The following is a 45,917-nucleotide window of genomic DNA, read 5'->3' on the forward strand; positions in this document are numbered from 1 at the left end:
TTTTTTAAACAACAAGAAATTCTTATCATCTTCTACGCAAAAAAACATAAAAGAATTATAAATTATTTAAAAATGTTTAAATTTAGGCAAAAAAAGTTCAAAATGACCCAATTTGAAGCAATTTTATTTCTAGAAGCACCAATTAGAATCTACGATCATTATAACTTTTAAATAGTTTCTTTCATAACTCTGATGATCATAATTTAAAAAAAACAGTAATTTCTACGTATCCACCCTATAAAAATCAAACTACGTAAAAGTAGAATCATTTTTCCAACAGCAATCACCACAAAAAGAAAAACGTAGATTTTTAAAATCTTACACAAATAACCGTAAAAAATGAAAAACATCTTCTTGCAAGAAATCTATGAATTATTCATATAAAACAATAAATTAGATAAATAAAATCTTATCTATTTTTATAAAAAATTGCTGTAAATGATCATTAAAATATTGTTACATCCCTCATGTAAAAATCAATGAAGAATTTAAACTGCTTAATCTTATGAAAAAATGAGAACTCTGAAGGTATTTGTTTCGAATCACGCCCCATCGTCATTCCAAATAACGATAAATCATTTTACAATAACCAACAGTCTCTAACGCATTTTAACATAACAAACCGAAATCAATGCAGACATTTTCTCTTAATCTCTATCATTTAAATGATCCCGTAAAATAATACACACAGTAGTTTCTGTGATAAAAAATTGTATAGTCTGTTCTTCTAACGTAAACAATTCATTGATTTACAATCATAACTCATCATTTACAATTTACATGAGAGATCTCAAGAACGTAAGGTTCCCTTATTTTCAATCTTCATCTATTGAATCAATGAATAGCCATACTATCGCACATTACACACAAGAAGAAGCATATGGATAAAAAACATAAAACGATAATGCCGGCTTACAACTTTTATTTAAACTAAAGACGATGGTGCCCTATCAATTTTACGCTATACCCACGGACTGCGTCATAAGATGAGCGGCAAACATAAAAAGAAAGAAAATACGTTTGGCAAGAACAATGGACTTATTTAATAACCTTCATAACTTCTCAATGATAAAGAGATACGAAACTTTAGTGTAATATCACGCTTTTCTTTCCTACTTTCAGCCACGGACTATCCATAGATCATCGCCGATCTTATTTTTATGAATATAATGCAAAACACATAGATGAACACCATATATGAATGCTTATAGGAAGAAATAAACGTAAAGCCAGATGCGTTATTATAACCGTTGTTGTACAAAATGTTTTTAAAATTCAGAATATCACTCCAATCATTACCAATTTATGAGTAATTTTATGGCGTCATCTACCAAGCTTTTACTTTTTCTATTACTTGTAAATCAACACCTGCTCTAAACATAACAATATGTTTGAAATAAAGATTAGAGAAAATGAGAGCCATGTGAAAAATCCTAGCTTTTATATGCCCAATTAGAGTAAAAATATTTACGTCTGTTTGAGAAATCTTAAAAAGCCATCATTCATTTTGGAAGAAACATAAAATCCCAAAGATAAAAAACTATTGCTATCTTTACCATCCCCTTCATTTGCCTTTACGACTTTCAAACACGCTCATAACGCTGTATTTTAAATAATGAAAATCATGCATTGTCTCACCTTTTTACTTTTTCGTCTTTTTAGAGCATCTTTTTGCACTCCTCACTAAAAGTTCCAAGGCATTTCTTATCTAAGAACCTGTTTTAAAGAAATATTTTAAGATCTATTAGGCACACCACCTTTGACATTTATGAAGGTATGAGCCTTCACTATATTATATTATGCGGCATTATATCATATTGCAGCCGCTCTCACATTTAGAAAATGTATGAAAGATGTATTTTCTTTTACAAACGGTATCATTAAGATAAATACCTTCTTTTGTAACAGACAAACAGACTCTTTTAGATTCTGAAACAGGAAATTTGAAATGAAAAAATATTCCTGTATTCAAACCTCTCATTGAGTCTAAAAAAATCAATGATCTTTTAAAATCAATATATTGGCTAATAACATAAATATAATATCAAGAACACCTTAAATAATGATCCTCATAGGCTTAACTCTATAGAAGGTGCTTTCATTATACAGCCTACACGCCGCTATAAAACACCAATACTCCCATATAAAAACATAATACAAATGTAAAAAACAATAGCTTATCAATGATTGAATAAAGTTTTATCTCTACGCTATTCCTTGAGAAAAATCAGAGAATAAAGCACGTTAACAAACGCGATTTATGCAAAATCTACTTGTTTATCTTTGATATCGTCAACCAATAAACGCGGATCACGAGCAAGCCAAAGCGTAACCATACCCTCCTCACTGTTTTCATTTTGTATAGGAGTAAGACAAACCGTTTGTTCTAGAACAAGTCCCGCATTTTTAAGCCATTGTTCTATTTGTAAAGCCGAAAATCCAAGACGCATATGCGCTTGATCGGAATATGAAGGCTCAATTTCATGATAACCAAAATCCACAATCAATAAACGGCCATGAGGACGCAAAACTCTTGATATTTCATGAAGAAATATTTCATGATTTTCAAGAAAATGTAAAACCCAATGAAGAATAACTAAATCAAAAGTTGTATCTCCAACAGACAAGTGCAAAACATTGCTATCAAGCACGACTTCAACCGCATGCGTATAAAGATTAGAAAACAATTTTAAGATAGAGCCTCCACCTCTTCCAATATTCAGCATCGTCTGAAATGGTTTATCGCCAATGATTTCAAGTAAAGCGTTTTCTACACCCTGATCTGCCATATAGGATGACCGTAATACATCCCATTGCAACGTATTTTGTAAGAAATGCTTCTTCCTCGTTTTTTGACGCTGCTTTTTGACATCCTTCAAACGTTCTAAATCATGCGCTAACAACACATCATGCTTTGGCAAAGCCGAAAGAACACCCATCACAATGTCTTTACCCCAAAAATCATGACAAAGCTTAAAATAAAGGCTATCTCCCTTCTGATAACGCTCAATCAATCGAGCTTCGTACAAGAAACGTAAATATCGTGATATACACGCTTGCGACTGATCAAGAATAAAAATAAAATCAGGAATTGTTAAATCTTCATGACGCAAGAGCGTAAGAACACGTAAATGGCTTACTTCTGCGACCGCTTTCAGCAGCACAATCATTGCATCTAAACTTGCACTTTTTTGCATAATTATCCCCTAAACATTCCTATAAACATTTGTTTATAGGAAAAAAAGTCAAGCATACAACGCATATTCTCATCTATTTTGTTCTCTCTATTTTATCATACTATGAAAAAAATAGGCTAATGTAAAAAACGAACAGATCTTATCTCCCTGCAGCTCGTTATAATGAGAATGCATTGATTTATAATAATAATTCATTCATTGTTAACTTGAATAAAAAACCGGAATACCGTAAATTTTTCTCATTTCAAATCTATTCATGATAAATCAATCCAAATCATTCTCTTACAGCTCATAAACGGAGGGGACATATGGATAAAAATATCTTTTATACCCACCTCAAAACAAGAACTGCATACCATTGAGAAAAAATAAATAACATGATAGTGCCAGCTTGCATTTTTATTAAGTAAAGATAATAATGCTCAATGACCAGAGCATTCGTAGAAATAGTACTATACTCTTCATCCCCTCCTTTTCATTGCAATTTTACAAGCAATAACCGGTTATATATCATGAGTAGAATAACCCTATTTAGGTCAGAATTTCATAAAGTGTCTCTTACTCTTTGTTTAATGAATAAAAACTCACACAGAGTACACACACTTTATTTATGAAATAACAAACGCAATAAAGTACACTATTATTCCAACAAAGTTGAGATAAGAAAAAAATTTCTAGCGTGTAAGAGGTTTATAATTTGCATGCTTAGGATTAAGAGATTCCGCCCCAAGACGACGAACTTTATCAGCCTCATATTCAGCAAAATTACCTTCAAACCATTCTACATGACCATCACCTTCAAAGGCTAAAATATGTGTTGCCAATCGATCAAGAAACATACGATCATGCGATATGATAACTGCACAACCAGCAAAATTTTCCAATGCATCTTCCAATGCACCTAATGTTTCAGTATCAAGATCATTTGTCGGTTCATCAAGAAGAAGCACATTCCCCCCCTCTTTTAGAAGTTTCGCCAAATGTACGCGATTGCGCTGCCCTCCTGATAAATTTGCCACCTTCTGCTGCTGATCTGCCCCCTTGAAATTAAAAGCCCCGCAATAAGCGCGGCTATTCATCTCATATTTACCTAATTTAATAATGTCATTTCCACCAGAAATTTCCTCCCAAACAGTTTTATCTCCCACCAAAGAATCGCGACTCTGATCCACATAACTCATGTGAACTGTTTCACCGATACGTATTTGACCTGAATCGGGCTGTTCCTGTCCCGTCAACATTTTAAACAAGGTCGACTTTCCCATACCATTGGCCCCAATAACGCCGACAATGCCACCAGCAGGAAGTTTAAAAGAAAGAGAATCAATCAATACACGTTCACCATAAGCTTTAGAGAGATTATCAACCTCAATAACAACCTGTCCTAATCTTTCTCCAATAGGAATAATAATTTGTGCCTCTCCAGGACGGCGCTCACGTGCTGCTTGAACCAACTCATCATAAGCCTTAATCCGAGCTTTTGACTTTGCTTGTCGCCCCTTTGGACTAGAAGCGATCCATTCTTGCTCACGTGATAAAGCACGTTGACGCGCTGCCTCTTCACGGCCTTCTTGAGCCAAACGCTTGGCTTTAGCCCCCAAATAAGCAGAATAGTTCCCCTCATAAGGAATACCTCTACCGCGATCTAACTCTAAAATCCAACCCGTTACATTGTCGAGAAAATAACGATCATGGGTTATCAAAAGCACAGCCCCTGGATATTCACGTAGATGCCTCTCAAGCCAAGCCGTCGTTTCAGCATCTAAATGGTTTGTCGGTTCATCCAAAAGTAATAAATCAGGTTTTGACAAAAGCAATTTACAAAGTGCAACACGCCGCTTCTCACCACCCGAAAGTTTTGTTACATCCCCATCGGCTGGCGGACAACCAAGAGCAGCCATAGCCATTTCCACTTGACTTTCTAAATCCCAAAGATTCTGACTGTCAATAATGTCCTGAAGCTGTGCACTTTCATCAGCCGTTTCCTCGCTATAATTCATCATCAATTCGTTATAACGCTCAAGAATTTCCTGTTTATCTGCAACACCTTCCATTACATTGCCACGCACATCTTTGCTCGCATCAAGCAAAGGTTCTTGTGGTAGATAACCACAGCGTGCTCCTTCAGAAATCCATGCTTCTCCCGTATATTCCTTATCTAGCCCAGCCATAATACGTAAAATAGTTGACTTCCCCGCACCATTTGGCCCTAAAATACCGATCTTTGCATCTGGATAAAAAGACAAATGAATATTTTCTAGAACTTTTTTATTGCCGTAAGACTTGTTAAGCCCAGCCATATGATAGATAAATTGACGTGCCATAAATTTCTCTTTATATTGTGCGATATTAAAGATTAGGATTTTGAAAAAACTGCTTTTGCTTTTTGAAACTGTACAGTAAATAGCACTTACATCGTATCAAAAGCTTTTCGCTTTATATTGGTACATTTTTTCTAATCTCACAAGCCCCAGTATGGTCCTGAATGCAAAAAAACATCTCCCTAAAAAGCAAAAAGCAAATCTTTTTAGCTGTACCTGAAACCTGTTATCAAACATTACCTCTCTTTTCCATACCAGATATAACATTGTATTTTTATCGTATTAAACCAACTTATCAATGTAATATGGTACCACAAAGAAAAGCAATTCTCTATGCGCCTTCTTTTCTCGCTTTATGGGCTTTATATTACGCAGTAAAAAATCCTTCTCTTTTTTCATCGATTTTTTGCTACGGAAAGCAATGGACTTCACCCCTTGCCTTGATATGGCTTAAATTACGTTTACAAAACGACCGCCGCCTTATGGGATCTGACGTCCCAAGCCCAATGATCATGAAAGCTTTGCATCAACACGTAGCAACAAATGAATACAGTGCACTTCCCATTGGTACGTGGTTACAATTCGTAAAAAACTATAAAACCAATTGTAAAAACTTATCCATCCCCCTCTTTTGGCTTGATAATTATAAAAATAATATCAATATCCAGCACATCATTTCAAAACTTCAAGACGACATATAGCTTTTTAAAAATACGATAAAAGCTCATCTCGTATAGGAATATATTTATGGAAAAAAAAGCCTTAATCGTCATTGATGTTCAAAATGACTTCTTACTAGGTGGAGCACTTGCCGTACCACAAGGTGATGCTATTTTACCCGCCGTCAATAATCTCATAAATCATTTTGACCACGTTATCTTAACCCAAGACTGGCATCCCAAAAACCATTGCAGCTTTGCTTCCTGCTATCCTGAAAAAAAGCCCTATGATACAGTCATTCTTGACTATGGTCCTCAAATACTTTGGCCTGATCATTGCATACGAGGAACACAAGGAGCAGAATTCCATCCATCTCTTAGAGTAGAAAAGGCACAACTTATCCTTAGAAAAGGCTATAATCAAAAAATGGATAGCTATTCTGCTTTTCTTGAAAATGATCAAAAAACACCAACAGGTTTACAAGTTTATCTCAAAGAACATGGTTTTACTAAGCTCATTATGTGTGGCTTAGCAACTGATTTTTGTGTCGGATTTTCTGCTCTTCACGCTATGCAATGCGGTTTTAAAGTCAGTGTTTCATTAAATGCCTGTGCTGGTATTGATGTAAACGGATCACTAAACACTATGCTTAAAACGATGAACGAAGCTGGTATAGAACTTTTAATGGTCTCTTAAAATATCCTTCTCTAATCTACCATTATAATACACTGATTTATAAAGGATAAATTATTTTACACATATTTAAGTAAGAGTCCAGAATATCGTAAATTCTCTCATTTCAAACCTGTTTCAAAAACATTCTCTTACACGTTACAAAGAGAATCAATGTATGAATAAATCATTCAAAAAAACAGTAAGAATGCTTCTTATGCCCCATTAAATGCAAGAGCTTGTCATAATATTGAAAGCTGATAAAAAGTATAACATCAGCTTTCTGTCTTATATTTAGGTCAAAAAGTATCCTAGAGATTGTACATTATTCCCTTCATGGGTAGTATCATGCAATGAACTCAACTTTAAAAAAACGCAAATAAGCAATAAAATAGTATTTTATTTTGCATGAAAGACCTCTTTTTACTCAAAGATATGCGATCGACAAAAGCGTGAAAATCTCCATTACTTAGACACAACATGTTTATACAATTGACGATTCTTAAAACGAATCGAAGAATATAATGCCATTCCAATAATACAGATTCCCACAAGTCCTGTTAAAACTTCAGGAACCGATATAATCGTTTGCAGATACATAATCACTGCAAGAACTAGAATTGCATAAAAAGCACCATGCTCTAAATAACGATAATGCAATAATGTTCCCGATTCAACCAACATAATTGTCATAGAACGAACGTAAAATGCACCGATACCAAGACCTATCGCAATAATAAAAAGGTTATGTGAAAAGGCAAAAGCACCAACCACGCCATCGAAAGAAAAACTAGCATCAAGAACTTCTAAATAAAGAAACGCCCCTACTCCCCCGTGAGCTACTGTTGTTAAAGTCTTTTGAGGAGTATCCAAGAGATGACCAACAACTTCAACACCGATAAAGGTCAAAAGTCCATAAAGGGCTGCCAATAAAAAAGTTATTTTATTTTCTGCGTCAATCTGACCTGAAACAAATAAGATCAAAATCAAAACAATTGCAATATCAATTCCAACAAGCGCCCCAAACTTTTGAGCAGGTCTCTCTATAACATTAAGCCAATGCACCTCTTTTTCAGAATCAAAAAAATATTTTAAGCCAACCATCATAAGGAAAGTTCCTCCAAAAGCAGCAATCCCCATATGCGCATCGGTTAGAACTTCAGCATATCGATGTGGTTCCCATATCGCTAATTTGACTGCCGCAATTGGATTAATCCCAACAGCAACGACAACCACCAATAATGGAAAAACAATTCGCATCCCAAATACAGCTATCAAAATGCCCCATATAAGAAAACGACGACGCCACAATGGACTCATTCTACTAAGAACACGCGCATTGATAATAGAATTATCAAAAGATAAAGAAATTTCCAAAATTCCCAAAACAACGCAAATAAAAAAATATTTAAGAAAACCAGTAATACTTTCCGTTTCAAACCAACCAATAACCCCTCCTAAAAAGACACCAATAATCGTGAAAAAAAAAGCAAACCCAAAATAGCGTAATAGGGCCATGATCATTCCTCAAAGTTTATTTTCTACTTCATCTAAAGCACACCCAGTACAAATCCAAAGTTTGCATCTCTTTAAAGTTGCATCTATTAATGCAGAGGTGTATAGAATATATATGGTAAAGTTACATGAAAATTCTCTCAAAAAAAGCAAGAGACAAATGTAGCAAACAAGGAATTTTGTTTTGAAGTGAATATCAATTGTCAATACAATAAGTGAAAGATTGCTTTCTATCCACGAAAATAAAAAAATAAAAAGAAATTAAAGCTATAATATTGACATTATATCATAGAATATTAATACATAGTGTGCTTTTATTATTTAATGATTTATACCATGATGATTTACCGAGGGAGATAATTCGTGGCACGTCCTGAAACTGAATCAAAAACCATATTTGGAAAACGTTTACGTTATGTACGTCTTGCTTTAGGCGATCCATCACGTGAAACCTTAGCTAAAAGTTTTAGCATGACAAAAAATTCCATTGCTTTTTATGAGCGTGGAGAGAGAGAACCCAATCTTAGTGTCTTACAAACATACCGCACGTTATACGGTGTCAATATTAATTGGCTTTTAACTGGACAAGGAAAAATGTTTGACACCGAATATACAAAAGGTGATTTTGACTGGAATTATTTTATTAAAAAAATCGAGGGACTGGAAGAAACACTTGCCGATAGTGATCGTAACGAAAAACTAAATCAAGAAAAAATCGACAGTTCTTATGAAAAATTGCAGCAATATTTGTCAAGACAAGGTTTATCAAATAGTTTTAACCCTAAAACTACAACCTCTCTTATCGATATGAAAGCTAAAATGGCCAATTCTTACACCCTTAGCTTATTCATTGATTTACTCATTCGAAGCGTATCCCAAAAAGAGGTTATAGCTAATCAATAAACGTCTATTTCAAAAGAAAAAACAAGAAATGATTAAACTCTACCAGTATGGAGAAAAGTGTTTTTACTTTATCCGTGCTGGTGGAATTTTGTATAATTTATAAATTTTGTTTCTGTAACGACAATAAAAATATTTGCGTTGTAAGTGAAAGTATAGTGTCTTTAACTTAAAAAAATAATTTTATAGTATAAAATTCTCATTCATATCTTATTGACAAGAAATTTTTTCTTGTTAAAAGAATAATAGCTCTCATAGAAATTATTTTTTTAAGTCAGAAAATTTAAGGGGAATATATTGACGACTTCCTATAGAGACATACATTAATGTTTACAAACGGATTAGTTAAATATTTATCCTGAAAATTATCAGCTATTTTATGAGGTGAGAAACATGTATTTTGAGGTGTTTCAAGGAGTTCACAATCAATGGTACTGGCGTTTAATCTCAGGAGATGCACAAAAAATTGCTTTTTCTAGTAAAGGCTATCCAACAAAACAAGATATCCTAATCAATATTGAGCAAATAAAAGAAGTTACACATAAGGCTCTTATTAGAGAACTACAATCCTAACGTTCTTTACCATTAAAACAAGCGTTTATTTTGTATAATGGTATGTTGAGTTATTTTTGTGACAAATGAACAGTGATTGTTTTTCCCTCAATGAGAGGGCGTTTTTTGTATTATTTCTGACGCTTACAAATAACAGTCATATTCTTACAGATTATGTGTTTATTTTCAATCACACACAAATCTCTATAGCCTTTATCAAAAAGAAAATCTCTTAAGTCTTGTATTTTTCATAAAAAATAAACGCACATGAAGAGAAGATAAACATCAATGAGAAATATAATTACTCTACAAGATATTAATATCTTTTACGTTCATATTCCTCTTCTGTATCTGATAATCATAACTGACTTACCCATTTCATCTTCATAAAAAGCAAATATCTCTTTCTTCCTATTATCATGCAACTTTTTATACCTATTAGCTGAAACTATCGTAGCATTTATACCTTACATCTAAAAGGAACGTGCAAAATTGTTTCCAGCAATAATATAAAATTGCTGGATTGTATAGACGCGCTTTTTAATAACCAGCCTACCTATAAACTGGTTTATCATCATAAACTCTTATTTTATGACCAACGACGCTCTGTCTTATAAACTTAAATGTTTTCATAAAATCAGAGTAAACTTGAATATTCTCTTCTAATACAATATCTCCATCAGCACCATAATTGGCTTCATTAAAGTTTATCTCTCTCGTCATTCCAATCTTCCTAACACATTTTCAAACCCTTTAATGCAAAATATGAATACAATCACTCTTTATCATCTTCAGATTTAAGCATTTTTTTATATTTCTTTTCATTTTTTTCATATTGCTTAATTTGTTTTTTCAGTTTTTCAATTGCTTGGTCACGTCTTTTAATCACCATACTTTGCTCTCTAATAGCTCTATCTCGTTCTTCAGTCATCTTCATAGAATCTCTTAAAAACTCATGCTTTATTCTTCTAGATTCCTCTTTTAAAATTTTCACTTGACTGCGATAATATAAAGAAAACCGAAATATAACCCCGCTGCACAACAAAACAACAACCATTGCTCCCAATAAAATTTCGTTTACACTCATTTGGATCTCCCTTAATTGTCGCTCAAGTGATCATCTTGACCAATTTATTTCATCCTCAATCAAAAAAAGAATGCAATAAATTGCATGTTCCAAGTGTGAACAATCACTCTCGGCATTCTTATTTTCTCCATTAAAGCATTGATCAATGGCGCAAACAAATCTCTGAAAGCGGCTAAATCTACACTCACACCAATTATTTGCGACACATTTATTGACACAAAATACAAAAAATAAGGAACGTCAAATAAAACTAACGACGCAATGCAATCATAAAAGCCTTGCCCAAATCGTTCCTATCTTCCTTTTTACGCCATGTGGAATGCGGCTATATGAAAGTTTTTCATTATTACAAAAATCTTCACTGTCATAAAGCACAGCATTTCTGTAAAATTTTGCCTTCCCACAAATCTTTACATCACCATAAACTAAAGCATCATTATAAACTCGAGCCTTTCTACAATCACGAGTATCACCATAAAATTCAATACATTGAACATTCAAAACTTGATCAAAAAAGACCGCATTAGCGTAAACATATGCATCTCCACTCATATTCAAATAACGATAAAGTTCTTATTTTTCATAAACATGCAAACTCTTACGAACGACTACACAACCATATGTTAATGCATTGTTATAAATAACAATATCATTGTAAACACAGACTTCATTATAAACCGCAGCATCATAAAAACACACTCATCCCCATAAGGGCATTGATCGAATGTATAATTCCACCAAACAACCACCTTTGTGGATCAGATTACCTTCCTATTTAATAAAATATCCAAGATCACTTTTTTGATATTTCCCAATTTTTTAATGCATATATACGATATACCATCTGATAGTGATCTAATTTATTACAATAAAGGAGAAATCAGTATTCTTTGCCTATGAATTTACATTTTTTCTACAGCCATTATCCTATCTCTTAAGGCTCTAAAGCTTCGTTATATTCACATACTACCTCAACGCAGAATTTTTTTTACAAATTCTGATGTTGGGGTATATCTTGATTTATAATGCTGCTACGTATACTATCACAGTGAAATCTCATAAACATACGAGTGTGTATCGCCCTTTCTGGTATACACATTTACTTTTTCACAACCGTGGAACTAAGCAACCATTTTTATTGATTCGAATCTGAAAGTGTATGGGGACATTTTGTTATTAGTTAAAAACAACTCTATATGCTTCCTTAGCGAAGAGCTACACATGGATATTTTCACGCTCCTTGTATCATATATTCTGGATTCGCAACGCAATATTAACGCTATAGCGTAAATATGTAAAGGTCTAAAAATGACAAAGACTGAAAAAGATTGGTTCCAACGCTTAGTTGAATTGATAAAAAGTGACGGACGAACAATGATTGAAATAAGCAGAGCTGCAGGCTGTGGACAAAATTACGTCCAACAAATGATAAATGGGGGAAAGAGGCCTTCTGTAGATAAACTCATGGCTATTTTGAACACACTGGGAAATGCTAGTGCCATATATGTAATAACTGGTTTCAACATCTCCGATGAAGATTTAAAACTCATAACTTTGATTTCGTCTGGAGATAAAAAGAAGATTGAAGCCTTAAATGTTCTGTTGAATGAGCAGAATCTGTAGAATTTTCTACTTTATCCAATATCGCTTGCTTTTGAGACGTCGATAAAGACTCCCATTTCACAATAATATCAGATAAAGTTGTTTCAAATTTTTTATCATTCTTCATAGTCATACTCCATGTAGTCAAACTATATAACGCTAAAGCGTTCAAATATATCTCATACCTTAGAAAAAAATATTTGCAATAGGCAGTATGGAAGCAATTGTGTACAAACTTATTTTACAAAATCAGATGAAGTTCTATTAGTCATGTACCATGGTGAAACAAAAGGCATCACACGATCCAGACCTTACTTATGAAAATTGGTATAATCTATCAAAAACGCGAATAATGTTACGCAGATCTTGCGATTCGGACCAATAAAAACTAATGTGAAAATATCCCTGAAGACACTCCTGAACTCTATATAAGAGAACACGAAAAAGCTTTTTGAAAAAATACATCACAATTTTATGCTACATAGCACTATCTATGTTTTTTAAACAATATTGCAAAGCAAGAATATAACAATGTTATAGGAATAAATTCTTATAAACAGAGCCACACTACCTAAAACTCTGTAACACGTTTACAGGTAACCTCCCCTCTAAACACACCTTGTAAATACTAATATAAGTCTCTATCATGAGCAAAAATGATATTCTTAAAAAATAAAACGAATCACCACGCACAATCTTTGTACGTAAATTGTATACAGATTTACAACAAGAGAGAAATTCCCTTATGCAAATGAAGAATTATATTTTCAAAGTATGATTTTGAAGAAGAAGTGTACTTTTACAAAAAAATCCCCCTCTCTGCCAATACTTTTTCATAAGAGAGAAAACTCATAACAAAGATAAAACTCTCTACACGATCAATACGAGAAAAAGGTTAGCAATACAAAAAAGTGGTAGGTTTACCGCAATATTGCCAATCCCTTATGAGAGTAAAATTAAAAAAGACGTCTGCTCTTCAATAATAATTCGGATCACATGAAAACTCTATAATTTGAACATTAAGAAAAAAATACACAAAGACAGAAAATGGCATTTTAACGAATTTTCTAATATCATAGAAAACATTTCTTACAGAATAATAAAAGGCTTATTACAATAAAATCGGGATGATGCAAAGCGATAGAAACAATCACTCAATTGATTTTTCAAAGAACAATTGATGAAATTCTTTTCAAAGAACACGCCTCCGTCACTATGAACAATATTTCTCAAAAATCAAATAGAACTCCTTTCTTGGGAAAAAGAAAATATCAACAAATGTTATCATCGTTGACCCCATGATACATATGAACGCCTATAGATCACATTCTCTTATATACAACCTTTCATCACGATGATGCTATTCGAACGTCTAAAAGACATTAACATCACTTAGAAAAAAGCAAATTTACACTAAATGTTTTTTGAGCCATTTGTTCTGAACAGGCCCAATCTTTAAAATTTGTTTTATTGAGATCTGTTTATTTGCAGAACAAGTATAAATAAATTTATCTAATGAAGCTTTTAGCCGTCTATTTTATGAAGCACATCACACAAGAAAAGTACAAAACAGTATATGAATTAAGAAAGTAAATAGCGACACATATCAGTTAATCAAAATGCTACAATGTTGCAAATGAGAGAACTTCTTTGATGAGACTAAAAAAATATACCCTCACTTTATATTAAAGTGACTGAGAGAAAAAAAATGAAACAAACAACGACTAAAGGATTTTAGAACGAACAGGAAAATAAATAAAAAAAACGAAAAAGGTAGAATCTCAAAACTTTTATATAAGCGATCCATTTTTCTATTGGATATTTCCCTATTGGTGGGCCCGGAGGGACTCGAACCCCCAACCAAGCGGTTATGAGCCGCTGGCTCTAACCAATTGAGCTACAGGCCCCACATAGGTTGTTTCTCTCTAAACTAAAATGCCCTATGATACAAGAGCTGACAAAGATTATAACCCATCTTTTTCTCTTTTCTATTGGTTTTTTTTTCAGTGCTCTAATTTCTTTACAAAAACTCTTAAAAATGAGAGAATAATTAACTGACAAATATAAAGGTATAGATATGATAGAAAAGAAAATTCAACCACTGAAGGGTTCTCTGGTTAAAACAGTTATATTAGCATTTACACTCTTAACCACATCGTTGACTGTACGTGCTTATGCTGAAGAAAATAAAATGAAAAATGCAACAATTACAGTGACAGCAATCGGAGAAAGTCAAGCCGCACCGGATATGGCAATTATTAATCTAGCCGTTGTTACCTATGATAAAACTGCCCAAAAGGCATTAGCTTCCAATAATCAATCCATCAATGATATTATAAAAGCTTTTAAAAACAATGGTATCCAAGCAAATGATTTGCAAACATCAGGCTTATCCATTTATCAGTCAACCTCTGATAAACAGCACGAAAAAAAGAATAATGAAAAACTCTATCATGTTTCAAATTCTTTAACCGTACGCATTCGTGATCTTACCAATGCTGGTAAAATCTTTGATCAAGCGATGTCACTAGGTGTTAATTCAGTTAACGGCATTACTTTTACCAACGCAGATACAAAGCCATTTTATCAAGAAGCACGTAAAAAAGCCATTACTGAAGCCATTGAAAAAGCGCAAACGATAGCGCAAGCGGCCGATTTAAAATTAGGAAAAATTATTGAAATCAATGAAAAGGATGATTACTATCACCCAACACCACGTCTCATGAGTAGAGCAGCAGATGTAAGCTACGCAAATACAAATTTTGCAGGTGGTGAGTTAAATTATAACGTGAGCGTCACTGTAGTCTTTGCGATCGATTAAGTCACAAACAGTTGTATAAAAATTACATTACTGGCCTTCACGTAGAAGACCAGTAATGTGATAAAGGTATTCTTCCTCAGATAATAATTCGTCTTCGTAAACCTCTATTTGTCCGCGTGCAGAAATACGCGCTGTATGTACCGTCTGACAATCTCCTGATACTAATGGATGCCACCAATGAAGATCTTTTCCCTCATAAATTAATCTATAAGCACAACTTTCTGGAAGCCAGCGCGCTGTTTTAACTGTCGTAATGTCTAGCGACATACAATCTGATACAATTGATTTACGATGAGCATAATCTCGACACCTGCAAGTTTCCCCATCTAAAAGACGACAAGCAATACTGGTTGCATAAAGGTCACCCGTATCGTCGTCCTCAACTTTATGGAGACAACAACGGCCACAGCCATCACAAAGGCTCTCCCACTCAGAAATGGAAATCTCTTCTAATTTTTTTACTTTCCAAAAGGGGAGTTCTCCACTCATAAACTCAGACACACCTTTTTTAATTAAGACGATCTATAAAAATAAAACGTTTAATTTCTATAATTTCATCTATTTCTGTCTCTTAAAAAGATTCAACTCAATGTATACTTTAAACCATGTTCTTAAAATCTATCTGAATAAAAAGAGAATATTCAAAAATAGCGCATATAAATGAACATAACCTATTGAAACATCCCTTTATAAACTGACAAAGAATAAAATGAGTCACCTAAAATGATAGAAAAATCCCGCAAAAGAATACACATTTTTCATCAAAAAGTCCGTATGTTGCAATATAAGTTTATTCCTAATAGATCCAATTTCTTAAAAAACGAGCTGCGCTATACGCAAGGTAATGTTTTTATCGTTCATTTCTTGAAAGCCCCCCTACTCTCTACTCCATAAACACCCTTTGCCCTATATCTATTCTTTTGAGACAGAGAAGTATAAAGCCCCAAAGCTAAGAAAAACATTAAACATCGCAAACTTTCTAGATTATTCAAATTCTTCCCATGTTTTTCTCAAGAAAGTATCCAAGTACAACATGACGCACCTCCCCCCCCCTTCATTAAGAAGAAAGAGGAAGTTATTAAAATGCACAAGAATTCCTTTATTTAAGAATCGAGAAAACTGCGCAATTTTCGTGAACGGCTAGGATGTTTCAATTTACGAAGTGCCTTTGCTTCAATCTGACGAATACGCTCTCTTGTAACTGAAAATTGTTGTCCTACTTCTTCCAACGTGTGATCTGTATTCATCCCTATTCCAAAACGCATCCGCAAAACACGTTCTTCCCGCGGTGTTAATGAAGCAAGAACGCGTGTTGTCGTATCTCGCAGATTAGCTTGGATAGCTGCATCAATTGGTAATAACGCATTCCTATCCTCAATAAAATCACCCAAATGGGAATCATCTTCATCACCAACAGGCGTTTCGAGAGAAATAGGTTCTTTTGCAATTTTAAGAACTTTTCGTACTTTTTCTAACGGCATAGAAAGCTTGCTAGATAATTCTTCTGGTGTTGGTTCTCGTCCAATTTCATGGAGAATCTGACGCGAAGTACGAACGATTTTATTAATTGTTTCAATCATATGAACAGGGATACGAATTGTACGTGCCTGATCAGCAATTGAACGTGTAATAGCCTGACGAATCCACCATGTTGCATAAGTTGAAAACTTGTAGCCGCGCCGATATTCAAACTTATCCACAGCCTTCATCAAACCGATATTGCCTTCTTGAATAAGATCAAGAAACTGCAAACCACGATTAGTGTATTTTTTTGCAATTGAAATGACAAGACGCAAATTAGATTCTACCATTTCTTTTTTCGCAATAGTTGATTCGCGTTCACCTTTCTGCACCTGCATAACAATCCGACGAAATTCACCAATCGAAATAGCCGTTTCTTGCGCAAGATTTTGTATCTCACTTCGCAGTTTTTGGATTTCTTTTGCTTCACGCACCGAAAACTCTTTCCAACCAGGTGTAGGCAAGGCAGCAATATAATTCATCCAATCTGCGTCCAATTCACGCCCTTGGTATTCTTTTAAAAAGTCCTCATGGCCAATGCCATAGCTATTGGCAATCCGTTTCAGCTTACCTTCATTATGAATCAATCTCTTATTGATGTCATAAAGCTGTTCAACCAAAGCTTCAATACGATTTTGGTTTAAAGAAAGAGATTTTACTGCTTGAATCAACTCACCCTTTAATTGAATATATTTCTTCTTCTGAGAAGAAGTAAGGGCCCCCTCTTTACGCTCTGCCAAACTGCTTTCAACATGCTGATCTTGTAATTTTCGTAATTTCACATAGGTTTGAGCAATAAAATCCAATGTTTCCATAACTTGAGGACAAAGCTCATTTTCCATTGCAGCAAGCGATAAGTTAACATCGTCATCGTCTTCTTCATCATCGTCTTCAATATTTCTCTCTCCTGCGCTCTCCCCCATATTACGTATACCAGAAGACATTTTTTCTTCTACCGTCTTATCAACTTCACTTCGCTCAATAATAGGAGCCTGCTTTGCTTCTGGACCAGCATAAGTCGTTTCAAGATCAATAATTTCACGAAGAAGAATACGCTGCTCTTTTAACTCGTCACGCCAGATAATAAGAGCCTGAAAAGTCAAAGGACTCTCACAAAGTCCCGCAATCATTGTCTCACGCCCTGCTTCAATACGCTTAGCAATGGCAATTTCGCCTTCCCGCGAAAGAAGCTCAACAGCTCCCATCTCACGCAAATACATACGCACCGGATCATCCGTACGATCTGTTACTTCGCGTTTATTCGTTGTCGTTGCAATTGCGTGGCTAGAGGCTTCTACTAAATCACCACCCTCTACCGTAACTTCTTCTTCATAATTTTCAGACTCAACTTCATCCTCATCATCCACAACATTAACCCCCATCTCAGAGAACATCGCCAAGATATCTTCAATTTGTTCGGATGTAACCTCGTCAGAAGGAAGAACTGCATTGAGTTCATCCATTGTTACGTAACCATTTTTTTTGGCAAGCTTAATCATTTTCTTGATGGCATCATCAGAAAAATCAAGAAGAGGACTATCCAAACTCGCTTGGCTTGTTACTTCTGCATTATCTTTCTGTTTAACCTTTGTTGCCATACCATAACTCCACTCGATCACTTCACAGTTTCCATGTAACCATAGTTTCCATGTGACCAGTTTGTTTGTTCTCACTAAAATCTACCAATAGTTACTCATATATACTTCCTTTTAAGAGATTACTATTGGAAAGAATACATTTTGTATATGCCCTGACATCCAGACAAACTCGACATCCAGACAAAAACGCGGGAAAACTCCAGAAGTTTCCCCGACACCTCTCAGCCCTTCTGAGATAATCTCTGTACCCTATCGTAAGAACCAATTTCCCGCTTTTCCTAAAATTTACCCGCTTTTTCTAAAATTTAATTGTCATCTTTATAAAAATGTCACTCCACATAAAGTTCCTCATCTAAAATTTAAGTGACTGATTCGCATTAAAAAAGCGAATCATTTTATCGTATCTTGTGTATTCCCGTCTATTTTTTCATCCAACCAACTTCCAAACCCTTCAATTAACGCTTCTGTTGCCTGCATCTGCTCCAGCTCATTTTTTACCTCACGAAGCAGATCAAAAACCTCACTCTTAGGATTTTCTACAAGTTGCTCTTCAATATCCTGTAATCTCTTATGTAGGTGGTGTTCTTGAAGATGCAAGTAGACAGCTTGTTTTAATATAGCACGTGCATCTTCTATAGGGGCTCCACCAAGGATAATACGCATACCAATATTTTGCACAAGATGTTTCATACGCTCTAACAGAGCTTTTTGTTCTCTTTTCTCTAAGAATGCAACCATCGTCTCTTTATCATGAAGCTGTTGGTCCCCAAGAATTTCCAACATAGCTTGATGAAGAGTTATCAATTGAGTATTTTTTAATTCTAACTCAGAAAGAATTTCAAAATTTTCATACCACAACTCAGGATAGTAAGCTAAAGTGAGTAAAATCACTGCTTCACGCAAAGGAATAGATTGCGAAGAATTTCGTACTATTTCAGAATTTGCTAACAGAGAAAAGGTTTGATCTTTAAAGGTCCTATTTGGTGAAGATTGATCATATCGCCCTCCCCCCTTTTTTTTCGAAAAAGAGGGACGAAAAAAATCAAAAAGGCGTTTTTTTACATCTTGCAAATAATAACGGCGGACATCTTCATCCTTAATCGTAAAAATTTGTTGTTTCAGTTGTTTTTCTAGCGCTGCTCGTGTCTCTGGAATTTCAAAATGCTTTCCATAGGTAGCTCGCCACCATAAAAGCTCACTCAAAGGAATTGCCTTTTGCAAAAAAGAAGAAAAAAGCTGTGCTCCACCAGCACAAACAATTTCATCAGGATCTTTCCCTTGTGGCAACAAAACAAAGCGTACACAAACCCCAGCCTTTAAAAGAGGCAACACACGATCAGCAACACGAAAAGCAGCTTTTAAACCAGCATCATCACCATCAAAACACAAAATGGGCTCCTTCCCCATCTGCCATAAAAGCTCAATTTGCGCTTCCGTTAATGCTGTCCCTAAGGGCGCTACGACTCCTTCAAAACCAGCTTTAGTCAATGCAATGACATCCATATACCCCTCAACAACAAGAAGTGAATGAATTTTTTCATCGCCAACAAAGCGACTATTTTTGCGAGCTGCTGCCGCGTTATAAAGTATATTTCCTTTATGAAACAGCACTGTTTCAGGGCTATTGAGATATTTTGCTCGTGTCTCTTTCTCTAATGCACGCCCTCCGAAAGCCACCACACGTCCGCGCAAATCTTCGATAGGAAACATAATGCGATTTCTAAATCGGTCATAAGAATCCGCGCTCTCCTCATGCACTGAGAGAAGCCCACATTCTTCCATTTGCTTTATTGAAATGCCCCGTGCACTCAAAGCTTCTTTCAAAGCTGTACGCCTTACCGGTGCAAAACCAATGCGGAAACGCTCTACAAGCTCTGGTGTAACACCACGTGCATCCAGATAACGACGTGCTTGCGTACCTTCTTTATCGCGTAAATTATATTGGAAAAAATCTGTAGCAATTTTCATCACATCATAAAGGTCAGCTTTTTCCAGTTGACGTTTATGACTTTGTGAATCCCAAATAGGGAGTTTTATTCCCGCAAAATCAGCCAAACGCTCTACACTTTCTGAAAAGTGCAATCCATCAAGCTCACACAAAAAGGTAAAAATATCTCCACTTACACCACAACCAAAACAATAATAGCGCCCTTTATGATCATCACAATGAAAACTTGGCGTTTTTTCACCATGAAATGGACAGCAACACCAAAAGTCTCCCCGTGAAGGCTTACTTTTTCGAGGATCAAAATCCACCCGTTGCCCAATCACTGTTGAAATTGGGAGTCTCGTACGCAGTTCATTAAGGAAATCGGGCGGAAAACGCATTATCTCTCACAGAGTTTGAAAATTCTTTTTTGCATATTTAACGACTTTAGAGCATAATTCCAATACTTCCTCTTAAGCAGTTGTAAAATTTTAAACCCTCAACTGCATATATTTTTAGAAATGGAGAATAAAAAAGTGATCGAATTTATTGTTCAATATCCGTGGTTAGAGGCTATTTCTTGGCTTATTATTCTTACTATAGCTGCCCTTTTAGTGAACTTTCTAGGACGAAAATTACTTATTCACGGAGCAAAAAAACTCTCTTCTTTTCTCCCCAAAAATACAACGATCGATATTAATAATGCTATTCAATACATGGCAAATATCACTTCAGCTTTTATTCTTTCAATTGGTGTTAATTTTATTCCAACATTGCCCGATGCATTTAGCACTGTCATCGGTAATGTTGCCAACGCCTTCATTATCTTTTTTGTTGTCCTGACAATTTCTTCCTGTCTCAATGTCATTAACATCCTTTACGAACAACGACCAACAGCACGACTAAAACCAATAAAAGGTTATATTCAAATTGCTAAAATTGCACTTTTTGCTGTTGCAACAATTTTAATGGTTGCTACATTGATTGACCGCTCCCCTCTTATTCTCTTCTCCGGTCTTGGTGCAATGGCCGCGGTTCTCATGTTAATTTTTCAAGATACGCTCCTTTCTCTCGTTGCCGGTATTCAAATTTCATCCACTGATATGGTTCGCGTTGGAGATTGGATTGAAATCCCCAATCTCGGTGCCGATGGTGATGTTATTGAAATTGCCTTGCATACTGTTAAAGTTCAAAATTTCGACAACACCATCACCTCAGTTCCTATCCGTAAACTTGTGACCGACCCTTTTAAAAATTGGCGTGGCATGCAAGAATCAGGTGGCAGACGCATCAAACGCTCCCTTTTTATTGATCAATCAAGTATCCATTTTCTCACAGAAGAAGAACAAAAATATCTTTCTCGATTTAATTTATTAGAAAATTATTTCACGCAAAAAGTAGCAGAAATTGATCAATGGAATGCTCAATTAGATAAAAATCATGATGTCTTAGCCAACACGCGCCGTTTAACCAACATTGGAACTTTTCGTGCTTATGTTTTTGCTTATCTACAACAGCATCTAAATATCAACCCTAATATGACCTATATGGCAAGGCAATTACCTCCTACAGAAAATGGTTTACCCTTAGAAATCTATTGCTTTACGAACACCACCGTTTGGATAGACTATGAACAAATTCAAGGCGATATTTTTGATCACCTTTATTCTATTCTGCCCTGTTTTGGTCTAAAGGTTTTTCAAAATCCAAGCGGTTATGATTTTAATCAAGTATTAAAAGCAAAAGTGAAATAAAAACAATAAACTTCAATTTATTAATTTTGAAGTAACCACATTCACAACAACAAAGAAAGAATAAAGTATCATGAATGGTTCATTGGTACTCCTTCATCTTGCCGGCGCTATTTCTTTACTTCTCTGGGCCACACGCATGGTGCGCACAGGAATTGAACGCGCCTATGGTGACAGACTTAAATATAAAATGTGCCACGTCATTTCAAAACCATTGTTTGCTGTAAGTTTTGGACTTTTTACAGCAATGATTTTACAAAGCTCTACAGCAATAACGCTCCTCGTTGGTTCTTTCGTTGAATCTGGTTTTGTCTCTGGAGTAGCAGGACTTATGGCTGTACGTGGAGGAGAATTAGGGTCAGCAATCGTTGTAAAAATTCTCACCTATGACCTCACTCTTGTTGTGCCCTTGTGTCTTTTAATGGGCACTTGTATCTTCATGACAACAGAAAAACGTGAATGGCGTCAAATAGGACGTATTGTCATCGGTATTGGTCTTTTGATTTTATCTTTAGAGATGATAAGTACAGCGACAGAACCTTTACGTGAAAGCGAAATTTTGCCTAGCATCATTCGTTATCTTTCAACCGATCCTGTTTCCTCTTTTTTGTTGGCTGCTGGCTTAACCTACCTCTTACATTCATCCATCGCAGGAATCATTTTGCTGGTCAATTTTGCCAATTACGATCTTATTCATACGCAACTCTGTGTTGTCATGGTTCTTGGTGTCAACTTTGGCTCTTCTCTTATAGCACCACTTTTAACGCGCAACGCCTCTCCTAATACCCGCCTCGTTCCCTTAGGAAATTTACTCATGCGTGGGGCCGGTTCAATCCTTATACTTATCTTATTTCTCTCCTTTCACCCTCCCATCACATGGCTTGGCAATAACGCCCCTACTCAAGTAATCAACGCCCATATCATTTTTAATGTTTTCATTCTCCTTGCTGGAATACCACTTTCAAAATGGGTTTTAAAATTAACCACTCAGATCGTGAATATAAGTGCAAAAAAAATGCAAGCTAACAAAACGCTCAATTTATCCGATCAAACAGCTCTTGATGACAGTGTTCTTGAACGCCCAACTCTCGCTCTCTCAAATGTCATGCGTGAAGTCATTCATATTTGTGATCTTGTAGACATCATGCTAGAAAAAATCATGGGACTTTATGAAAATCCTGACCCCAATATTATTCGTGAACTCAACCAACTCAACACCATATTGGACAAAAAACATATCGCCATCAAACTTTATCTTGCACGATTAGCGGGACAAAAATTATCTGACGAAGAAGCTCTTCAAACGCAAGAACTTCTAGGCGCCTGTATAAAATTAGACCAAGCAGGCGATATCATTATTCATAATATGCTGATGCTGGTTAAAAAGAAACAACAAAAAGGTTTACAGTTCAGCAGCGAGGGCTGGAGTGATCTCCTTCGTTTCCACGCCATTGTACTAGCCAACGCGCATATAGCATTTAACGTTCTCGTCTCACGTGATACACATACTGCACACCTATTGGTACAAAAAAAAGATCAACTACGAAACTTAGAAAAAGAGATGAGTTTAAAACATTTTAAACGTCTGCGTGAAGGGGATCTCAAAAATGTAGAATCATCCAGTCTTCATCTCGACACTGTGCGCGACCTCAAACAAATCAACTCTCTTTTGACCTCAATGATCTACCACATTTTAGAAGAACAGGGACTTCTTCAAAGTTCTCGTCTACGCACCCCTGCTGAAGAACAAACAGAAAAAACTTAAACTTTTCAAATAACTTGAATAAAACACACATCACATCGATTATTCAATTTTGAATATGGTCAAGATATTGATTTAATCAAAACATCTTATTATTTGACAATTTAAATGAGCTTTCTTCATCGTAAATTTCTTTCATTTAAAATCTATTCATGATGAATTGCTCAAAGTCATTTGCTTGCACATTACAAACAAAGCAGCATGTAGAATAGAACTCTTGAAGAAAGACATAAAAATGCCTAACCATCTCAAAGCCAAGACTGTTAAACACATAAAGAATAGGTCAAGAGTATGATAGTTCCAACCTAAACTCGCCTTGTAAAAAGGGGATCGCTTCACAGTAGCAGCAAAACAGAAATGCTCTATAAGGAATGCAAAACCCCACAAAAATGCAATATTTATATCAAGATCTGTAGAGGTTAAACCTATACAGCCACGCTATAACGTGTCAACAAAGCAGTTTTAATTTCAAACATCATTGATATCAATTGGCAAGCTCCAAACTTTTAAATATCCATTTTACTTATTGCTTTAATCACAGTTGTTTTTTTCAATTTAAGAGAGAGCTTTAAAAAGCTTATAAATACACTTTATGAGTTATTAAAACATTTTCACTAATATTTTCTTATTTTATTCGTATTTCTAAATTAATTAATTTGTTTATAAATTAAAATGTATTATATATTTATACTTATTAAGTATTATTATGATACAAATGTGAATATTATTTTAATATAAAGGAAAGTAATAAGTAAAATATCTAAAAGCAATATCCTTTCCACTGGGTAAAAAAGGAATAAACCTTGATTTTTACAAAGTTTACTCTAGTTACAATTTAAATTCAGGCAAAGGAGGGTATCATGGAAAATGCAAACATCGGCTGGATTGCAGCTATTGTCATTGGCGGGATTGCAGGTTGGGCTGCACAGTATATTATGAAAAGCCAAACAGGAATATTGTTAAATATTATCTTAGGGATTATTGGCGCTGCGCTAGCAAGCTTTCTTTTTAGTCTTTTAGGTGTAAGTTTTGCTGGTTGGCTTGGCTATCTTATTTCAGGTTTTATAGGAGCCTGTATTCTTATATGGATAGGACAAAAAATTCGATCATAGAGTATTTATTTTTTACACCTTTTGGGATTCAATACAAAACTAGGAAACAACTAGCAGAGTTTGAAATATTTCCTTGTAACTTGTTGTTACCAATTTTGATATGATGGTGAGATGCTTAAGCTGCGATTTTAGGCATACACCATCACCGTATTATAAAACGAAATGCAGCAAAGAACTTTATAACGCACCATTTCATACCTATATAAACTTACGCATATCAGGAGAGATATGTTGCGTTATTTTAACGAAATACGAACTGATTTTTGTACCACGTGCGCAAATCCAGCATATCTCACTGTAATAACAATTCATAAGGTTACAAAAATCACTAACGATGATTAAAAATTCTACCGTATAATGCTTAATAGCTTACACTCTATCAACAATGCCCTTTTTACCAAGAAAACTCGAAGAGCTTTTTTGCATCTTAAGAAATAAAGAGAGACGGTAAGAACAAAATGATAAAGAATTTTTTCTAATCTATGAAATAAAATAGTATATAAAATAAATATGAAATAATATTAATGTAACTTTATTATAGAATTACTACAAATTATGTTATGTGAAGTAATTTTTAACAATATAATGTATTTTAAAGTTTTCAAAAATATATGCATTAATATAAATTTCTTGATTATAAAGAATACGATCCCCTTTACATCTCAATTCAAAAGATTTGAATACCTCTTCACTTTCTAAAGTATAAAATAAAGTTTTGTTCCTCTTAAAACTTCCTCTTTATATCATCTTGCATAGATGAATTTTTAGCTCTTCTTTATATGCGTTACAAACGAATTTTAAAGTACGAAACATTTTTCCCATTGCTCTCATGCGATAAAGAAATTTCCGTAACGCATTGTGAAAGCGCCTTGGATAAAACATAATACCTTATTTTGCTTTTTTAATGAAAATAATCCTATAATATATACTTCCCGCATATCTTCTTTTAAAGACCTTTGCAATCGACTTTCCCTTTGATATCTTCCTGTTAAAATCTTGCTGCTTTTATACTCCTTGTATTACAATAGAGCTATCTATTTAACCCAACATAACATATGGAATAAGACTTTAGCTGTGGAGTAAAACGATGTCTGATCTTGAAGATTCCATCTTACCGCCTCTAACGTGGTTCTCTGATCAAAATCCTCCAATACCAGAAAACGTTCGCGATTGGCTCATGGAATCGGGCTCGATGACGCTTCGATTAAAGAAATATTGTACCTGCCTCCAAGTTCAACCACAACGCGAATGTTTTATTACGCAAGATAAATTAACAGAAGAAGCAGAGCATCTCCCCGAAAGTGCGCGTTATTGGCTACGCGAAATCATATTAATGGGAGATAATAAACCTTGGCTCCTTGGACGCACTGTAATTCCACAAGAAACCCTCCTACACAATCAAGCCTTGATGCATTTGGGAACTGTACCTCTAGGACATTATTTATTTAACAATGACAAATTAACCCGCGATTACATTCATATTGGTCAACAAGGTGCACTATGGGCACGCCGTTCCCGTTTGCGGTTAACGGGTAAGCCATTGTTGCTAACTGAACTATTTTTAACAGATTCACCACTGTATCCCCACAAATAGAGGTTACTCATTTTATTCTGCATAATTTATAGATTTTATATAGCTTATAAGGGATTTAATCAGAGAAAAGAATTTCAAAATTATCTCAAGAACACATTAAAAACAAAGATTTCTTTTCAAAATATCCTTTTATTTCATAAACTCAGCTTAAAAAATCTCTTCCCTAGAAAAAACGTTCTAAAATTCTGATTTTCTTATCATTAAAACCAGCACTTGAATTAAAAAGATACACACCATATTGATAAAACCATCTATATTTAAATTTCTTACCGAATAATCACTACTCTAAAATATGGTAACTCTTTATCAAACAAATGCTTTGAAACAGCAAAAAAGACAATAATACACTCCCCAAAATTGGAAATCTGTATCAATTAACTTAATCATCCTGTTTTAAAATTTTTAACAGTGCAAATAATAGATTTTTTTTAAAAGTAAAAACTCTATAACCTTTTTGTTTTTTAATGATCTAACAGCTTTGAAGAACAGAAAAATATAATACATAAAAGAATGTTTATTGCTCTATGAGCTCCAAAAAAACTTCGTTGATTTCAAAAAAATATTTTTTTGATAATAGTATGTATATAAAAAATAAATGATATTTATCAAAATCCTACTGATTTATAAAGGTGACGCACAATAAAAAATATTTTCCCATCCCATTGAATTAACAAGATCTATTGCAATTTTTTACGAAGACTATTGCACACTTTAGAAAAATTCATTTGCCCCGCATACCGTTCCTTAAGCCATGCCATCACCTTACCTATATCGCGTAATTTTTCAGCCTTTGTTTGTGCCAAAGCTTCACAAAGAACCTGTTCTACTTCCATCTCCTTAAGTTGATAGGGAAGAAATTCACGAATAACTTCTATTTCTGCTTGTCCTCTCTCTGCCAATTCCAAGCAACCAGACTCTTTATAGGCTCGCATCAATTCTTCACGCTGTTGAAGCATTTTAGTGAAAACAGACTGTATCTGCTGATCATCCACTTCTAGCTTCCCCTCATCATAATAAAGAATATCACGATCCCTAACTGCAGCATTCATTAAACGAAGTGTAGCAAGACGCGCACTATCTTGCACTTTCAAAGCAGCCCTAAGAGCCCCATCAATCTGGTTACGCAACATAAATTTATCCAATTTTGTTCAAGAAGAATATGCCTTTTAACCAATCTTTATCCATCTTGCAATGGAAGATAAAAAAATAATTAAGGACTCGATCTTCGAAAAGCTAAAACAAGACTTTACCTCTTCATGGAATGTACTTATACTGCCTATTTCAAGCGAAACGTTACCAGAATAATATACACAGCATCTGTTAAAGGTATGATTTTTGTGTAAAGTTGGTCATTATACCTTTCAGAGAATAAATTGTGGATACATACTATGATACAAGCAACTTCACCCAGCCACCCTTGGAGTATCAAAAAACCGACAGCCCTCTTAGTCTTAGCAGATGGAACCGTTATTGAAGGCAAAGGAGCAGGTGCTACAGGTATCGCTGAAGCTGAAGTGTGTTTTAACACCGCCATTACAGGCTATGAAGAAATCCTCACCGACCCATCATACACACAACAAATCGTTAATTTTACTTTTCCTCATATAGGAAATGTAGGGGCAAATAGCGAAGATATTGAAGATCTCTCTCCTCTCAATTGTCATGGTGCTGTTGGCGCTATTTTCAAAGCAGATATTACACATCCCTCAAATTATCGATCCAATGAAAATCTTCATCAATGGCTTAAAACGCGTAAAATTATTGCACTTTGTGGTATTGATACACGTGCACTCACAATTCTTATTCGTGAAAAAGGTGCACAAAATGCTGTCATTGCACATGATGCTAATGGAAACTTTGATATTCCTTCTTTAAAGAAACGTGCGCAAAAATGGCACGGTCTCGTCAATCTTGACCTTACGAAAGACGTGACATCTCAATCATCAATGCAATGGAATGAAAAACCATGGAGTTGGAATAAAGGATACGGTACAAACAATGTGCACAATCTTCATATCATTGCAATTGACTACGGTATTAAGCGCAATATTCTTCGCCTTATGGCAACACAAAAAGCCCGCATTACTGTTGTGCCTGCCCACACAACTGCAAAAGAAATTCTGGCAATGAACCCTGATGGCATTTTTCTTTCTAATGGACCAGGAGACCCCGCAGCTACGGCTCAATATGCCATTCCAACAATTAAAACATTAATTGATCATAATTTGCCAATTTTTGGAATATGTCTTGGTCATCAACTTCTCGCTCTTACGGTTGGTGCAAAAACCGTGAAAATGCACCAAGGACATCATGGTGCCAACCACCCAGTTAAAGACCTTAACACTGGAAAAGTTGAGATTGTATCGATGAATCACGGTTTTACCGTAGATTCTTCCTCTTTACCACAACATGTTCAAGAAACACATATTTCTCTCTTTGATGGTTCAAACTGTGGTATTCGAATCATTGGAAAACCTGTTTTTTCTGTTCAATATCACCCCGAAGCTTCTCCTGGACCACAAGATAGCCACTACCTCTTTCAGCATTTTTGTGATCTCATTATGAATTATAAAAAAATATCTTAAAATAAAAAGCCTCACCTTTTAACTTCTCTCCTTTAAATTATATCATCTTCCTACGCACAATTATATTATTTTTATACCTACAACTTATTGAAGTTGTATTATTATTTATCATTCTGAAACTAAAAAGAGCGCACTGAATAGCTTAAATTTTTCTCCTTCCTCTTCTCTTAAGGTCGTATCCATCAAAATCATTGGCTTCTCCCCCCAAGCAAGGTAAGTGTATCGATAAAAACTATTTTTAAAAAGAGTAAAGTGTCTAACATTCAAAAAAGTGCCTAAACTTCAAATAAGCATTTGATTCACAATACAATTTTAAGCATTCTATTTTGCATGAGAAGCATAACTCCTCCTAAAGAATAAAAAAAATTAAAGTGTGAGACAATGCAACAAATCTCTACTTTTTAAAAGATATTGCCGTAGATGGTTTTGAAAACTGTAAAGCCGAATAAAAAAGTAATAGCAAAACAGAAAACATCTTTTCAATTTTACAACTTTATATTCTTCCAAAATGAGGTTTTCTTTCGATTCCAGAAGTTATGCCAACAAATATAAGCAATATTTACTTCCAATTTGCCATATAAAATTTGGAATTGTTCATACAATACTGATACATCTAACGCAGATACGTTTTAATCTTTTGTTTTCAATATGCTGCTGCATTAGCACTGGATATTAATTTGCAAGCAATAGAAAAAATACGGACTCCCCTATACAAACAATATCACAAAATAAAAAAAATTATTTGCACTAAATGAGAAGGATATATCGATATTTTATATAACACTTTGTTAAACAAATATCACAAAAAACTTTCTGCCTATAAAATGATACATTTTGTTTATCTTGTGCATTCTTCTAGCAAAATAGTACGTACCGGCCTCTCTCAACAAATTAACGTACCCGCAAGGCAAAAATAACTGTCGCAACGACAAGAAGAAAAAAGCCTCCAACAAAAGGAGCACCTGAAAAATAAAACAGTGCATTTTTATCTGTAAAACATTCAAAAAGAAACACATAAAAAACAGAACCAAATGTTAAACTTAATGAAATAACAGATGTCATCGCTCCTTGCAGTTCTCCTTGTACATTTGTCGGTACCTGCGCTGAAGCAATCGCACGTATAGGTGCATGAACAAGATATTCAAGCATTGTACACATACAAACCATATAAACCATCCACCCCTGCGTCGCGAATGTATAGCCCAGCATAGCAACGGAGGCAAACAAAAGCCCCACTATAACAATATGCCAATCACTCCATCGTTTAGAAAAATAAGGCAAAAAGAGAGCGACTACAATAAATTGGCCTATCCCAAAAACACTATAGGAGAGTCCAATAGAAAAAGAACTCCAATCATAGCGTTCTTTTGCAATGAACGCCCAAATGCTTAACCATACAGATTCCGCAAACCAATAAAGAAAAAAGACCAATAACACCCAAAGAACCATCGGATATTGTTTCAGGTGCCAAAAAGCACCTAAGGGATTTGCCCGCTTAATATCAAAAAAGCGCCTATTCCATAAAGAAAGGGTTTCTGGAAGCATAACCCAAGAAAAAATAAAATTAATGAGTGAAAAACCAACAGCAAAATAAAACGGAATACGCGGACCAAACTGACCTAAAAAACCACCAATAAACGATCCTAAAATAAACCCCAATGCGGATGCAATGCCTAACAGACCAAAATTGCGTGTACGGGTTTTATCATCAGATATATCCGCAAGATAAGCTGTACAAGTTGCAAAACTAGCGCCACTTATCCCTGACAAAAGACGCCCGATAAATAACATAGAATAGCTCCATGCTATAGCACATATGAGATTATCAAGAGCAAAGCAGATAATAGAGAGAAGCAAAATAGGACGACGACCATAACGATCAGAGAGATTGCCAATAACAGGAGCAAACAAAAACTGCATCACTGAATAAGCTGCAAGTAATTTTCCTCTTTCTACAAAAGATGTACTGACCTCTTTTCCAGTTAATTGAGAAAAATATTCAGGCAAAACAGGACAAATGATCGCAATACAAAGAATATCTAACAATAAAGTGATGAACACTAAAATGAGCCCACGCTGAACAAATTTCGGATTGAGCATTTGGTCTTGCATAACATACACACTATTTTACGCATACAATGACTCCCCCCGCTATATTTTAACTCCCTTTTCCTTTTAAAAGTATTCTATACCGTATACTTTTCACATATGAAATAATAACAAAGTAAAAATTTAAGTAAGAGTCAAGATAAAACTGTAAAATTACGTTTTAATTGGTGTATCTTTAGTTGCTATCTCATTGTCAAAGAATAAAAATTTTTTTTGCATTATACGAACAAAATATTTGTGCGACAAACTCATGAACAAAATTTCATGAAACACAGAGTATTTCCAATAGTTTTAGAGACATTACGATGAATTTTATCAGACATCATTTTCCCCTCTCATCCCACCGTTTTCAGGAATCTCAATTCCATTGGATACGTTAGATATCCTATAGTAATTGAAACCTTTTAAAAGATAAGCTCTTAAAAAATTTTCTTACCCTCAGAATATGCTATAAAGTTAAAGCAGCAACACCAGAATAGCTTAACAACGTAAAAAGCTCATCATATTTTTAAAAATATTTATTTGACAATAATTTTGATTAAAAAATAAGTATATTATAGAGAAAAATCCTTTAATTCTATAATCTTAGAAAAGATTCATATCGTTTGCAATTTGTGTAACCTTAGAAACCATGATTTTATCTTTATATTCATTGATACTCTTAATGATTGTATGCTAGCATTAAATCTAACGATGATCATGATAAGCATTTAAAAAATAGCACTTTTAGAAATAGTTCGTCATGAATTTTTAATTCAAAATGGTGTATAAAATGCGAAAAATATCCCTATTAATTCTCATATTAATGTTGGTAACAGGATGTGATGTTCAGGATTCTGATTCACAAGAGAGTACTGTAGAAAATAAAATAAAAACACAACAAACAACCAACGTAAACCTAGATCCCTATACTCTAAATAAATTAAATGCTCTTCTCAAAAAACGTTCAGAAACAAATTATCAGGAAAAAGGGGCACTAATTGACTTTCTTTCTGAAGCTTTTTTAGGGACACCTTACCAAGCAAATATGTTACATGGCTCAGAAAATACACCAGAAAAACTGATTATTGATTTTAGAGGCTTAGATTGCTTCACTTATCTGGATTATGTTGAAGCATTGCGCAAATCAACATCCCAAACAGAATTCATAAATAACGTCATAAAAACGCGTTATATTAACGGTAATGTTCATTTTTTAAATCGGAAACATTTTTTTACGGATTGGGCTTATAGAGAATATAAACTCGCCACTGATATTACCGCTGAAATAAGTCCCCATGCGGTAAAAATAGAAAAATATCTCAATAAAAAAGCTGATGGTGGAAGCTATCTACCTGGGTTGCCAGTTGTGAAACGCACAATAACGTATATTCCAAGTAACTTTATTAATGAGGAGGTTATAGGTCGTTTACAGTCTGGTGATTTCATTGGTATTTATACGAAACTTGCTGGATTGGATGTAACACATGTGGGCTTCTTTATCATGACAGATAAAGGGCCAATGTTAAGAAATGCTTCTTCACGAAAAGAAAACGAAAAAGTCGTTGATTCTCCTTTTATGAATTATGTTGAAAAAACACCAGGAATCATTGTTTTAAGGGCTCTTGAATAACATCATAGCGATATGAAATATCTTCTCTATTCTTAAAATATATACTGTCGTTATTCAGGTAAACATCTAACTTCGTTCAAGCTATACGGATACAATATATTTGTTTACAGTTTTAAGAGAAAAAAGTCGTTTTGATCTAACTTTGTTTATAAGTATGACAAAATCATTTTTGGAGAAATTACGGATTTGTAATCACTTTTACTGGTTGAACGATAAAGACAGAAAAAACTCTATTATAGTATCACGCTTTCCTTTCATATTCTCAACCAAGAGTTATCTTTAGATTACCGCTAATCTGATCTTTACGAATATAACGCAAAAGACACAAACGAACGTTTGTAAAAATAAGTAAAAGTAAAGCCAGATATGTTTGGTGGTTGTTTCATAAAGTATTCTATAAAAATTCGATCTACCTCTCTAATTTATTGCATATAAATTTTTGACTTTATAGCTTTTTTTTCCTTATAAAGTCTTTGCTTTTTGTTATTATCTATAAATTAAAATAGCCCTGATATAGCAGCATATTATGATTAGGATGCACCAGTACTGTACGAGTCCTTGTAAAATTTTGATGCCAGATTGGAATGAAAATATGAAGGCATCAATTAAAAACCAGTTTCTATCTTTAGCATCATTCTTTAGTTCAGCTTTACAATTTTCTACAGTAACGACAATAATATCCTTTAAAGAGTAGAGTTATGAGCATGATTTTTGTTTTTTCATCTTTTAATGAGTCCCCCATCCTTCATGCAATAAAGAACACTCTAAACAGAACACATTGTATCGATAAAACAACACATTTATTAGCAACAATAATGACGATTAATCTATGATCACAAACTTTAAAACCCTATTCATAACTTTTATACAAAATTTATAATTAAATCTCATTAAACTTATTACGAAGGCTTCACTCCTCCTCGCCCTAAGAAACGAAACATCTACTCCCGACAGTCTGTAAACGATCCGTTTTCTTAAATGGATTTAAGCTGCTAACCATTTCATGAGATTCACTTACAAAAGAATACACCGGCAAGTCCTATTTTGAATATTTACTCCATACTCTAAAAACACTTAATAGATCAAATTTTATATGCCTTATCTCACCACACCTTAAATGACAGTGTTTTAACGAAATAGAATAAATCTTGCCTTAAATACTCTGTTTAACCTTGTATACTTGATTGATGCAAAAATTAAATCAACAAAAGAGCATCATTGTATTTTCGAGAGGTATGAATCACCCCATCATAAAAAAACAGTCTAACATAACAGACAATTTGAAAAATCTTTTTATATAAAAGGGATTACCGTTGTACCGGGAGGCAATTTTGCCTCATCTTCAGGCTCGACATGAATAGAAATACGCACATTATCAAATTCTTTTTGAAGAACAGCTTCGATTTTATCACAAATTTTATGTGCTTCTCCTACCTGCATTACAGCAGGCACAACCAAATGAAACTCTATAAAAGTAACCCTCCCAGCAACACGCGTCCGCAAATCATGGACCTCAAGCGCACCCGATGCATTTGCAGAAATCAGCTCCCGAATCCGCATGCTTTCATTCAATTCAACGCCAACATCCATTAACCCCTGAACAGCATTTCTAATCACCTTCCAGCCCTGTAAGAGAATATTAACGGCAACGATTATCGCTAAAATTGGATCTAAAGCTCCCCATCCCCCGACAAAACCGGCAATCAAACCAATTAAAATTGCAAGCGAAGTAAAAACATCTGTTATAAAATGCACTCCATCAGCTTTAAGAGCCGGTGAGCGATGGAGTTTTCCCTGCCAAATAAGAACCATTCCCCACATACAATTTATGACAGTTGCAATAAGATGAATAACAAGCCATATTCCAGGTTTCTGCAACAATTTAACGGTAGAAAGAGCTATCCATGCTTCTCTTAAAATAACAATTGCGGCAATAATAATGAGTACCCCTTCAAGAATTGCGGAAAAATATTCCGCTTTATGATGCCCAAAGGGATGATCATGATCTGCTGGCTTCATACTCACTTTAACAGCCCACCATGCTGCCAATGACGCAAGGATATTAACAATTGATTCCAATGCATCAGAATAAAGTGCAACCGAACCTGTGATGTGATATGTCCAATATTTCAAAGCAAAAACAATACACGCAATAAAAATAGAGTATAAAGTCAAGCTTTGTATATTGATTTTTACATCCATGAACCTCATCCTTTTCTTCACGAAATAGGGAATTAATATTTTCAACCATATCATTATACTTTTGGCATAACGACGATCTTTCCTCAATATTACAGAAGCTTCATCATACAATAAACGCCTCAGCTCACCATTATTATCGTAAAAACTGCTCAGTTACACGAACAGCATCAATAAATAAAGAAGAGAGAAAATAATAGAAAAAAGAGCTTTCCCAAGAGCAATCAAACACATAAGCTTCATTATTAATCGTTTTCTGAATAACTTAAAGCCATCTCACTTCTCATAAACGAAAAACTTGTTTTTGCTCAAATCTATCATGATCATGCATTATTTTTCAGTCTTATGATGTGCATTATACCCCATTTATAAGCCATCGTTGCACCATAGAAAAAATATCTTAGCACTCTACGGTAACTTTACAGGTCAACTGGATTTTAAAATATGATTTACTAAAAAATTTAGATATAAAAAGAAGAACAATGATTACCCTCAAAAAAAAAGAATCTGGGCATTGGGGACCCAGATTCTTTTCCCTTAGAAATTAAGGGCATACAGAACTTGGGAAATAGCGGGGACCCAAGACACTGCACCCGATACGAGAAAAAATATATGATTCCGTATCAGTATTTTTACATTATACCTATGGTTGCATATTGTCAATACAAATTCTACCATAAGTTTTAAAATAATGTTTTTTTATCTCTTTTTTTTAAATAAAACAAATTCTAACATCTGGAAATCATAAGAAAAAAGCACTAAAAATCTCGCATGCATTTGAATATCACAACAATCAATGAAACAGATGATCCACGCCTAAAAGCCTATCATAATATCCGTGAAAAAGATCTTGTTGGACGGCAACATCAATTTATTGCTGAAGGCAAAGTAACATTGTCCGCATTACTACATTCGAAAGAGTTTTCTGCCATCTCACTGCTCATCGTAGCAAACCGTCTCTCTGGACTTCTACCGCTTTTAGAAAAAACACAGCCTCTATGTCCCATTTATTGCGTTCCACAAAAAGTTATGGATAATATCACCGGCTTCCATGTTCATCGTGGTGTTCTGGGTATTGGTAAACGCAAAATACTGCCATCCTTACAAAGTTTTTTACAACATCTTCCAGAAAAAGCTTTGATTCTTGTTTTATGTGGTATCTCGAATCACGATAATATGGGATCAATTTTTCGTAATGCAGCAGCCTTTGCCAGTAATGGCATTATTGTCGACAAAACCTCATGCGATCCACTTTATCGCAAATCAATAAGAGTGTCTGCCGGCGCTGCTTTAAAAGTACCCTATACGCAAAACGCTGATATAGATGACATTATAGCTGCTCTAAACGATGAAAACTTTCATCTTTATGCACTCTCCCCTTCTGCCTCACACACTCTCAAGCAAGCCAACAAAACCAAAAGAATAGCACTTATTTTTGGAACAGAAGGCGATGGCTTACCACCCCATATACTACAACAATCAAACACCTTACGTATTCCCATGACTGACGGTTTTGACAGCCTTAATGTTGCCACAGCCTCAGGTATTGCACTTGCTCATTTTACCAACTTTGACCACTAAAGATGATAACACTTCAAGTTATAAAACATACCCAATGTTGTATGTTATCTACCAGTCTCCAATAATATTGCCGTTCCCTAGCCTTTGAAAGCATTGATAAAAAACATTTTTACATTTTCTTTATCATCACTTTCCACACCCTAACCCCGCTTATGACGTGCAGAAGATATAATTTTGATGGATTCAATCATAAAACAAACTTTCAATGAGAAAATCTTCCGGAAGTCTCTCATTCAAGTTTAAGATTAAAAAATATCATTATAAATCAATTTACTATGCTTTATAAAGCTGTTGTTTTTAGTTCTGAGGAAACAGGATCTTTTGTTTCGAGATTGCATAAAACGCGCTTCAACATCATTTCAGTATCAGCTGCACGTTCTGAATGTGTTACAAATCCTCCCCCAAGAATACGCGCCTCATGACCATTTCCATCATAAAGAACGCAAGCTTGCCCTGGTGCCACACCATTTTCACATTCCAATAAATCAACGGAAAAAATACCTTCTTTATAATGTAAGCGCGCAAGGTGAGGAGGACGCGTTGAACGCACCTTTACAGCCACCTCAATACCTTGAGAAGGGAAATTATCTAACGACTCATCACCAAGCCAATTCACATCACGTAAAAAAAGCTTATGCGTTTCTAACATTTCACGCGGTCCAACAATAACACGTGCATTTTCCACATCGAGATAAACCACATAAAGCGCTTCACCCGTTGATACCCCAATACCACGACGTTGACCAACCGTATAATTAACAATTCCCGAATGTTTACCTAAAATCTTTCCATCAATATGGACAATAACGCCAGGATTAGCTGCTTCTGGACGCAGTTTTGCGATAACATCTGAATATTTTCCTTGTGGAACAAAACAAATATCCTGACTATCATGCTTATTGGCAACCACAAAGCCCATTTCTGCTGCCATTTCACGAACGCGGGCTTTTGGAAGGTCACCAAGTGGAAAACGCAAATAATCAATCTGTTCTTGTGTCGTTGCAAAGAGAAAATAACTCTGATCACGATCATTATCGAGAGGACGAAAGAGTGCTCGATGCGCTCCGTTGGAACGCGAACGAATATAATGTCCCGTAGCCAAAGCATCTGCCCCCAATTCGCGTGCCGTTGCTAATAAATCAGCAAACTTAACCGTTTGATTACATGCAATACATGGTACTGGGGTCTCTCCATGAGCATAACTTTCTGCAAAAGGATCAATAACAGCTTCGCGAAAGCGCTTTTCATAATCAAGAACATAATGAGGAATTCCTAGTGTTTCTGCAACGCGGCGTGCATCCTCAATATCTTGTCCTGCACAACACGCCCCCACCCGATGCGTTGCTTCCCCATGATCATAAAGCTGCAACGTAATGCCAATAACATTATACCCTTCCTTTTTCAAAAGACCTGCAACAACCGATGAATCAACCCCCCCCGACATTGCAACAACAATGCGAGAATCCTCAGGTTGTCCTGGTAAATCAAGACTGTTTAAAAACATGTATTCATTCTCTATTTACTGCTCTGTTTAATGGCTACCCATATGTTGACATTCTGATGCACGCTCTTCAGCACTTTTACACGATTGATTGTCTTTATATTATTTTTTTATCCTTTCCACAACCATAGGCATTACTTTCTTAAGAGCTGCTGCAAACAAAAAAAGAATGATGGAAATAAGGCATAATGGCAATCGTTTAGGAGAAATCCTTTTTTGCTCTTTTGAAAAATCCGGTAAAATATTGCAAGAATCTCTTCTACACACTTCAACTTGAGCTTCTTTTTACATACCCAATCACTTTATTAATTTTTTCTTTCAGCGCTTTTAGCTCTTTTTTAAATTTCATGCTCTATAAACGAATCAAGTCCTTGACTAAAGGTAGAGGATACGAATGAGCAACTTGATAAAAACACAAATGAAATATGTTATTGGGCCAGATGGAAGTCCGCTTACAATTGCCGACCTACCGCCGCAAACAACACGGCGCTGGGTGATTCGTCGCAAAGCTGAAGTTGTTGCGGCTGTCAGAGGTGGATTGTTAAGTCTTGACGAAGCGTGCCATCGTTATACTTTGACTGTAGAAGAATTTCTTTCATGGCAAAGTTTAATCGATGAACACGGTTTAGCGGGATTACGAACGACCAAGATTCAACACTACAGGCATTAAGTTGCCATTGATTACGATTTGATAACATAAAGCAATCTATAAAACAGCCAAACTTGATAAAAGTTTGGCTGTTTTATACTATATCCAAAAGATAAACCTGAAAGAATGGATTCTTCAATAATTGCTTTTATTAGCCAACCATTGAATTAGCCAACCATTGAATTAGATTGAATCAAAATATCCTTATCATCCGCAACAATCTTCTTTTCTCGTGCTTCCAAAAGCTGTGCACGTTGCAGCTCTGTATTAGCTTCATGGAGAGCAATTTCAGCGTTTGTTTTTTGAAGTTCTAAATCACGAATTGAATTGATCAGATTATCACGTCTTTGCCGCGCTGCACGCGCAAAAGCAGAATAAGCAAAATGGTGAACATCATTGTTTCCAGATTTACGTTCTTCATGAGTAATCTGTGCTTCCAACTCTAACACCATTCGTTCAAATTCTGCGATCATCATCTCAAGCTGTGCAATTTCACGGCGCTTTCCACGCACTTGAAACATCCTCAATCGCACCATATTTTCTCGTGGCTTCATACTCACTACTCCTTGATTGCGCCAACTCAAAACTCGCATTCACACCCAATAAATATCTTTTAGTTATATGTCTATCCGACAAAAACAGTCTATTAACTTGAAATTATAATAATTTTTGCCTTGCATTAAAGCATCTGAAAATACAATCTGCTTTAAAGAGCAATAACTATTTCTTTAACTTTTCCCCCCATTATAAATGAAGAGGTTTAAAGCTCAGTAAATAAACACTGAAATTGTAAAAAAGTAATTTATAACGCTCTTTTACAAATTTTTTTTAAGTTAAAGTTTATAGAAAAAGCCCTTCTTTGTTTATTATGTTAAAAAATATGGGATTTTTCTAAAATAATTTTGTAGCCTCTTTCAAAAATAAAAATATTTTGTTAACCACTATCATGGATAGTGGGGAATTTAGTAGTGATTGTTACGCGTACTACTGAAATGTTCATAAACACTTTGTCATAAGTGTTTGATTTAATGAATTGTTTTTATAACAGTGGTTTTGCTAACTGATATAAAATAGAAATGCTCCTTATGATTCGTGAAGGAGCAAAGTGAGGGATCTAAAATGCGCGTATTATTAATTGAAGATGATAGAGCAGTTACTCAAAGCATTGAGTTGATGTTAAAGTCGGCTAACTTTAATGTTTATATCACTGATCTGGGTGAAGAAGGTATCGATTTAGGAAAACTCTATGATTATGATATCATTTTGCTTGATCTGAATTTGCCTGACATGTCAGGGTATGATGTCTTGCGGACTCTAAGATTGGCAAAAATAAAAACTCCTGTCTTAATCCTTTCTGGTATGAATGCCATTGAAGACAAGGTTCGTGGTTTTGGCTTTGGAGCAGACGACTATATGACGAAGCCTTTTCATAAAGATGAGCTCATTGCACGTATCCATGCAGTTGTTCGTCGTTCTAAAGGACATGCACAATCGGTTATTGTTACCGGAGATCTCACCGTTAACCTTGACACAAAAACTGTCGAAGTTGCAGGGCGCCCTGTTCATTTAACCGGTAAAGAGTACCAAATGTTAGAGCTTCTCTCTTTACGCAAAGGTACCACCCTTACCAAGGAAATGTTTCTCAATCATCTCTATGGTGGAATGGATGAACCAGAACTAAAGATTATCGATGTTTTTATCTGTAAATTGCGGAAAAAATTGGAAGCAGTCTCTTCTAGTGTAAATTACATTGATACAGTTTGGGGACGTGGTTATGTATTACGTGATCCAGTTGAAGAGAACGTACGAAAAACCGCTTAAGCAGTGAACATGCACATTGTAAAATCTCGGAGTGTAGCGGGCCGAGATTTTTTCCCGAGATCTTTTCTCTGTTAAAAGTAGAAAACTCGCACACCAAAAATCTCATATAGAAAGCGCTTAAAGCTTAAGAAGTAACCACACCAAATTTACACATATAACCTTATCGCTCATAAATTCAATCGAAGCCACTTTTCCCAACACAGCTTAAGCGCTTCTCTCTTATTCAAAGCTTTTTTATACTTTCTAAAACAATACAACCATCACTTTCATCAATATTTATTTTCATCTCTGTCATCTGAGCAAGTAACATTGTGTAATAAAATTGGATGACATGTGCATCAACAAGCTCTTCTTGAACTTCTCCACGGAATAACGCAAGAAAATGAGGGGGTATACGGAGAGTTCTACCGAAAACCTCAAATCGAAAAGAACGTTTATTTTCTTCTTGCAAAATCATAACAACAATTTCACCACCACGAGAAACTGTTGCATTTGCAATCAATAATAAATTAAGCAAAAGTTTAACTTCATCTTTTTCTAACAATAAAGAAGAAGCTTGCCATTTTAATGTTGCTTTTTCTTCTTTCATATATTGTTGAGCAACCTGCTCTGCAGCCCGTGTATCTATTTGTCCTCCACTTGCTCCAGCAAAACCAAAAGCCAATCGCGCAAATTGTAGACGTGCAGCAGCACTTGCAACGGATAAACGCACCAATTGTAAAGCATCTTCTTCAGCTCCTCCTTCATCATAAAGCTCCATTGCATTTTGAATAGCCCCCACAGGTGAAATCAAATCATGGCAAATACGACTACAAAGCAAAGCAGCAAGATCCATAGGCTTCAAAGAAATATCTAACGTCATAATGATTGAAAACTCCTAGATTCAAAAAAACAAACTTTATTTTAAAGAAAAACTCTTAACATCTGATGCATAATAGGAAATATTAACAATCATGCTAAAAAATCAGAAATAAATTCAAGAATTTAAATAACCTTATATCTTATTTTTTATTTGAATAGCATGAAAATTCTAATATTATCTTTTTGTTTATCACTAATAAAAGGAGAAAACTCCATGGCTCTCTCTCTGCTCAAATACTGGTACAAAAATATTATATCTTTAATCTTCCTTTTATTCATCACCATAAACACCACACATGCTCAACTAAAACCAATAGAGCAAAACGAGCCTCATTATTCACTCCAAGAAATTATTGATTCTGGTCATATTTTTTTTGGAAAAACAGCCAGTGGTTTGGCTGTTGCAATTCAAAATATTTTTTCAAAATACGGTTATCCCAATGCCTATATTTTAGGAGAAGAAGCTTCTGGTGCCTTTTTTGCTGGATTAACCTATGGCGAAGGAAGGGTTTTTACCAAAAGCTATGGTCAACATAAAGTTTTTTGGCAAGGTCCCTCAGTAGGATGGGATTTTGGCGGCCAAGGCTCCCGTTTAATGATCTTAGTTTACAATCTTAATGGCATAAATAATTTATGGAGACGCTATGGTGGTATTTCAGGTTCGGCCTATTTAATTGCAGGTGTTGGTTTTCATGTCCTAAAATACCATAATACCTTGTTAATCCCAATACGTACAGGAGTCGGCGCACGCCTTGGTATCAATGTAGGATATTTAAAATTAACACCTAAACCGACATGGAATCCGTTTTAAACGTATTCTTATTTGAAAAGGGGTATTATGCTTATTCAATCATTTCTTTTTTTTATACTCGGAGTTGCTTTCACTTCTTGGTTACTGGTGCTTTTATCTCCTTTTATTTGGCGGAAAGCCGTTCATTTTGCATATAAAGATGTTTGTGCGAAAATGCCATTATCACTCGCGGAAATAGAAGCAAATCACGATTTTCTTCGTGCACAACATGCTGTAGAATTAGCAAACAACCAACAAAAGTATGAATTTTTGCAAAAAAAATATGCCCAACAAAAAATACAACTGAGCCAAGTAACAGAACAATTTTATCGGCTATGCCTCCCCACAAAAGATACTCTCACCAAAGAAGCGATAGCAATCAAACAAAATATCGCCACACTACACACTTTCAAAGGAAAGAAAAATGATGCGTGAAAAAATCGCACTCTATCAGCAACGCTTACAAAAAATCCAAACTCATGAGCTTGACCCGACTGCTAACCACCAATTGCTGGAAGAACTCCGTGAAGAAACAAAAGAACTTGCAGCAACATTGGCAGCTCAAATAGCGCTACAAGAGGGGAATACATCACCCATCAACACATTGATTCAAAAATCAAAAAACAAAAATGACCTAGCCTCACGTATTCGCAAAAAAATAACTTTTCTCTCCCAAAGCCCTGTTAAATAAGTTATCTTTTAAAACACCTTAAATGAAGAGTAAAATCAACAAAGGTTCATTGTAACTTTCATACCCCAAATCCTTTTTATTAAACGTGACTTTTCTGCTAAGCTAAAGGACAAAGTTTTTTAGCCCATACCGTTCTGTTAAAAAATATCTTCTTGTCTAGCAGATTCACTTGCTAATCATATCTCCGCTCTAAAGAACAACATTTCATAGGTTCTAGAAAGCAAATAATACCAAAGACATTGGTCACATACTCTAACAAAAAATACCTTCTAAGATGGATCACCAATAGAGATTTGACCATAATTTTAAGGATAAAAATACGCTCTCAAGAGTGATAAAAATCTCTTATTTTTTTGATAATCATATCCTGATCCGTTTGTGTCAAGTAAGGATGCATTGGTAAACTTAAAACACACTCTCCCAAAGACTCTGAAACAGAAAGGGAATCTTTTACATAAGGGAAGTGTTTATAAGCTGGCTGTTGATGTAAAGGAGTTTTATAATAAATCATTGTAGGGATAGAATTTTTTTGTAAAAAATCTTTTAATTTATCCCGTTCTTTTACCTTAATCGTATATTGTGCATAAGCAGAACGAATATTTTCTCCTATTTCTGGAACTGTAACAATATCTCTTAAGCCATTGGAATAGCGTTGAGCAATTTCTACACGCTTTTCCATTTCATCTTCAAAGATCACAAACTTTTCTAGTAAAATTGCAGCCTGAATGCTATCTAGGCGCGAATTCATACCAATACGTACATTGTCATATTGCGTTTCACCTTTACCATGAAACAAAATAGAGCGTAAAAGTTTTGCAAAATGATCATCATTGGTCATCATAGCGCCTCCATCGCCATAACATCCTAATGGTTTTGCAGGATAAAAACTTGTAGCAGCCACATCACCAAAAGCACCACACATAGTATTACCGCTTCTCCCCCCCATAGATTGAGCAGCATCTTCAATTACAAAAAGATTTTCCTTGGCAGCCACTTGAGCAATTTGCACATAGTCAGCAGAAAGCCCAAATAAATCAACAGCAATAATAGCCTTTGGCTTTAGACGTCCTTCTTTTTTTATCATTTCGATAGCGTGAGAAAGTTTTTCAACATCAATATTGAATGTATCAGGTAAAACATCGACAAAAACAGGTTCAGCCCCCACCAAAGCAACCACTTCAGCCGTTGCTGAAAATGTAAAACTAGGACAAAAAACAGCATCCCCTAGACCAATATTTTTAGCCATAAGAGGCATCTTCAAAGCATCTGTTCCATTAGCACATGCAATCACATGTTTAACGCCAAGATATTCTGCCAATTTCTCTTCAAATTCTGTTACTTTTGGCCCCAAAATATACTTACCACTAGCGACTACATGCGCAATTGCAGAATTAATTTTATCTTCAATACGCGCACGCTGCGCCCCAAGGTCGATGAATTGCATATTAACTCCATTGATCATCACAAAAATGCAAAAGCGCTACCTATCTCTTTTATCTATCATAATTGACATCAGCAGCTGTTAAAATCCGTAAAACAGCAATAGCATCATCACCATTTGTACGAGGTGATTGACGCGTTTCAATACAATGAAGGAAATGCCGTAATTCGCAAGTAAGCGGCAAGTCTTCACAAACATCAATATAATTCAGCTCATCCATGCTAAAAGCCCACTCTTGATTTTCTTTCCAAACAGCAAAATGGTGCATTGCCAATTTACGACTCCACGGTTCCATATCATCAAAAACGAGTATAGCCTTTGTTCCAACAACAATTAAACGCCTCTCACGATAAGAGCTTAAGCGTGAAGTAAAAAGATGACTACGCACACCATTTGGAAAAATCATATGAATATGAGAAAAATCAGAAATCTGATCAACGACAGCAGCCCCCTCACCGCGAATTTCGGAAGGTTCGCATCCTGTCAACGCCAAAATCATTGAGAGATCATGAGGGGCAAGATCCCATAAAGCATCACTGTGTGTGTGAAATTTTCCAAAGCCTAATCTATGAGAATAAATATATCGCACATCTCCCACATCTCCGTTTTTCACCAATTCACACATTTTTTCAAAAGCCGGATGAAAACGTAAAATATGGCCCACCATAAAAACTCGCTCATAGGCCTCAGCCTCCTGAACTTGGCGTTTAGCATCAGAAACATTCAAGGCTATTGGTTTTTCCACCAAAACATCTTTACCATTTTTAACAGCACGGAGCACATTTTGCGTATGCAATTGTGGCGGCAACGCTAATACCAACGCATCAATATCTCGATGAGTAAAAAGATCATCTGGTGTAACAACCTCTACACCATACAGTGTTGCAAAACTAGCAGCACGATCATTATCAATATCAGAAACTGCTGCTAAAGCTCCGAGAGAGTGGAGTGTCCGTATATGATTTTCACCCCAATGACCGCATCCTAAAACCGCTACACGTGGCACCATTTTCATGCCTTACCTTACTTTATCATATAAAATTACACTTTTACATATCGAGGATAATATAGAATGACAAGAGAAAAGCTTAAAAACGATGCTTGACATCTTACTATTCTACCCCTTATATCCGCAAAAGATGTAATTATTGACAATTATGATTGCTTATTTTGGCGGAGTAGCTCAGTAGGTTAGAGCAGAGGAATCATAATCCTTGTGTCGGGGGTTCAAATCCCTCCTCCGCTACCATTACTTTTTTATTGTGTGTTTAGTTTGTCAGCAGTGTAGCTGTAGCTTGCCAGCGGGTTTTGTATATTTTGACACTAGGTTTTGTACCAATTTATTTTTTCTCAAAGAGTTTTAAAGGTGTTCTCAAAGGGTCTTCAAATGCCTTTCAAAGGGTCTTTAAAGCTCTCTTTAACGCATTTTTCTGCTCCTATTTTTCCAGATCACTAAAGCATGTAAAGTCGGATTGAAAGGCAAGG

Annotated in this window: 36 protein-coding genes and 2 tRNA genes; 19 read left to right on the plus strand and 19 right to left on the minus strand. The window is 35.2% G+C overall.

The annotated features are described in order from the left end of the window. Positions 1-2,258: 2,258 nt before the first annotated feature. Together ACFILH_RS04055 and ettA are read right to left on the minus strand one after the other, a co-directional pair. The gene (locus ACFILH_RS04055) at positions 2,259-3,197 is read right to left on the minus strand and encodes an ArsR/SmtB family transcription factor (RefSeq protein ID WP_375667419.1); all 939 of its coding nucleotides are present in this window, start codon (positions 3,195-3,197) and stop codon (positions 2,259-2,261) included. Between the two features lie 674 nt (positions 3,198-3,871). Further along, positions 3,872-5,521 (minus strand): energy-dependent translational throttle protein EttA, encoded by a 1,650-nt coding sequence (ettA, locus tag ACFILH_RS04060; protein WP_273790793.1) that lies wholly within the window; start codon positions 5,519-5,521, stop codon positions 3,872-3,874. Positions 5,522-5,682: 161 nt separating this feature from the next. On the opposite strand from ettA, the gene ACFILH_RS04065 reads away from it, so the two are divergent. Beyond that, positions 5,683-6,219, plus strand: coding sequence for a hypothetical protein (locus tag ACFILH_RS04065; protein ID WP_273790794.1), 537 nt, complete (start codon positions 5,683-5,685; stop codon positions 6,217-6,219). 46 nt (positions 6,220-6,265) lie between these two features. Continuing rightward, the gene (pncA, locus tag ACFILH_RS04070) at positions 6,266-6,874 is read left to right on the plus strand and encodes a bifunctional nicotinamidase/pyrazinamidase (RefSeq protein ID WP_273790795.1); all 609 of its coding nucleotides are present in this window, start codon (positions 6,266-6,268) and stop codon (positions 6,872-6,874) included. Positions 6,875-7,315: 441 nt separating this feature from the next. On the opposite strand, the gene ACFILH_RS04075 is transcribed toward pncA, so the two are convergent. Further along, positions 7,316-8,368, minus strand: coding sequence for a DUF475 domain-containing protein (locus ACFILH_RS04075; RefSeq protein ID WP_375658186.1), 1,053 nt, complete (start codon positions 8,366-8,368; stop codon positions 7,316-7,318). Between the two features lie 360 nt (positions 8,369-8,728). Between ACFILH_RS04075 and ACFILH_RS04080 the strand changes: the two genes are divergently transcribed. Beyond that, positions 8,729-9,268: a helix-turn-helix transcriptional regulator gene (locus ACFILH_RS04080; RefSeq protein ID WP_273790797.1), complete on the plus strand. Its 540-nt coding sequence runs from the start codon at positions 8,729-8,731 to the stop codon at positions 9,266-9,268. A gap of 390 nt (positions 9,269-9,658) precedes the next feature. Next, positions 9,659-9,838 carry a DUF1508 domain-containing protein gene (locus ACFILH_RS04085; protein WP_273790798.1) on the plus strand — a complete coding sequence of 60 codons (180 nt, stop codon included), beginning with the start codon at positions 9,659-9,661 and terminating at the stop codon, positions 9,836-9,838. 531 nt (positions 9,839-10,369) lie between these two features. On the opposite strand, the gene ACFILH_RS04090 is transcribed toward ACFILH_RS04085, so the two are convergent. The 3 genes from ACFILH_RS04090 to ACFILH_RS04100 form a co-directional block, all read right to left on the minus strand. After that, positions 10,370-10,540, minus strand: a complete 171-nt coding sequence (locus ACFILH_RS04090) for a hypothetical protein (RefSeq protein WP_375631186.1) — start codon at positions 10,538-10,540, stop codon at positions 10,370-10,372. Positions 10,541-10,592: 52 nt separating this feature from the next. Next, positions 10,593-10,904: a hypothetical protein gene (locus tag ACFILH_RS04095; RefSeq protein ID WP_273790799.1), complete on the minus strand. Its 312-nt coding sequence runs from the start codon at positions 10,902-10,904 to the stop codon at positions 10,593-10,595. A 267-nt stretch (positions 10,905-11,171) separates the two neighbouring features. Then, positions 11,172-11,456 carry a hypothetical protein gene (locus ACFILH_RS04100; protein WP_375645318.1) on the minus strand — a complete coding sequence of 95 codons (285 nt, stop codon included), beginning with the start codon at positions 11,454-11,456 and terminating at the stop codon, positions 11,172-11,174. A gap of 756 nt (positions 11,457-12,212) precedes the next feature. Here ACFILH_RS04100 and ACFILH_RS04105 point away from each other — a divergent pair. Continuing rightward, a complete protein-coding gene (locus ACFILH_RS04105; protein ID WP_007347852.1) occupies positions 12,213-12,527 on the plus strand; it encodes a helix-turn-helix domain-containing protein in 315 nt (104 codons plus the stop codon). Here ACFILH_RS04105 and ACFILH_RS04110 read toward each other — a convergent pair. Both ACFILH_RS04110 and ACFILH_RS04115 read right to left on the minus strand, forming a co-directional pair. After that, on the minus strand, positions 12,451-12,633 hold the full coding sequence (locus ACFILH_RS04110) for a hypothetical protein (protein ID WP_273790801.1): 183 nt from the start codon (positions 12,631-12,633) through the stop codon (positions 12,451-12,453). The genes ACFILH_RS04105 and ACFILH_RS04110 overlap by 77 nt on opposite strands. A 1,703-nt stretch (positions 12,634-14,336) precedes the next feature. Continuing rightward, a tRNA-Ile gene (locus ACFILH_RS04115) sits at positions 14,337-14,413 on the minus strand. Between the two features lie 170 nt (positions 14,414-14,583). Between ACFILH_RS04115 and ACFILH_RS04120 the strand changes: the two genes are divergently transcribed. Beyond that, positions 14,584-15,327, plus strand: coding sequence for an SIMPL domain-containing protein (locus ACFILH_RS04120; RefSeq protein WP_273790802.1), 744 nt, complete (start codon positions 14,584-14,586; stop codon positions 15,325-15,327). Between the two features lie 27 nt (positions 15,328-15,354). Here the strand turns inward: ACFILH_RS04120 and ACFILH_RS04125 are convergent, their stop codons facing one another. The 3 genes from ACFILH_RS04125 to dnaG form a co-directional block, all read right to left on the minus strand. After that, positions 15,355-15,816 carry a YcgN family cysteine cluster protein gene (locus ACFILH_RS04125; RefSeq protein ID WP_375631188.1) on the minus strand — a complete coding sequence of 154 codons (462 nt, stop codon included), beginning with the start codon at positions 15,814-15,816 and terminating at the stop codon, positions 15,355-15,357. A gap of 614 nt (positions 15,817-16,430) precedes the next feature. Continuing rightward, entirely contained in the window at positions 16,431-18,446 is a 2,016-nt protein-coding gene (rpoD, locus tag ACFILH_RS04130) for an RNA polymerase sigma factor RpoD (RefSeq protein WP_273790804.1), read from the minus strand. Between the two features lie 390 nt (positions 18,447-18,836). Beyond that, the gene (dnaG, locus tag ACFILH_RS04135; protein ID WP_375667421.1) at positions 18,837-20,774 is read right to left on the minus strand and encodes a DNA primase; all 1,938 of its coding nucleotides are present in this window, start codon (positions 20,772-20,774) and stop codon (positions 18,837-18,839) included. 135 nt (positions 20,775-20,909) lie between these two features. Here dnaG and ACFILH_RS04140 point away from each other — a divergent pair, with 135 nt between their 5' ends. The 4 genes from ACFILH_RS04140 (at position 20,910) to ubiC (ending at position 26,592) form a co-directional block, all read left to right on the plus strand. Next, positions 20,910-22,127: a mechanosensitive ion channel family protein gene (locus ACFILH_RS04140; RefSeq protein ID WP_375631190.1), complete on the plus strand. Its 1,218-nt coding sequence runs from the start codon at positions 20,910-20,912 to the stop codon at positions 22,125-22,127. Positions 22,128-22,197: 70 nt separating this feature from the next. Continuing rightward, on the plus strand, positions 22,198-23,889 hold the full coding sequence (locus ACFILH_RS04145; protein ID WP_375667422.1) for a Na/Pi cotransporter family protein: 1,692 nt from the start codon (positions 22,198-22,200) through the stop codon (positions 23,887-23,889). A gap of 857 nt (positions 23,890-24,746) precedes the next feature. Next, entirely contained in the window at positions 24,747-24,998 is a 252-nt protein-coding gene (locus ACFILH_RS04150; RefSeq protein WP_273790808.1) for a GlsB/YeaQ/YmgE family stress response membrane protein, read from the plus strand. A gap of 1,087 nt (positions 24,999-26,085) precedes the next feature. After that, positions 26,086-26,592, plus strand: coding sequence for a chorismate lyase (gene ubiC, locus ACFILH_RS04155; RefSeq protein ID WP_375621383.1), 507 nt, complete (start codon positions 26,086-26,088; stop codon positions 26,590-26,592). A 677-nt stretch (positions 26,593-27,269) separates the two neighbouring features. Here the strand turns inward: ubiC and ACFILH_RS04160 are convergent. Further along, a complete protein-coding gene (locus ACFILH_RS04160; protein ID WP_273790810.1) occupies positions 27,270-27,722 on the minus strand; it encodes a GatB/YqeY domain-containing protein in 453 nt (150 codons plus the stop codon). A 258-nt stretch (positions 27,723-27,980) separates the two neighbouring features. Between ACFILH_RS04160 and carA the strand changes: the two genes are divergently transcribed. After that, entirely contained in the window at positions 27,981-29,177 is a 1,197-nt protein-coding gene (carA, locus tag ACFILH_RS04165; protein WP_375664780.1) for a glutamine-hydrolyzing carbamoyl-phosphate synthase small subunit, read from the plus strand. 891 nt (positions 29,178-30,068) lie between these two features. Here the strand turns inward: carA and ACFILH_RS04170 are convergent. Then, a complete protein-coding gene (locus ACFILH_RS04170; RefSeq protein WP_273790812.1) occupies positions 30,069-31,289 on the minus strand; it encodes an MFS transporter in 1,221 nt (406 codons plus the stop codon). Positions 31,290-32,058: 769 nt separating this feature from the next. Between ACFILH_RS04170 and ACFILH_RS04175 the strand changes: the two genes are divergently transcribed. Further along, positions 32,059-32,898 (plus strand): DUF1460 domain-containing protein, encoded by an 840-nt coding sequence (locus ACFILH_RS04175; protein WP_375623436.1) that lies wholly within the window; start codon positions 32,059-32,061, stop codon positions 32,896-32,898. A 1,293-nt stretch (positions 32,899-34,191) separates the two neighbouring features. Here the strand turns inward: ACFILH_RS04175 and ACFILH_RS04180 are convergent. Beyond that, complete coding sequence (locus ACFILH_RS04180; protein WP_375631194.1) at positions 34,192-35,100, minus strand: cation diffusion facilitator family transporter; 909 nt, start codon at positions 35,098-35,100, stop codon at positions 34,192-34,194. A gap of 768 nt (positions 35,101-35,868) precedes the next feature. Between ACFILH_RS04180 and ACFILH_RS04185 the strand changes: the two genes are divergently transcribed. Further along, positions 35,869-36,678 (plus strand): RNA methyltransferase, encoded by an 810-nt coding sequence (locus ACFILH_RS04185; protein ID WP_273790815.1) that lies wholly within the window; start codon positions 35,869-35,871, stop codon positions 36,676-36,678. Positions 36,679-36,958: 280 nt separating this feature from the next. On the opposite strand, the gene mnmA is transcribed toward ACFILH_RS04185, so the two are convergent. Next, on the minus strand, positions 36,959-38,182 hold the full coding sequence (gene mnmA, locus ACFILH_RS04190; protein WP_375621388.1) for a tRNA 2-thiouridine(34) synthase MnmA: 1,224 nt from the start codon (positions 38,180-38,182) through the stop codon (positions 36,959-36,961). A gap of 391 nt (positions 38,183-38,573) precedes the next feature. On the opposite strand from mnmA, the gene ACFILH_RS04195 reads away from it, so the two are divergent. Continuing rightward, positions 38,574-38,849, plus strand: coding sequence for a DUF1153 domain-containing protein (locus ACFILH_RS04195; RefSeq protein ID WP_273790817.1), 276 nt, complete (start codon positions 38,574-38,576; stop codon positions 38,847-38,849). Between the two features lie 146 nt (positions 38,850-38,995). Here ACFILH_RS04195 and ACFILH_RS04200 read toward each other — a convergent pair whose 3' ends face one another. Beyond that, positions 38,996-39,382, minus strand: coding sequence for a flagellar export protein FliJ (locus ACFILH_RS04200; RefSeq protein ID WP_273790818.1), 387 nt, complete (start codon positions 39,380-39,382; stop codon positions 38,996-38,998). Positions 39,383-39,947: 565 nt separating this feature from the next. Here ACFILH_RS04200 and ctrA point away from each other — a divergent pair. Beyond that, positions 39,948-40,649, plus strand: a complete 702-nt coding sequence (ctrA, locus tag ACFILH_RS04205; RefSeq protein WP_273790819.1) for a response regulator transcription factor CtrA — start codon at positions 39,948-39,950, stop codon at positions 40,647-40,649. Positions 40,650-40,872: 223 nt separating this feature from the next. Here ctrA and chpT read toward each other — a convergent pair whose 3' ends face one another. Next, positions 40,873-41,511: a histidine phosphotransferase ChpT gene (gene chpT, locus ACFILH_RS04210; RefSeq protein ID WP_273790820.1), complete on the minus strand. Its 639-nt coding sequence runs from the start codon at positions 41,509-41,511 to the stop codon at positions 40,873-40,875. A 213-nt stretch (positions 41,512-41,724) separates the two neighbouring features. Here chpT and ACFILH_RS04215 point away from each other — a divergent pair, with 213 nt between their 5' ends. The 3 genes from ACFILH_RS04215 to ACFILH_RS04225 are packed head-to-tail and all read left to right on the plus strand — an operon-like array spanning position 41,725 to position 42,991. After that, positions 41,725-42,321, plus strand: a complete 597-nt coding sequence (locus tag ACFILH_RS04215; protein ID WP_273790821.1) for a DUF1134 domain-containing protein — start codon at positions 41,725-41,727, stop codon at positions 42,319-42,321. Between the two features lie 27 nt (positions 42,322-42,348). Beyond that, complete coding sequence (locus ACFILH_RS04220; RefSeq protein WP_375631197.1) at positions 42,349-42,735, plus strand: hypothetical protein; 387 nt, start codon at positions 42,349-42,351, stop codon at positions 42,733-42,735. Then, positions 42,725-42,991, plus strand: coding sequence for a hypothetical protein (locus ACFILH_RS04225; RefSeq protein WP_375631198.1), 267 nt, complete (start codon positions 42,725-42,727; stop codon positions 42,989-42,991). The genes ACFILH_RS04220 and ACFILH_RS04225 overlap by 11 nt, the downstream gene beginning before the upstream one ends. 325 nt (positions 42,992-43,316) lie before the next feature. Here ACFILH_RS04225 and ACFILH_RS04230 read toward each other — a convergent pair whose 3' ends face one another. Then, positions 43,317-44,435, minus strand: coding sequence for a DegT/DnrJ/EryC1/StrS family aminotransferase (locus ACFILH_RS04230; RefSeq protein ID WP_375631199.1), 1,119 nt, complete (start codon positions 44,433-44,435; stop codon positions 43,317-43,319). A 49-nt stretch (positions 44,436-44,484) separates the two neighbouring features. Further along, positions 44,485-45,441 (minus strand): Gfo/Idh/MocA family protein, encoded by a 957-nt coding sequence (locus tag ACFILH_RS04235; protein ID WP_273790823.1) that lies wholly within the window; start codon positions 45,439-45,441, stop codon positions 44,485-44,487. 163 nt (positions 45,442-45,604) lie between these two features. Between ACFILH_RS04235 and ACFILH_RS04240 the strand changes: the two genes are divergently transcribed. Continuing rightward, positions 45,605-45,681, plus strand: a tRNA-Met gene (locus ACFILH_RS04240). Positions 45,682-45,917: the final 236 nt, after the last annotated feature.

The sequence above is a fragment of the Bartonella sp. CL435QHHD genome, assembly GCF_042195095.1.
GTDB lineage: Bacteria > Pseudomonadota > Alphaproteobacteria > Rhizobiales > Rhizobiaceae > Bartonella.

Excerpts from the sequence above, each read along its gene's own strand:
- ACFILH_RS04055 (WP_375667419.1), bottom strand. The coding sequence starts at position 3,197 with ATGCAAAAAAGTGCAAGTTTAGATGCAATGATTGTGCTGCTGAAAGCG.
- ettA (WP_273790793.1), bottom strand. The coding sequence starts at position 5,521 with ATGGCACGTCAATTTATCTATCATATGGCTGGGCTTAACAAGTCTTAC.
- ACFILH_RS04065 (WP_273790794.1), top strand. The coding sequence starts at position 5,683 with ATGCAAAAAAACATCTCCCTAAAAAGCAAAAAGCAAATCTTTTTAGCT.
- pncA (WP_273790795.1), top strand. The coding sequence starts at position 6,266 with ATGGAAAAAAAAGCCTTAATCGTCATTGATGTTCAAAATGACTTCTTA.
- ACFILH_RS04075 (WP_375658186.1), bottom strand. The coding sequence starts at position 8,368 with ATGGCCCTATTACGCTATTTTGGGTTTGCTTTTTTTTTCACGATTATT.
- ACFILH_RS04085 (WP_273790798.1), top strand. The coding sequence starts at position 9,659 with ATGTATTTTGAGGTGTTTCAAGGAGTTCACAATCAATGGTACTGGCGT.
- ACFILH_RS04090 (WP_375631186.1), bottom strand. The coding sequence starts at position 10,540 with ATGACGAGAGAGATAAACTTTAATGAAGCCAATTATGGTGCTGATGGA.
- ACFILH_RS04095 (WP_273790799.1), bottom strand. The coding sequence starts at position 10,904 with ATGAGTGTAAACGAAATTTTATTGGGAGCAATGGTTGTTGTTTTGTTG.
- ACFILH_RS04100 (WP_375645318.1), bottom strand. The coding sequence starts at position 11,456 with ATGAGTGGAGATGCATATGTTTACGCTAATGCGGTCTTTTTTGATCAA.
- ACFILH_RS04105 (WP_007347852.1), top strand. The coding sequence starts at position 12,213 with ATGACAAAGACTGAAAAAGATTGGTTCCAACGCTTAGTTGAATTGATA.
- ACFILH_RS04110 (WP_273790801.1), bottom strand. The coding sequence starts at position 12,633 with ATGAAGAATGATAAAAAATTTGAAACAACTTTATCTGATATTATTGTG.
- ACFILH_RS04120 (WP_273790802.1), top strand. The coding sequence starts at position 14,584 with ATGATAGAAAAGAAAATTCAACCACTGAAGGGTTCTCTGGTTAAAACA.
- ACFILH_RS04125 (WP_375631188.1), bottom strand. The coding sequence starts at position 15,816 with ATGAGTGGAGAACTCCCCTTTTGGAAAGTAAAAAAATTAGAAGAGATT.
- rpoD (WP_273790804.1), bottom strand. The coding sequence starts at position 18,446 with ATGGCAACAAAGGTTAAACAGAAAGATAATGCAGAAGTAACAAGCCAA.
- dnaG (WP_375667421.1), bottom strand. The coding sequence starts at position 20,774 with ATGCGTTTTCCGCCCGATTTCCTTAATGAACTGCGTACGAGACTCCCA.
- ACFILH_RS04145 (WP_375667422.1), top strand. The coding sequence starts at position 22,198 with ATGAATGGTTCATTGGTACTCCTTCATCTTGCCGGCGCTATTTCTTTA.
- ACFILH_RS04150 (WP_273790808.1), top strand. The coding sequence starts at position 24,747 with ATGGAAAATGCAAACATCGGCTGGATTGCAGCTATTGTCATTGGCGGG.
- ubiC (WP_375621383.1), top strand. The coding sequence starts at position 26,086 with ATGTCTGATCTTGAAGATTCCATCTTACCGCCTCTAACGTGGTTCTCT.
- ACFILH_RS04160 (WP_273790810.1), bottom strand. The coding sequence starts at position 27,722 with ATGTTGCGTAACCAGATTGATGGGGCTCTTAGGGCTGCTTTGAAAGTG.
- carA (WP_375664780.1), top strand. The coding sequence starts at position 27,981 with ATGATACAAGCAACTTCACCCAGCCACCCTTGGAGTATCAAAAAACCG.
- ACFILH_RS04170 (WP_273790812.1), bottom strand. The coding sequence starts at position 31,289 with ATGCAAGACCAAATGCTCAATCCGAAATTTGTTCAGCGTGGGCTCATT.
- ACFILH_RS04175 (WP_375623436.1), top strand. The coding sequence starts at position 32,059 with ATGCGAAAAATATCCCTATTAATTCTCATATTAATGTTGGTAACAGGA.
- ACFILH_RS04180 (WP_375631194.1), bottom strand. The coding sequence starts at position 35,100 with ATGGATGTAAAAATCAATATACAAAGCTTGACTTTATACTCTATTTTT.
- ACFILH_RS04185 (WP_273790815.1), top strand. The coding sequence starts at position 35,869 with ATGCATTTGAATATCACAACAATCAATGAAACAGATGATCCACGCCTA.
- mnmA (WP_375621388.1), bottom strand. The coding sequence starts at position 38,182 with ATGTTTTTAAACAGTCTTGATTTACCAGGACAACCTGAGGATTCTCGC.
- ACFILH_RS04195 (WP_273790817.1), top strand. The coding sequence starts at position 38,574 with ATGAGCAACTTGATAAAAACACAAATGAAATATGTTATTGGGCCAGAT.
- ACFILH_RS04200 (WP_273790818.1), bottom strand. The coding sequence starts at position 39,382 with ATGAAGCCACGAGAAAATATGGTGCGATTGAGGATGTTTCAAGTGCGT.
- ctrA (WP_273790819.1), top strand. The coding sequence starts at position 39,948 with ATGCGCGTATTATTAATTGAAGATGATAGAGCAGTTACTCAAAGCATT.
- chpT (WP_273790820.1), bottom strand. The coding sequence starts at position 41,511 with ATGACGTTAGATATTTCTTTGAAGCCTATGGATCTTGCTGCTTTGCTT.
- ACFILH_RS04215 (WP_273790821.1), top strand. The coding sequence starts at position 41,725 with ATGGCTCTCTCTCTGCTCAAATACTGGTACAAAAATATTATATCTTTA.
- ACFILH_RS04220 (WP_375631197.1), top strand. The coding sequence starts at position 42,349 with ATGCTTATTCAATCATTTCTTTTTTTTATACTCGGAGTTGCTTTCACT.
- ACFILH_RS04225 (WP_375631198.1), top strand. The coding sequence starts at position 42,725 with ATGATGCGTGAAAAAATCGCACTCTATCAGCAACGCTTACAAAAAATC.
- ACFILH_RS04230 (WP_375631199.1), bottom strand. The coding sequence starts at position 44,435 with ATGCAATTCATCGACCTTGGGGCGCAGCGTGCGCGTATTGAAGATAAA.
- ACFILH_RS04235 (WP_273790823.1), bottom strand. The coding sequence starts at position 45,441 with ATGGTGCCACGTGTAGCGGTTTTAGGATGCGGTCATTGGGGTGAAAAT.